This is a genomic window from Pseudomonas sp. Wu6, from assembly GCF_019891515.1.
In the GTDB taxonomy this organism is placed as follows: domain Bacteria; phylum Pseudomonadota; class Gammaproteobacteria; order Pseudomonadales; family Pseudomonadaceae; genus Aquipseudomonas; species Aquipseudomonas orientalis_A.
Genome location: NZ_JAFLXH010000033.1, coordinates 1 through 56,080 on the forward strand (window position 1 = coordinate 1; position 56,080 = coordinate 56,080).

A 56,080-nucleotide genomic window follows, 5' to 3' on the forward strand; every position below is an offset into this window, starting at 1 on the left:
TGCCGAGTGGTGGGGCAAGAGCGTTTTGCTTACTTTTGCGCTTTTCAAAAGTGAGCCGCTGTAAAAGCGGAACCATTAGCAGCCGTTACCGCAGAAACGGATATGTACTCGATCTGATCCAACATCCTGGTCGGCCCAGAGGCCGCCATCGGGGGCAAGCCCCCTCCCACAGGGTCCCGCGGGGTACCTAAAAGTTGTGTAGATACTCATGCCCCGATGACAGTGTGTCAGCCAATACATTGGGTGACTGATACACCGCTATCGGGAGCAAGCCCCCTCCCACATTTTGAGCCGCGTTGATTCAGATGAAGGTCACCACCCCACCGGCCAGCGACTTCACCCGTGCCAGCGATTCAACCCGATAACCCTGCGCATCCAGCTCGGCACGGCCGCCCTGGAACGACTTCTCGATCACAATGCCCAAGCCGGCCACGGTCGCGCCGGCCTGCTTGATGATCGAAATCAGCGCCTGGGATGCCTTGCCGTTGGCCAGGAAGTCATCGATAACCAGCACGCGGTCGCTGCTGGTCAGGTGGCGCGGGGAGATCGCCACGGTGCTTTCGGTTTTCTTGGTGAAGGAGTACACCGTCGCCGACAGCAGGTTTTCGGTGAGGGTCAGGGACTGCTGCTTGCGCGCGAAGATCACGGGCACGCCGAGGTTCAGGCCGGTCATGATCGCCGGGGCGATGCCCGAGGCTTCGATGGTGACGATCTTGGTGATGCCCGAGTCCTTGAACAGCGCGGCGAATTCGTCGCCGATCAGTTTCATCAGTGCCGGGTCGATCTGGTGGTTCAGAAAGGCGTCAACCTTGAGTACCTGATCGGAAAGCACGATGCCTTCTTCGCGAATTTTCTTGTGCAGTGCTTCCACGGAAAGCTTCCTCTGATGGCGCAACAGGCGCCGAAAGTAGATTAAAAAGTAGTCGATTCTAGCGCTTTAACATCGCGCGTATATCGGCCAGGGCGCTGTTGCCGCGAACGGCCTTCACCTCGGTCGGGGTGTCGTCGTTGCCTTCCCAGGCCAGGTCATCCGGCGGCAGCTCATCGAGGAACCGGCTGGGGGCACAATCGATGATTTCGCCGTATTGCTTGCGCTTGGCGGCGAAAGTGAAGGCCAGTGTCTGACGCGCGCGGGTAATCCCCACGTAGGCCAGGCGCCGTTCTTCCTCGATGGTGTCGGCTTCGATGCTGGAGCGGTGCGGGAGAATTTCCTCTTCCATGCCCATGATGAACACGTAGGGGAATTCCAGGCCCTTGGACGCATGCAAGGTCATCATCTGCACCCCTTCGGCGCCGTCTTCCTCTTCCTGCTGGCGCTCAAGCATGTCGCGCAGCACCAGCTTGCCGATGGCGTCTTCGACGGTCATTTCACCGTCTTCGTCTTTTTCCAGGGTGTTCTTCAGGGCTTCGATCAGGAACCAGACGTTGCCCATGCGGTAGTCCGCGGCCTTGTCGCTGGAACTGTTGGTGCGCAGCCAGTTTTCATAGTCGATGTCCATGACCATGCTGCGCAGGGCACTGATCGGGTCTTCGCCGGCGCACTGCTCACGGACCTTGTCCATGAAGCGCTTGAAGCGCGACAGGCGATCGGTGAAGCGGGTGTCCAGGTGTTCGCCCAAGCCGATTTCGTCGGTAGCGGCGTACATCGAGATCTTGCGTTCGGTGGCGTAGTTGCCGAGCTTTTCCAGGGTCGTCGAACCGATTTCCCGACGCGGCACGTTGATCACGCGCAGGAAGGCGTTGTCGTCATCCGGGTTCACGATCAGGCGGAAGTAGGCCATCAGGTCTTTGACTTCCTGGCGCCCGAAGAAGCTGTTGCCGCCCGACAGGCGATACGGCACCTGGTGGTGCTGCAATTTCAGTTCGATCAGCTTGGCCTGGTAGTTGCCGCGATACAGGATCGCAAAGTCGCTGTAAGGGCGGTCGGTGCGCAGGTGCAGGCTGAGGATTTCCACCGCCACGCGCTCGGCTTCGGCGTCTTCGTTGCGGCAGCGGATCACACGGATTTCGTCGCCATGACCCATCTCGCTCCACAGTTGTTTTTCAAACTCGTGGGGGTTGTTGGAAATCAGCACGTTGGCGCAGCGCAGGATACGGCTGGTGGAGCGGTAGTTCTGCTCCAGCATCACCACTTTCAGCGACGGATAGTCGTCCTTGAGCAGCATCAGGTTTTCCGGGCGGGCGCCGCGCCAGGCGTAGATCGACTGGTCATCGTCGCCCACCACGGTGAACTGATTGCGCGTGCCGATCAGCAGCTTCACCAGCAGGTATTGGCTGGCGTTGGTGTCCTGGTATTCGTCCACCAACAGGTAGCGCACCTTGTTCTGCCACTTTTCCAGGATGTCCTTGTGTTCCTGGAACAGTTTGACCGGCAGCAGGATCAGGTCGTCGAAGTCCACCGCGTTGAACGCCTTGAGCGTGCGCTGGTAGTGGGTGTAGACGATGGCGGCGGTCTGTTCCTTGGGGTTGCGTGCGTTTTCCAGGGCTTCGGGGGGCAGGACCAGGTCGTTTTTCCAGGCGCCGATCATGTTCTTGATCTCGTCGACGCCGTCGTCGCCCGCGTATTCCTTCTGCATGATGTCGGTCATCAAGGCCTTGACGTCGGTCTCGTCGAAGATCGAGAAACCCGGCTTGTAGCCCAGCCGCGCATGTTCCTTGCGGATGATGTTCAGCCCCAGGTTGTGGAACGTGCACACGGTGAGGCCACGGCCTTCGCCACCCTTGAGCAGGGTGCCGACACGCTCTTTCATTTCCCGCGCCGCCTTGTTGGTGAAGGTCATGGCGACGATGTACTGGGCGCGGATGCCGCAGTTCTGGATCAGGTGCGCGATCTTGCGGGTAATCACGCTGGTCTTGCCGGAGCCAGCACCGGCGAGCACCAATAGAGGGCCGCCGACGTAGTTCACGGCTTCTTGCTGCCGGGGATTGAGTCGGGACATACAGAGTTCAGGGAGTCGTTATTCAAAAGGGCGGGCATTTTAACAGGCTGGCAAGATTCTGCTGCCTTAGAACGACGGTGTGACGTACCACTCGATCTAAATTTGCCGGTTTTGTTACTTTGCCGCAGGATGTCGTGGGTATCGCAACTATTTTTCACAGTCTGCGTGTTTGATAACACCTATCATTGGTCATGCATTTGTTATCGTCAGGCCGCACGTCATAATGCCCGCCGCCAACGAATTTTTGCAGAGTCTAGGGAGCTAGCTTGTCTACGCCTGTCGAACCCTTGCGTTTGCTGCTGCTGGCCGATACGCCGGCGTGGGCAGCGTTGTTGCGCGAGTGCCTGGCGCCGATGGGCGATGGGGCTGTGCTGATCAGTGCCCCCAGTTGGGACTCGGTGAGTCGTCTGTTCGACGACGATCACGAAGCGGTGCTCTTGACCACGCCCAACCTGCAACCCGGTCCCGGTCGTTGCAGCCTGCCGTGTGTATTGCTGCTGGAACAGGAACCACTGGTTGCGCCGCTCGGCGTCAGCGATTGGCTGATCCATTCTGCGCTGGACGCCGGTACCTTGCGCCGCTGCCTGCGCCATGTGCGCGAGCGTGGCGTGCTGGAAAACACGTTGCAGCGCCTGGCCGAACAGGATCCGCTGACCGGTATTGCCAATCGTCAGGGTTTCCAGACCTTGCTGGCGGCACGGCTGGCGGAAAACGAAGGCCGCGGCCTGGCCCTCGGTCATCTGGACCTGGACAATTTCCGTCACGCCAACGATGCCCTCGGTCACCAGGCCGGCGACCGCTTGATCCTGCAGGTGGTCTCACGGCTCAAGAGCCAGCTTGAAGCCGGTGATCAACTGGCGCGCCTGGGCAGCGATGAGTTCGCGCTGCTGATCGACACCCGCCGTGCGCCCCAGCGCGCCGAATGGATGGCCGAACGCATCACCGAAGTCATGGCTGAGCCTTACTGGGTGGACGGCGAGAGCCTGCTGATCGGCTGCAGTTTGGGTGTGGCGCATGCCCGGGCCCGCGCCGGGGCCGACCCGTTGATGTGGCATGCCCATATCGCCATGCAACAGGCCAAAAGCACCCAGGGCTGTACCTTTCATATCTTCAACGAACGCATCAACCGCAACGCGCGCAGCCTGGCCGACCTGGAAAGCGAGTTGCGCCGTGCCTTGCGCCGCGATGAGCTGGAGCTGCATTACCAGCCGCGCCTGGACCTGGATGACGGGCATATCGTCGGCCTCGAGGCCCTGGTGCGCTGGCGCCATGGCGAGCGTGGACTGTTGCCGCCGAGCGAGTTCGTGCCCTTGGCCGAGCAGAGCGGCCTGATCGTGCCGCTGGGGTACTGGGTGATTTCCCGGGCCCTGCGCGACATGCAGGACCTGCGCGAACGCGGCCTGCCGGCGTTGCACATGGCCGTCAACCTGTCGTTTCGCCAGTTCCAGGACAGCCAATTGCTCTCGACACTCAGCCGGCTGATTGCCGAGCGCGGCGTGGAAGCACAATGGCTGGAGTTCGAGCTGACCGAAACCGCCGTGATGCGTCGCAGCGACCTGGTTAAACAGACCATGGACGCCCTCGGCCGCCTCGGTGTGCGGTTTTCCCTGGATGACTTTGGTACCGGTTTCTCATCGTTTGTGCACCTCAACAGCCTGCCGATTGCCTTGTTGAAGATCGACAAGAGCTTCGTCGGTGGCATGGAAGAGCGCGAAGAGAATCGCAAGCTGGTACACGCCATGATCAACCTGGCCCATAACCTCAACCTGGAAGTGGTGGCCGAAGGCGTGGAAACCCCTGAGCAGCTTGAGCTTCTGAGACTGTTTGGTTGCGATCAGGCCCAGGGTTACCTGATCAGTAAACCGTTGCCGTTGACTGAGCTGGTGGAGTATCTGACCTCCGGCAAAAGCCAGCAGGCGTTGTTGGGCTGAGTTGTAAACTCGGTCAGACCTGTGGGAGGGGGCAAGCCCCCTCCCACAGGTCTGACCGAGCAGGGCTTTACTCTGTCTGTGCCGCCTGAAAGGCAGGCTGTATGTCCGGTTCTCGCCGAATCATCCGCTTCATCTTCGCCTCGAACGCCCAGGTCAGGCTCACCGCCGCGCACGCCAACCCCAACGCCAGGCCCCACCACACACCGGTCGGCCCCCAGCCCAGGGTGAACGCCATCAACCAGGCTGCTGGCGCGCCGATCAGCCAGTAGCAACCGAGCCCCACCAGGAACGTGGTCTTGGCGTCCTTGAGGCCACGGATGCAGCCCATGGCAATGGTCTGCACACCATCGAACAGCTCGAACCAGGCGGCGACGGCCAGCAGGCTGACGGCCAGGACGATGACATCATGAAACGCCGGATCGTCATGGTCGAGGAACAGCCCGATCAGCGGGTCGGCAGACAGCCAGAACACCAGGGCAAACCCCAGCATCAACAGGGCACCAAAGCCGATGCCGACCCGTCCGGCCATGCGTGCCCGCAGCAACTGCCCGGCGCCATAATGCTGGCCGATACGCATGGTCACCGCGTAGGACATCCCCGCCGGAACCATGAACGCCACCGAGACAATCTGCAGGGCAATCTGGTGCGCCGCCAACTGCGTACTGCCCATGGTGCCCATGCACAGCGCCGCAAACGCGAACAGCCCGACTTCCACCGCATAGGTGCCCCCAATCGGCAGGCCCAGGCGCCACAACTCGCGCAGGTACCGGGTATTGAGGCGCAGCAGCCCGCTGCTCAGTGGATAGGCGGCGTAGGTGCGGTTGCTGCGGATGTACCACATCAGTGCCAACGCCATGCCATTGGCGACGATGGCTGTGACCAGGCCAATGCCCATCAGCCCGAGTTTGGGCAGGCCGAACATGCCTTCGATCAGCGCGTGATTGAGCAGGTAGTTGACCACCGTGCCGCACAGGCTGATGACCATCACCGGGGTGGCTTTGCCGATGGCGCTGGTGAAGCCGCGCAGTGCCATGAAGCTCAGATAGCCGGGCAGGGCGAACGGCAGCAGGGTCAGAAATTGCCCGGCGGCCTGCACGTTGGTTTCGGTCTGGCCGAACATCAGCAGCACCGGCTTGAGGTTCCACAGCAGCAGCGCCGCCGCCAGGGCCATCAACCAGGCGAGCCACAACCCGGCCTGGGTCAGCCGGGTGGCGCCGTCGATGTCGCCCGCGCCGTGACGGATGGCCACAAGGGTGCCCACTGCCGCGATCACGCCGATGCAGAAAATCGCCACGAACGAATAGCTCGCCGCGCCCAGGCCACCGCCGGCCAGGGCTTCGGGGCTCAGGCGCGCCATCATCAGGGTGTCGGTCAACACCATCAGCATGTGCGCCAACTGTGAGGCAATCAACGGCCCCGCCAGCCGCAGAATGGCCCAGAGTTCGGTACGTGCCGGATGCTGCATGATCATCGCTCTCGAAATGTCAGGGAGGTGGGGAGGGTTGATTCTCGGCGCTTTCGGCGCATTGCACAAAGGGATAAAAGCGATCGTTTGCATGATTAAAACTCATGCCTGATCGATTCTGGTAGGGTTTGGCCATTGCGCTGTCGGAGTCATCAAAATGTCTCGTCGTCTTCCCCCGCTTTATGCCCTGCGGGCATTCGAGGCCGCGTCCCGTCACCACTCCTTCACCCGCGCGGCGCAGGAGTTGTCGATTACCCAGAGTGCGGTCAGCCGGCATATCCGTACCCTCGAAGAGCATTTCGCCTGCCGGCTGTTCCAGCGCAGCGGCCGTACCTTGCAACTCACGGAGGCGGCGCGCTTGTTGCTGCCCGGCGTGCGCGAAGGCTTCGCCGCCCTGGAGCGCGCCTGCCATACCCTGAACGCCGAAGATGACATCTTGCGCATGAAAGCACCGTCCACCCTGACCATGCGCTGGCTGTTGGCGCGATTGAGCCGCTTTCGGGCCCTGCAGCCGGGCAACGAAGTGCAGCTCACCAGCGCGTGGATGAACATCGATGAAGTGGACTTCAATCAGGAACCGTTCGATTGCGCAGTGTTGCTCAGTAACGGACACTTTCCGGCGGACTGGGAGGCCAGCCACCTGTTTGCCGAAATGCTGATTCCGGTGGGCGCGCCCAATCTATTGGATGACGGCCCCTGGGACGTGCAGCGGCTGGCAACGGCCGAACTGCTGCACCCGACACCGGACCGGCGTGACTGGCGTTACTGGCTGGAGCACATGGGGCTGACCTCCCGGGTCTCGCTCAAGGGTGGGCAGGTGTTCGACACGCTGGAGCTGGGCATGATCGCTGCCGCGCGCGGCTATGGCGTGTCCATGGGAGATTTGTTGATGGTGGCCGAGGACGTCGCCCAGAAACGCTTGAGCCTGCCGTGGCCAACGGCCGTCGCCAGCGGGGAAAGTTATTACCTGGTGTGGCCGAAAACCCGGCCCGGGGGTGAGCGCTTGCGGCGCCTGGCGGAGTTTCTGCAGAGCGAGGTGCAGGCGATGGTTTTGCCCGCGGTGACTCGCCTCGAATGAAGGGGTTGGTCTATGCACGGCAATCGTTTGCGTCATACCTCTGTGAATCGCTCAAGTATTGTGAAACCGCGCCGAAGTAGGTGTGCTGGACCAATCGTGCCCCAACGTTTCCCACTAGATAATTCGCCGAGCAGCGCTAAGAGATCAGGATGATCCTGGCCTCGGCTCAGGAGCTGTCATGTCTCAACCTCGCGCTCGGATCGCTTCCCAGTTAGGCCTCGCATTAGCCGTGATTCTGGCGGTCGTCATCAGCGGCAGTACCGTTTTCGCACTACGCTCGCTCGATACCGCCAACCTCGCGACCCGTGAGGAGCACCTGGCCAGCGAGGCGCGTTTGCTCGCCGACCAGCTCAATACCTTCCACAGCACCTTGCGCGAGAGCACTCAGCGTTTGAGCGGGCTGTTTGAAAAGCGCTTCGGCGCCGGTTTGAGCGTGCGTGCGGACCAGCCTGTCGCCGTGGCCGGTGTACAAACGCCAAGCCTGTACCTGGGCGGCGAGTTGCTGAACAACAACTTCGGCGAAGTGGACGAATTCAAGGACATGTCCGGCGGCGTGGCCACGGTGTTCGTGCGCAGCGGCGATGACTTCATCCGTATCAGCACCTCCCTGACCAAGCAGGATGGCAACCGCGCCATCGGCACCGTGCTGGATCGCCAGGGCCCGGCCTACCAGCGTGTGTTCAACGGGCAGGCCTATATCGGCCGGGCCGTGTTGTTCGATCGCTCCTATATGACCCAGTACAGCCCGGTGCGTGATGCCAGCGGAAAGGTCATCGCAGTGTTGTTCATCGGGTTCGACTACACCGACGAACAGAAAGCCCAGTTCGACAACCTCAAGCGCTTCCGTATCGGCCAGACCGGTTCCTTGTCGCTGCTGGATGAGCAGAAGCACTGGTTGGTGCCGCCGGCCGGTGTGCAAGCCTTGGATCAAGCGGTCGCCGTGATGCTCGACTTGGCGAAGAAACCCGGTGAAGGCCGCTTCTGGAGTGACAAGAACGAAGATTTCTACAGCGTGTCGGTCCCCTTCGAGGGCGGCCCTTGGGCGGTCGTGGCAAGTATGCCCAAGGCCGAGATTCGTGCCGTGACGTGGGACGTGGGGATGCGCCTGGTCATTGGCAGCGTGCTGGCCATGCTGTTGGCTGTGGGGGCCACGGTATGGCTGTTGCGCAGCAAGCTCGCGCCATTGAGTGACCTGGTGCGTCAGGCTGAAGCGCTCGGCGCAGGTGATCTGAGTGCGCGCCTGAATGTCTCCAGCCATGACGAAATCGGCCAGTTGGCGCGCAGCTTCAACCAGATGGGCGAGGCACTGTCGACCATGGTTTCGCACATCCGCAAGGCGGCTGAAGAGGTCAACAGCCGGGCCCAGGCGCTGTCGGGGTTGTCTGGCGGCGCCTATGAAGGCATGGAGCAGCAGTCCGGCGAAATCACCAGCATGGCCGGCGCGGTGGAAGAATTCAGCGCCACCTCGCTGAATATCGCCGACAACATGGGCAATACCGAGCGTCTGGCCCAGGAAAATGCCCAGCAGACCCGTATCGGGCGTACCTCGATGGAAGAAGCGTCGTCGTCCCTGGAACATATCGCCACCGCGCTGAACAGCACCGCTACGGTGATCAACACCCTGGGCCAGCGCTCCCAGGAAATCGGCGGTATCGTCGGCGTGATTACCTCGATTGCCGAACAGACCAACCTGCTCGCGCTCAATGCCGCCATCGAAGCGGCCCGCGCCGGTGAGCAAGGTCGCGGCTTTGCCGTGGTCGCAGACGAAGTGCGCAACCTGGCCTCTCGCACCCGCCAGGCCACCGATGAAATTTCCGTAATGATCCAGAGCATCCAGCAGGAAACCGGCAATGCCATCAGTACCATGGAGCACGGCAACGTGTTGATGCAGGAAGGCCTGTCGCGCAACGCGGATGTGGCCTCGGCCCTGGCGCGCATCGACGAGCAGAGCCGCTCGGCCGGTCAGCAGTTCGCCGCAATCACCACCGCCACCCAGGAGCAGAGCAGCACCGCGACGTTGCTCAGCAGTAATTTGCAAAGCATCGCACTGGCCAACAGCGAGCAGCGTGAAGTGGTGTCGAACCTGGCGATCACCGCCAAAGAGCTGGAAACCCTGGCGGCGGGCTTGCGGCATGAGGTGGATCGCTTCCGCTAAGCCACTCAAGAGCTCGCTGCCGGGCGGTATTGCAAGGCCTCTTGCAAATGGTGGCGAGCGATGGCGTCTTGTTGTTCCAGGTCCGCCAACGTACGCGCCACCTTGAGCAAGCGATGAGCCGCGCGCAACGACAGCGTCAGCCGCTCGCAGGCGTTCTCCAGCCAGCCTTCGTCGACCTTCGCCAGCGTGCAGTACTCGCGCAGCCCCGGCAGGTCGAGGAAGGCGTTGGCGCAGCCCTGGCGTCGTTGCTGGCGTTCCCGTGCGTCGGCCACCAAGGCGGCCGTTTTCGCGGTGGTGTCATCGGTCTGTTGTGCCGGGCTCAGCGCCGTGGCTTCTCGCGCCACCGTCAGGTGCAGGTCGATCCGGTCCAGCAACGGCCCCGAGAGCTTATTGCGATAGCGCTGTATCTGTTCCGGCGTACACCGGCAACTGCCGCTGGGTTCGCCCATATAACCGCACGGGCAGGGGTTCACCGCCGCGACCAGTTGAAAGCGCGCCGGGAAGCTCACCCGGTCACGGGCGCGGGAAATCACGATATGTCCCGACTCAAGCGGCTCGCGCAGGACTTCCAGCACCTTGCGGTCAAATTCCGGCAATTCATCCAGGAACAACACGCCGTGGTGGGCCAGGGTGATTTCCCCCGGTTGCGGCTTCGAGCCGCCGCCGACCAGCGCAGGGCCCGAGGCCGAGTGGTGCGGCTGGCGAAACGGCCGGTGCGGCCAATGGCTCAACGGTGCCAGGCTGACCACCGATTGAATCGCCGCGACTTCCAGCGCTTCCTGCTCACTGAGCGGTGGCAGCAACCCCGGCAGGCGGCTGGCGAGCAGCGTCTTGCCGGTGCCGGGCGGGCCGCTGAACAGCAGGTTATGCGCCCCCGCCGCTGCGATCAGCAAGGCTCGCTTGGCAGCCATTTGGCCCTGGACTTCGCTGAGGTCCGGGTAAGGTTTGTTCAGGTACAACAGGCCGTCCGACCGGTAGGGCTCGATCGGCACATGCCCATTCAAGTGCGCCACCACCTGTAGCAAGTGATCCACCGCAATCACCGTCAACCCTGACGCCAGGCACGCCTCCTCAGCGTTTGCCCTGGGCACTATCAAGGTGCGCCCGGCCTTGCGCGCCGCCAAGGCGGCCGGCAACACGCCTTTGACCGCGCGTACTTCGCCGGACAGCGCCAACTCCCCCAGGCACTCGACCTCATCGAGCATCAGCGCCGGCACCTGCACGCTGGCCGCCAGGATCCCCAGGGCAATCGCCAGATCAAAACGCCCGCCGTCCTTGGGCAGGTCGGCGGGCGCCAGGTTGAGCGTGATGCGCCGCGCCGGGTACTGCAGGGCCGAGTTGAGAATGGCGCTGCGCACGCGGTCCTTGCTTTCCTTCACCGCAGCTTCCGGCAAGCCCACCAGCGTCAGTGACGGCAACCCATTGGCCATATGCACTTCAACAGTGACGGCGGGGGCTTCGACGCCGACCTGGGCGCGGCTGTGAACGATGGCGAGGGACATGCTCGATCCTTGAATGGGGGGCCGCTTCCTGCGGATTATTCAAGGGTAGACGAGGTGGGAATAAGGATGGCGGGGAGGTTTTACAGAACGTATCCAGACAACGAAGTGAGGGAGGGGGCAAGCCCTGATGCCAAGGCTTTTTGTAGGAGCGAGCTTGCTCGCGAAAAACTCACGGGCACCGCGTTCATTCAGGAAGCACGCGTTATCGTTAACATTTTTCGCGAGCAAGCTCGCTCCTACAGGGGGCGGCATCAGGGCTTGCCTCCCACACTCATCGGGTTTATTCGGCCGATGGGGGCGTCAGCCGCGCTTCCAGTTCCGCTACCTTCGCTTCCAGGCTCTCAAGCCGTGCACGCGTGCGGGCCAACACCACCATCTGGCTGTCGAATTCTTCACGGCTGACCAGATCGAGCTTGCTGAAGCCACTTTGCAGCAGGGCCTTGAACTGGCTTTCGATTTCGTTGCGGGGCAGCGGGGTGTCGCCGCTGAACAGGCGAGAGGCGTGGCCGCTCAGGGCGTCGAGGAAGTCTTTGGGCGCGAGCATGGGAAATATTCCGGAAAACAGTTGGCCGGCAGTGTATCACGCAGCGTCTATAGTCTTTTCATGGCCCGGCACGCACGCTTTTCGCGCATAGGGATGGGCGGTCGCGCACTGTTTTGATGCGCATCGCCGTCGCCGGAGCGCCCCGCAGGTGGGCATAAGTGGGCAACGGACTGATTTCAGTGATTTTTACGGAGCTGGCAAGGTTTCTGCTTAGACGATCATGACCCATGCACTGATGCAGTCGCTGTGACGAATGCAGTGCGCCGACGGATCAGGGGTACAGGTTTCGTCACCAGTGGTTCGCTGGCGTCGCCACGGTAATACGCAGGCGACGATGCGTTACAAAGCCAGGCACTGCGCTTAGACTTGAGACGGGTTTGTTTTCCTGGGGCAAGTCCACCAATTCGGGAGAGAGTTTTCATGAAGCTAGTCACTGCCATCATCAAGCCGTTCAAGTTGGACGACGTACGCGAGTCACTGTCCGAGATCGGCGTGCAGGGCATTACCGTTACTGAGGTCAAGGGCTTCGGTCGGCAGAAGGGTCATACCGAGCTGTATCGCGGTGCGGAATACGTGGTCGATTTCCTGCCGAAGGTGAAGATTGATGTCGCCATTGACGACAAGGATCTTGACCGGGTTATCGAGGCGATAACCAAGGCCGCCAACACCGGCAAGATCGGTGACGGCAAGATCTTCGTGGTCAATCTGGAACAGGCTATCCGCATTCGTACCGGCGAAACCGATACCGACGCAATCTAAGCCGCCAAACCCCAACGCCCCAGGAGAAAAACACTATGACTCTGCGTAAATTCGCAGGGCTCGGAGCCCTGTTGTCCATCGTAATGCCAAGCCTTGCCATGGCGGCGGACGAAGTGGCGGCTCCAGTCCTCAATTCCGGCGATACCGCCTGGATGATGACCGCCACCGCACTGGTGCTGTTCATGACCATCCCTGGCCTGGCGCTGTTCTACGGCGGTATGGTCCGCTCCAAAAATATCCTGTCGGTGATGATGCAGTGCTTCGCCATCACTGGCCTGATCAGCATCCTGTGGGTTGTCTACGGCTACAGCATTGCGTTCGATACCACCGGTATGGAACAGGGCGTCGTCAACTTCAACTCCTTCTTCGGCGGCATGGGCAAGGCATTCCTGGCGGGCGTCACTCCGGCCAGCATCACCGGGCCTACGGCGCTGTTCCCGGAAGCGGTGTTCATCACCTTCCAGATGACGTTTGCCATCATCACTCCGGCGCTGATCGTCGGTGCATTCGCCGAGCGCATGAAGTTTTCCGCGATGCTGATCTTCATGGCCATCTGGTTCACCCTGGTCTATGCGCCGATTGCGCACATGGTCTGGAGCGGCAACGGCGGCCTGATGTGGGACTGGGGTGTGCTGGATTTCGCCGGTGGCACCGTGGTGCACATCAACGCCGGTGTGGCTGGCCTGGTGGCGTGCATCGTGCTCGGCAAGCGCAAAGGCTTCCCGACCACCCCGATGGCACCGCACAACCTGGGTTACACCTTGATCGGCGCGGCCATGCTGTGGATCGGCTGGTTCGGCTTCAACGCCGGTTCCGCTGCCGCGGCCAACGGCACGGCCGGTATGGCGATGCTGGTCACCCAGATCGCCACTGCCGCCGCTGCGCTGGGCTGGATGTTCGCGGAGTGGATCACCCACGGTAAGCCAAGCGCACTGGGCATCGCCTCGGGCGTAGTGGCCGGCCTGGTCGCAATCACTCCAGCTGCCGGCACCGTGGGCCCGATGGGCGCTTTGGTCATCGGCCTGGCAGCGGGTGTGGTGTGCTTCTTCTGCGCCACTACTCTCAAACGCAAGCTGGGATACGACGATTCCCTGGACGCCTTCGGCGTGCACGGTATTGGCGGTATCCTCGGCGCGATCCTGACCGGCGTGTTCGCGGCTCCATCGATGGGTGGCTTCAATGCCGCTACCACCGACATCGCTGCACAGGTCTGGATCCAGTGCAAAGGGGTCGGCTTCACCGTGATCTACACGGCGATTGTCACCTACGTCATTCTGAAGGTACTGGACATGGTCATGGGCCTGCGGGTCACTGAAGAGGAAGAGGCGGTCGGCCTCGATCTGGCGCAACACAACGAGCGCGGTTACAACTTGTAATTACACGAAAAAAAGATGCCCGGCTTGCCGGGCATTTTTTTGCCTGGTGTTTGTCTTTGACTATAAGTTGCATGGGTTTTCCATCGACTTTGTGGTGCGATCCACACGGCACTTTCAAGGGTGCGAATGTCTTACAGGCATGTGGGCGTATTCGGCACTTTGTTTTTTTCCAGAGCGCGCTAGAATGCGCGCCGATGGGCGGAGAACTGTATGTGGCAACAGACCCTGATTACGCTGCGGGCCAAGCCCCGGGGCTTTCACCTGGTGACCGACGAGTTGCTTGCCGGCCTGCCTGAATTGAAGGCCTGCCGCGTGGGCCTGTTGCATCTGTGGCTGCAGCACACCTCGGCCTCGTTGACGGTCAACGAGAATGCCGATCCGGCGGTCCGCCGCGACTTCGAACGTTTTTTCAACCTGCTGGTGCCGCAAGGCGAGGCAGGCTTCGAACACAACGACGAAGGCCCGGATGATCTGCCGGCGCACTTCAAGGCCAGTCTCCTGGGCTGCCAGCTGAGTTTGCCGGTGAAGGCCGGCCGCTTGGCGATGGGGACCTGGCAAGGTGTTTATCTGGGCGAGCACCGTGATCATGGCGGTGCTCGTAAAGTCCTCGCCACCTTGCACGGTGAAGGGGCATAAGCCACTGGTGATCCAGTGGATGTTGATTTTTTTCCGGCGGCCTCGACAGAGGGTAAAGCTGGGCTATAACTAATCTGCTTTTCGCAAGTCATGAGGTAGAACATGAGCGACGATGATCTGGAAAACGACGACCTTGAAGTAGGTGACGAAGAGGACACTGAAGACAGTCTTGAAGTGGCGGCTGATGACGTTGCTGAAGACCTCGAGGACAGTGCTGCCGACGATGCCGCTCCCAAGGCCAAAGGCAAGGCCAAGGCTGCTGTTTCGGTAGACGAGCTGCCCAGCGTTGAGGCCAAGAACAAAGAGCGCGATGCCCTGGCCCGAGCGATGGAAGAATTCCTCGCCAAAGGCGGCAAAGTGGTCGAGGTCGAGCCCAATGTGGTTGCGGATCCACCGAAGAAGCCGGATAACAAGTACGGCAGCCGTCCCATCTGAGGTCAGCTGACTGCTTGTAAGAAGAAGCCCGCCGTCGCTGCGGGTTTTTTCATGCCTGGTGATTTGTTCAAGCCCTTGTGGTGATCCCAATGTGGGAGGGGGCTTGCCCCCGATAGCGGTGTGTCAGCCACCAGATGTATTAGCTGATCCAGCGCAATCGGGGGCAAGCCCCCTCCCACATTTGGATCTCCAGTGTTACTGCCAACTGCGCAGCAACGCCGGCAACTCCGTCAGGCTGCGAATCTCTGCATCAGGGCGCTTATCTGCTTCCCATGCCTTGGCGCTGGGGTTAAACCACACCGCCCGTAACCCCGCCTGCTGCGCGCCGGCGATGTCATCCCCGGGGTGATCGCCCACATGCACCGCCGCACTGGCGTCCACACCGCCGCGCTGCAACGCTTCCTCAAACAACCGCGCATCCGGCTTGGCGATACCGATGTCTTCAGCGCGCAGGGCAAAGTGGAAGTAGTCCGCCAGGCCTACGCGTTGTACGTCGGCATTGCCGTTGGTGATCACCCCCAGGAGGAAGTGCTGGCGTAGCGCTTTGAGCATCGGTTCGGCTTCGGGAAAGACCGTGAGCTGGTGTCGCGCATGAATGAACGCCTCAAAACACACATCGGCCATCTCTGTCGCTTCGGGCTGCGGATAGCCGGCCTCTTCGAACGCATGCAGCAATACGCGATGGCGCAGGACGCTGATGCGGTGTTTGAGCTCAGGATGACGTTCCAGCACGTGTTGGCGCAGGCTGGCGAAATGCTCCAGGGGCAAGTCGCCGACCCTGGATGCATTGACCGCCAACCATTCGCGCATTGACGCTTCGGCGCTGATGATGACGGGTACGTTGTCCCAGAGCGTGTCGTCCAGGTCGAAGGTGATCAGCTTGATGCTCATGAGTCGCCGCCCTTGATGCGTTTGGCCCGTGGATGGGCGCTGTCGTACACCGTTGCCAGGTGCTGGAAGTCGAGGTGGGTGTAGATTTGCGTGGTCTTGATATCGGCGTGGCCGAGCAGCTCCTGGACCGCGCGCAGGTCCTGGGATGACTCCAGCATATGGCTTGCAAAAGAGTGCCTGAGCATATGCGGGTGCAGGTTTTGCCCCAGTTCGCGTTCGCCGGCGGCCTTCACGCGCAGCTGAATGGCCCGTGGCCCCAGGCGTCGACCTTGTTGGCTGATGAATACCGCGTCGTCTTTCGGATTGGCCAGCGCCCGTAACGGCAGCCACAGCTGCAGGGCTTCGCGAGCCTTCCTGCCGACGGGCAGCACGCGCGTCTTGCTGCCTTTACCCAGCACCTGCACCAGCCCATCGGCCAGGTCCAGTTGCTCAAGGTTCAGGCCGGTCAGCTCCGACAGGCGCAGGCCCGAGGAGTAGAACAGTTCGAGGATCGCCTGGTCGCGATGGGCAAGGAAGTCATCCTCGATCGCGCCATCCAGCAGTTGCAGGGCGCGGTCGGTGTCCAGGGTCTTGGGCAGGCGTCGCTCGCCTTTGGGCGGCGACAGGCCGTTGGCCGGGTCGTGGTCGCACAGGCCCTCGCGGTTGAGGTAGTGATAGAGGCCGCGTACCGCTGAGAGCAGGCGCGACAGGCTGCGCGAGGACTGGCCTTGCTGGTGCAGCCGTGCGACCAGGCTGCGCAGGCCCTGGATATCCAGGGCTTTCCAGCTGGCAACCTGCTGTTTTTCGCAATAGGCCAGGACCTTGTTCAAGTCCCGCCGGTAGGCTTGCAGGGTATGAGGCGACACCTGGCGCTCGTTGCGCAGGTGAGCGCAGTAAGCGTCCAGTTGCCGTTCCATGGCTAGCGCACCGCGCGCAGGGCAGTGGTGAAACGCGGCAGGACGCGGCCCAGCACTTCGGCGATATAGGTCAGGAACAGGGTGCCCACCGAGCTTTTATAGTGCGCCGGATCACGGCTGGCAATGGCCAGTACGCCGTGCAGGCCTTGGTGGCTGAGGGCAACCACGGCGGTAGAGCCGATCTGTTTGCGCTGTTCGGCGCCGAACAGGAAATCCAGTTCATGCTCGCGCAGCGTACCGCTGATGGTCTTGCCTTCCGAAAGCAGGCCGCCGATAGCGGTCTGTGCTTCGCCACCGCTGACCCAGCGACCTACCGGCATTGGGTTATCGCTGAACAGGATGAGGCTGACAAATGGCACCTGGAAGTCCTGGCGCAGGCTGTCTTCCACCGCCATCACTGTTTCTTCCAGGCTGGCGGCGTCCATCAGGGTCAGGATCAGGCGACGGGTCTTTTCGAACAGGCGATCGTTGTCGCGAGCGACGTCCATCAGGTGCGAAAGGCGGTGGCGCATTTCGATATTGCGCTCGCGCAGGATCTTCATCTGCCGCTCCACCAACGACACGGTATCGCCGCGTTGGTGAGGGATGCGCAAGGCCGGGAGCAATTCTTCGTGCTCGACGAAGAAGTCCGGATGAGCCTCAAGGTACGCCGCAACCGCAGCGGCCTCCAGGCTTTCACTTGAGGTGACGGGGGCGGGTACTTGAGGCTTATCGGTCATTGGCTTGGCTCACTCATAGACGGACCTGTCCTTCGTATACACGCGTGGCCGGCCCGGTCATCATCACCGGGTGGCCAGGGCCTGCCCATTCGATGGACAAGCGTCCACCCGGCAGGTCGATCAGCAGCGGCGAATCCATCCACCCCTGGCTGATCGCGGCCACGGCAGCGGCGCAGGCGCCGGTGCCGCAGGCCTGGGTTTCGCCGGCGCCGCGTTCCCACACACGCAATTGCGCACGGGAACGGTCGATCACCTGCAGGAAGCCCACGTTGACCCGCGCCGTAAAGCGCGGGTGATGTTCGATCTTCGGCCCCAGTTCGTGCACGGGAGCATTGTTGATGTCATTGACGCGCAGCACCGCATGGGGATTGCCCATGGACACGGCGGCGATATCGACCGTGTTGCCGTCCACGTCCAGCGCATAACTGAGGGCCTGCTCGGGCGCCTGGAACGGAATGTCCGCCGGCACCAGGCGTGGCGCGCCCATGTTGACGCTGATCTGGCCGTCACTGCGCACATCCAGTTCGATCACGCCGCCCTTGGTTTCGACGCGAATCTGGCGCTTGGCGGTCAAACGCTTGTCCAGCACAAAGCGCGCGAAGCAGCGCGCACCGTTGCCGCATTGTTCCACTTCGGAGCCGTCGGAGTTGAAGATCCGATAACGGAAGTCCACCTCCGGGTTGGTCGGCGCTTCCACCAGCAGCAGTTGGTCGAAGCCGATACCGGTATGGCGGTCGCCCCATTGTTTGGCGTGCTTGGGCAGGATGTGCGCGTGCTGGCTGACCAGGTCGAGAACCATGAAGTCATTGCCCAGCCCGTGCATCTTGGTAAAACGCAGCAGCATGGCTTACTCCGGCAGCGGGCTTTCGCCAGCATACAACTCGGCTACCGTCTCGCGGCGACGCACTTCAAACGCTTGATCACCGTCCACCAGCACCTCGGCGGCGCGGCCGCGAGTGTTGTAGTTGGAACTCATGACAAACCCATAGGCACCGGCCGAATGCACGGCCAGCAGGTCGCCTTCCTCCAGGGCCAGCTGACGATCCTTGGCCAGGAAGTCGCCGGTCTCACAGATCGGGCCGACAATGTCGTACGCACGCGCCTGGCTGTGGCGCGGCGTCACTGCCGTGACGTTCATCCAGGCCTGGTACAGCGCCGGGCGGATCAGGTCGTTCATCGCCGCGTCGACGATGGCGAAGTCCTTGTGCTCGGTGTGCTTGAGGTACTCGACCTGGGTCAGCAGCACGCCGGCGTTGGCGACGATATAGCGGCCCGGCTCGAACATCAGCGTCAGGTCGCGCCCTTCGATACGCTCGCGCACGGCCTTGATGTAGTCGGCAATCAGCGGCGGCTCTTCATCGCGATAACGCACGCCCACACCCCCACCGAGATCGATGTGATGCAGGTAGATGCCGCAGTCGCCCAGGCGGTCGACCAGCGCCAGCAGGCGGTCGAGGGCATCCAGGAACGGCGGCAGGGTGGTCAGTTGCGAGCCGATATGGCAGTCGACGCCCAGCACGTCCAGGTTCGGCAATTGCGCGGCGCGGATGTACACGTCTTCGGCGTCGGCGATGGCGATGCCGAACTTGTTCTCTTTGAGACCGGTGGAAATGTACGGGTGAGTGCCGGCGTCGACGTCCGGATTGACGCGCAGGGAGATCGGCGCGCGAACGCCCATCTCGGCGGCCACGACCTGCAGGCGCTCCAGTTCGTCGGTGGACTCGATGTTGAAGCAATGCACGCCCACTTCCAGGGCGCGACGCATGTCTTCGCGGCTCTTGCCGACGCCGGAGAACACGATCTTGTCGGCCTGGCCGCCAGCGGCCAATACCCGTTCCAGCTCGCCACGGGACACAATGTCGAAACCGGCGCCAAGGCGCGCCAGGACATTGAGCACGCCCAGGTTGGAGTTGGCTTTGACCGCGTAGCACACCAGATGCGGCACGCCTTCGAGCGAGTCGGTGAACGAGCGGTATTGCGCTTCGATATGGGCGCGCGAATACACATAGGTCGGGGTACCGAAGCGCTGGGCAATCGCGGACAGCGCCACGCCTTCCGCGAACAGCTCGCCGTCCCGGTAGTTAAAAGCGTCCATGGGGATCCCTTAGTAAGTGTCGTGCTTGTGCGCTTTGGACGGCTTTTGCGACGACTGCGCCTGTTCGTTCGGGTCTTTGCTGTCGTCAGGCAGGTACAGCGGTCCTTTCTGACCACAGGCACTGACGAGGCAAGCAACCGCGACGAGCGCAGCAAGGGAAGAGATCAGGCGCTTCATGGCGAAATCCTTGAATATGCATTAATTGCGCCCGAGTATACCGACCACCCGCCAGCTTGCCTATGCGCTGGAATACCCGTCCGGCGGGGGTTTGCCGAGATAGTAGGGAAGCGGGCTACGTTGGTTGAGGATATTTCATACCGCCATCTATGATGAAATCGGTATCCTTTGCAATCGGCGGGGCGCGTCCGTATCGTGCGGCGCTTGAGCAAAACCAGACACTTTCGAGGTTGCCACAATGAGTTTGACCGAAGCCCGTTTTCACGACCTGGTGGATGCGACCCAGCAGGCGCTGGAAGATATTTTCGACGACAGCGGTTTGGACGTGGACCTGGAAAACTCGGCCGGCGTGCTGACGGTCAAGTTCGAAAACGGCACTCAGTTGATCTTCAGCCGTCAGGAACCGTTGCGGCAGTTGTGGCTGGCGGCACGTTCCGGTGGTTTTCACTTCGACTACAACGAAGAAGACAACAATTGGCAATGCGATAGCAGCGATGAGCTGCTCAGCGAGATGCTGGCGCGTCTGGTTCTGGAACAATCCGGCGCCGAGCTGGATTTCGACGAGATTTGACCGTGAGCCAGTCCGCACCCACGCGCCCGCCCAAGCCGCTGTTCAGCAATGTCAGCCCGGCGGTGCCGTCACCTTGTATCAGTTTATGTCGCCTGGACGAGCAGAAAGTCTGCCTCGGCTGTTTCCGCCATGTGGAAGACATCCGCGAATGGCGCTCCGCCGACGATGAGCGGCGCCGGGTGATCTGTGCCGAGGCCGAGCAGCGCCGAGCCCAGGCCTGAAGTCGTCTTGTTTATTTGTGACGCTGTGGTAGTGTCCGGGTACGCCTCAACTCATCGAGGCCCGTGAGAACCCCGCCTTTTCCTGGCGGGGTTTTGCTTTTTTGTGCAGAAAAAAGGAGTCTGCCTGAATCATGACCACCGCACCGTCCATCATTCTCACCCGTCTTGACGTGCAGCGTCTGGAGCAACTGATCGACCGCCTGGGCGACGAGTTTCCCGGTGTCGAAGCGTTGCAACACGAACTCGACCGCGCCGAAGAAGTGGTTGGCCACGATGAGGTGCCTGCGGGTGTCGTGACCATGAACTCCAGCGTGCATTGCCGTGAGCAAGGCAGCGGCAAGGATTACCACCTGACCCTGGTTTACCCGAAAGACGCGAACGCCGATGAAGGCAAGATCTCGATCCTGGCACCGGTGGGCAGCGCGTTGCTCGGTCTGCAAGTGGGCCAGCATATTGACTGGCCCGCACCGGGCGGCAAGACCCTCAAGCTTGAGTTGCTGAGTGTCGAAGGCCAGCCCAAGGATGGCGGCGCCTTTGCGCTTTAAATCTGCTTCAGCGCCTGATTGAGCGCGAGCTCAAGCTCCGCCTTGTAGCGCAGGTACAGATTGCTCGGGCTTTGCACGTCGCCAAGCAGGCCCGACAGATCCAGATCGGTGATGTAGCAACGGTAACGCTCGGTTTCCCGGCGCTGCCCGACGATTTCCCGGGCGACTACCGCAAACAGCTGGTCGCCAAACTCCAATTCGGAAAATTCCCGCTGATTGCAGTACAGCGTGATACCCACCTGCCCGGGCGCCGCCCTGGCGATAATCGCCTGCACGTCATAGAACGGCTGGTTGGCGCGGTTTTGCGGAGCCGGCCTTGGCTCGACGAGACGAGCACGGGCATTGCCCGACGGCAGCAATTGGTAATACGCGATCTGCACTTCGCCCAACGGCTGTTGGGTGTCCAGAGCCGATAGTGCTTCGCGGCGATAGATGATCGAGAGCAGAAAACGCTGCAGCGGTGCCAGCAGGCTTTGCTCATCATGGAACGGCAAACGCTGCTGCCAGAGTGCATTGAACTCGTCGAGCACATACAGTTCGGCAAATTCTTCATGGACCCGGTAGAACACCTGTATGCAATCGGCCGCACCCATGGGCAGCAGCAGCGCCAGGTCGTGATCTTCCAGGGCCATGGCGTCCAGGTGCCAGGGGCTGTAACTGGCCAGCTCTTCGCTGAGATAGGCGATCAACGCGTCCTGGGTCGGCAGCGGTACATGGGTGGCTTGGCCGGGGATCAACTCCATGACGTGATAGTGCTGCTGCACCTGGAGCAGGTAGCGGTGATTGGCCTGGCTGAGCAGCAGGTTCTGCGCGGTGTCGAATACCTCTTCCACACGCTGGGCAATGAACTGCGCTCGGTTGTGACAGAAGCAACGCACGCGCAACCGTGGCAAATGATCCGACGGCAGTTGGTTGAGGTAGTCGCGCAGGCAGTCGAGCAGCGCATGGGGCCCGTCGTAGCGGCTGACCATCACCTCGTTCCAGCTATTGAGCGTGACCTGGTCCAGGGTCAGTACCAGGTTCTCACGCACGCCGGCATAACTCAGAGAGTCGGTACGCTCGGTGGTCATCAGAATATTCAGGTCGCGGTGATGCTTGAGCGGGTCGACGCCGACGTTGATCAGCAACAGCACTTCTTCGGGCACCGCCGAGCGTAACAGGCGGGTTTCATCGACGCTGGCCATGGGCAGGGCGATAGTCTGCTGCAGGCTGCCCAGCAGGTTGAACAGCTCGAACTCGGTCATGTCGCTGGCGCCCGGGTGCAGCGCCAGGCGCGTACTGCTGTCGATCACCCCGTTGCGATGGCACCAGGTAAGCATTTCCAGCAGGTCGCGGCTGCGCTTGATGGGGGCGAAATGCTCCCATTCCAGTGCGGTGAGGTTGCCGTTATACAGGCCCCAATGGTGCTGCCCCGGCTCCTTGCGGTTGGGTGAGTGCACCAGGGTCAAGGTGTCTTCGGCCAGGTCCGGGGCAATGCCGGGGTTGATGAACTCGACCTTGCCGGCCTTGCGTTCAAAGGCTGCGTACAAGCGCCGGCCCAGTACATTGAGGTCGCGCCGGTTGATCGGGCTGACGGTCTGTTCCGTGCGGGCGAACTGGGTGAGGAAGCGATAACTGTAGTTCAGTTCGTTGACCAGGGCGCGGCGCTCGGAGGCGACCTGACGCACTTTCCATTGGCTGCGGCTGTCCAGCAGGGCCAGTTGGCGCTGGTCCCAGTCCCATTCATGGGCCAGGCGTTCCAGCAGCAGTCGTTGCCAGCCGGCGGTGCGCTGGCCGGCGCTGAGCTTGCGGTTGACCTTCAGGTACAGGCTGCGCCGTACCAGTTCCAGGCGCTCCGGTTCATTGCGGGCCTTGAGGTATTCCTCGATGCGGCGGTAGACCACGATGTAAGGGTCCAGCTCATCCAGGTCCATCTGATTGGCAAACACCGCGCGCTTGAAGCGCAGGCTCAGGCACTGCACGTTGGGGTGCTCACTGGCATAGACCTCGGTCAGCAGCAGCTTGAGCACCGATTTATAGGGCGATTCGATGCCCTTGAACAATTGCCACAGCCCGGCACCGATGAACTCCCCTGGAGGGATGTGCGCCAGATGGCCGAGATCCAGGGTTTCGTCGGCGCGGATGAAACGTTTGGTGAGCAGCGCGTGGGTGAACTCGGCGTAGCGGCTTTCTTCATACACCGGCACCAGCCACCAGATCGGCGTGCGCCCGGCCAGCCAGATTGCGGTGCGGTAGAACTCATCCAGCAGCAGGTAGTGCTGAGTGGTCCCGCAATCGTCGGAGCTCAGTTGCGTGTCCCGTTCACCCAGCACAAAGCGTGTCGGTTCAATCAGGAAGAAGTGCGCCTCGGCGCCCATGGTCTGGGCCCAGGCTTCCAGCAGTTGGCACTTCTTGCGCAGCTCGACCAGCTCGTTGTCACTCAAGTCGGGCGCGTGGCATACCCACACGTCCATATCGCTTTGATCCGCCTGGGCCAGCGTGCCCAGGCTGCCCATCAGGAACAGGCCGTGAATGGGCGTTGGCGGGTTGCCGCGACGGGCTTTGTAGGAGAACGAGCGGGTCAGGCGCTGGGCTTCGGTCAGGGCCTGGGTGTCGGGTTCGAAATTCGACAGGCCTGCTGGCGTACTGCCTGATACATAGCCGGGCAGCAGCGGATGGTTGACGTGAAAAAACAATGGCAACAGGGTCAGCACGCTCTGCTGGCGCGGCGTCAGCCCTTCGATCGCCCGGGCCATACGCCCTTCGTTGAGGGCCATGAAACGCGCGCGCAATTGGGCCAACACCTTGCGGTCGATGCCTTCGTCCAGGTCGGGGCGGATTTCATGGGTGCGGGTCATGTCGAACTCGGTGGCTCGCAGGGCCCGACGTGGGCGGCCGTGTAGGAGTTTACAGACAGTCGCGTAGGAGTTTTAGAGGAAATGGACGTTGGCTGCAGAATTTTGTGAGCTGCGCAGCAACGCCCGTGGAATCCGCAGAGGGCGGACTCCATGGGCGGGGATCAGGGGTCAGGCGGCTTCTTTGGTGGAGGCGGTGGTCAAGATAGTCAGCAAGGTCTGGGCTTGCTCGGCGGCGTCCCGGCCAAGGCTGGTCAGGTAGCCTCCGTCCGGTTGGTCGATAAGCCCTTTGGCATGGAGGCGCCTGGCAGCGGCGACGGCAGTGGGAGCGGCGGTCTGATGGACTTTCAGACCCTCCTTGGTGCTGTCCAGGGGGAAGAGTACAAGGATTTCCAGTTCGGCAACCAACTCAGGGGTATACGACATAAGGACTCCAGACGTTCTAAAATTTATTAGAGGCTAGCAGGCCATAAGGTGAACGCACTTTGCCGAACTGTCCAGCGTGTTGCAGCGCGGCCGGATTATTCCTTTTCAGGCGGCAGCTCGGGCAGTGCCCGCAGCGCGGTTTCATACCATTGGGTATCAAAGGCGCGGTCCTCATCCAGCATTGCGTCGATCTCGAAAGCCAGCACGTGGGCCATGAGATTCAGGATCTCTTCTCGCTCATAACCGACCAGCGTCAGCTTGTTGAACGTGGCCTTGGCCGCCGGCGGGTTGTCGCTGTCGATCTGGTTCTCGATGGCCTGGATCAGCGTGCTTTCGGTGAATTCTTCTTCGTCATTGTCGATATCGGTCGGCTCGCTCATGGCAGGCTCCTCAAGGAAAGGGCGCCAGTCTAACGCCATTCAGGCCGCTGATGCTGCTGGCCAGTCCCAGCCTCAGCGTCTATAACGCTTGCAGCCAACCCCGCACCCGGCCTGGAGGCTTTGCGATGCTCAAGCTTTATGGATTTTCGGTCAGTAACTACTACAACATGGTCAAGCTGGCGCTGCTGGAGAAAGGGCTGCCTTTCGAGGAGGTGCCTTTTTACGCAGGACAAACGCCTGAAGCCCTGGCGGTGAGCCCACGAGGCAAAGTGCCCGTGCTGGGTGTCGAGCAAGGCTTCATCAACGAAACCAGCGTGATCCTCGAATACCTTGAGCAGACACAGGAAGGGCCTGCGCTGCTGCCAGCCGACCCGTTCCAGCGTGCCCAGGTGCTGGCGTTGTGCCGGGAAATCGAGCTGTATATCGAATTGCCGGCACGGGCGTGCTTCGCCGAAGCCTTTTTTGGTATGACGGTGCCGGAGGCAATCAAGGAGAAGTCCCGCGCTGAATTGTTGCTGGGGGTCGGTACGTTAGGCCGGCACGGTAAATTCGCGCCCTATGTGGCGGGAGAGCACTTCACGATTGCCGATCTGTATTTCATGTACAGCTTGAATCTGGCCTGTGGGGTAGGCGAAAAGCTGTTCGGACTGGACCTGCTGGCGCAGTTGCCGCAGGCGAAGGCGTTGCTGGGGCGTTTGAATGAGATGCCCAATGCGCAAAAGGTCGAGGCGGACAGGCAGGCGGCGATGCCGGGATTTCTGGCGATGATTGCAGCAAGGAAATAATCAGATGTGGGAGGACACTTCCCCCCGATAGCATAGGTATCTACACACCTGCGTAGCACTTAACCGTAACCACGATGCGAAGCGAGCCGCTCTTGATCTGGCCGTGGCTTTTGATCTTGATCTGCTTTTGATCCTGGGCGCCCCGTTAAACCACGCTGGCCGAACGCAGGCTTGAATCCGTGGGTAACCCGGCAGGACGCCGGGTTAGCCGCACTGGGCCATGGATGGCCCATTGCGGCGGCCCACGGATTCAAGCCGGAGAGAGGGCACACCGAGCCTAAGCGAGGTGCCGAGTGGTGGGGCAAGAGCGTTTTGCTTACTTTTGCGCTTTTCAAAAGTGAGCCGCCGTCAGGGCGGAACCCTAAGCAGCCGTTACCGCAGAAACGGATATGTACTCGGTCCAATCCAACATCCCGGCCAGCCCAGAGGCCGCCATCGGGGGCAAGCCCCCTCCCACAGTTCGACCTCGGAGCGTCAGGTAGATACGCGTTAGCTCCCTCGCCATAGGAGCGGTGTCGCACCAAAATTGTGTAGATACCTATGCCCCGATGAGGGAGTGTCAGTCAGCACATGTGTGACTGACCCACCACCATCGGCGGGCAAGTCGAATCGTCGCACCGCCCCCCCACATTTTTTAGCGACTGGCGAGCAGTGCCTGGCCACGCACGACTGCGGCCTTCACCTGCGCCGGCGCGGTGCCGCCGATGTGATTACGGGCATTCACCGAGCCTTCCAGGGTCAGCACGGCAAATACGTCCTGCTCGATCTGGTCGCTGAACTGGCGCAGTTCTTCCAGGCTCATTTCCGCCAGGTCCTTGCCGGTGTCCACGCCGTACTTCACGGCATGGCCAACGATTTCATGGCAGTCGCGGAAGGGCAGGCCACGACGCACCAAGTAGTCGGCCAGGTCGGTCGCGGTGGAGAAACCACGCAAGGCCGCTTCGCGCATGATCGCATGCTTGGGCTTGATCGCCGGAATCATGTCGGCAAACGCACGCAGTGAATCGCGCAGCGTGTCGGCGGCGTCGAACAGCGGTTCCTTGTCTTCCTGGTTGTCCTTGTTGTAGGCCAGCGGCTGGCCTTTCATCAGGGTCAGCAGGCCCATCAGCGCGCCGAATACGCGGCCGCTCTTGCCACGTACCAGTTCGGGAACGTCGGGGTTTTTCTTTTGCGGCATGATCGAGCTGCCGGTGCAGAAACGGTCCGGCAGGTCGATGAACTGGAATTGCGCGCTGGTCCACAGCACCAGCTCTTCGGAAAAGCGCGACAGGTGCATCATCGCAATGCTGGCGGCGGCGCAGAATTCGATGGCGAAGTCGCGGTCCGACACGCCGTCCAGGGAGTTACCGCCCACGGCATCGAAGCCCAGCAACTGCGCGGTGTACTCGCGGTCGATCGGGTAGGTGGTGCCGGCCAGCGCGGCGCTGCCCAGTGGCATGCGGTTGGCGCGCTTGCGGCAATCGACCAGGCGCTCGTAATCGCGGCTGAGCATTTCGAACCAGGCCAGCAGGTGGTGGCCGAAGGTCACGGGCTGAGCGGTCTGCAGGTGCGTGAAGCCGGGCATGATGGTGTCCGATTCGCGCTCGGCCTGTTCCAGCAAACCTTTCTGCAGGCGGGTGATTTCAGCCAGGATCAGATCGATTTCATCGCGCAGCCACAGGCGGATATCGGTGGCCACCTGGTCGTTACGGCTGCGACCGGTGTGCAACTTCTTGCCGGTCACACCGATGCGATCGGTCAGGCGTGCCTCGATGTTCATGTGCACGTCTTCCAGGTCGACGCGCCAGTCGAACGTGCCGGCTTCGATCTCGCCCCGGATGGTGGTCAGGCCTTCGATGATGCTGTCGCGCTCGGCATCGGTCAGCACGCCGACCTTGGCCAGCATGGTGGCGTGGGCGATGGAGCCCATGATGTCGTGGCGGTAGAGGCGCTGGTCGAAGTTGACGGAGGCGGTGAAGCGCGCGACGAAGGCGTCGACGGGTTCACTGAAGCGGCCGCCCCAGGACTGGTTGGTCTTGTCGGTGCTCATGAATTCGCTCGTGATCTGCTTAAAAGAGGCGTGAAGGTGTGCCGCCGATAATAACAGGGTTGTTCGCGGACGCGATGGTGCGGGTGGACGGCAATTTTATTTGTACAAAGGATGGCTAAGTGCCTTGCCGCCGATCGCATCCAGGACGAGACTGGGAGCAGGCCGTTATTGAAACGATATTTGACGATTGAGCAATATCGTTCCAGCGAGCGTCTACAGTTGGACTGAGAGTGTGTGAATGCACCAAAGTCGGGTGATGCGGTCAGAGCCCAGACTATCCATTAAATACGGGGGTATTCGGATTGTGTATCAGCAAACCCTATGACAATGCGCGAAGTTGGCGGGTCTTGGGCGCTATTGAACAGGTCCGGGTAAATTTGGGTGCCACTCCAAGGGCACTTTTTGCCGCTTGCGCCAGTCTTAGCGTGGATCGCTGTGACGTAAGTCACCGCACCTGTCTACGCTATCCTTGTGCGAGACTCACGCAGGAATCCAGCGCAATATGAATGTCCTGATCGTTGATGACGAACCCCAAGCCCGCGAGCGACTGAGCCGTCTGGTCAGTGAAATCGAGGGTTATACAGTCCTTGAACCGAGCGCCACCAGCGGCGAAGAGGCGTTGACGCTGATCGACAGCCTCAAGCCGGATGTGGTGTTGCTCGATATCCGCATGCCGCTCCTCGATGGCCTGCAAGTCGCTGCCCGTCTGAGCGAGCGCGAATCGCCACCGGCCTTGGTGCTGTGCGCGGCACAGGAAGAGTTTTCTGCACAGACGCTCGAAGAAAGCGGTGTGAGTTTTCTCGTCAAGCCGGTGGCTGGCGACGCATTGCTCAAGGCGTTGAAGAAGGCCGAGCGTCCCAGTCGCGCCCAGCTCGCAGCCCTGACCCAACCGGCTGCCCAGAGTGGCAATGGCCCCCGCAGCCATATCAGCGCACGCACCCGCAAGGGCATCGAGCTGATTCCCCTCGCTCAGGTGGTCTATTTTATCGCCGACCATAAATACGTGACCTTGCGTCACGAAGCGGGCGAAGTGTTGCTCGATGAGCCGCTCAAGGCCCTGGAGGATGAGTTCGGCGACCGCTTTGTGCGCATCCATCGCAATGCGCTGGTGGCTCGCGAGCGAATCGAGCGCTTGCAGCGCACGCCTCTTGGCCACTTCCAGCTCTTTCTGAAGGGGCTCAACGGCGATGCCCTGATCGTCAGTCGGCGCCATGTCGCCGGCGTGCGCAAGATGATGCAGCAGCTCTAGCCAGGGGCGGTGGCGAGCTCTGCAGTTCCTATCCCGGTGTGATGCGGCCAGGGAGGCCCCGCACTTGCTGATTCAAATCAAAGCGTATTTGCCTGAGCTGTTATTATCTGCCGTATCTATTCAGTACGGATTGATCCATGTCTTCTCGCGAAATCCGCATCGCCACCCGTAAAAGCGCCCTGGCCTTATGGCAGGCCGAGTACGTCAAAGCACGTCTTGAACAGGCTCATCCTGGCCTCAGGGTGACCCTGGTGCCCATGGTCAGTCGCGGCGACAAGCTGCTGGACTCGCCGCTGTCGAAAATTGGCGGCAAGGGTCTGTTCGTCAAGGAGCTGGAAACCGCGCTGCTGGAAAATGAAGCAGACATCGCTGTGCATTCGATGAAAGACGTGCCCATGGACTTCCCTGAAGGGTTGGGCCTTTTTTGCATCTGTGAGCGGGAAGACCCGCGCGACGCCTTTGTTTCCAACACTTACGCATCCCTGGATGAATTGCCCCTGGGCAGTATCGTGGGCACCTCGAGCCTGCGTCGCCAGGCCCAATTGCTGACCCGTCGACCCGACCTGCAGGTCCGCTTCCTGCGTGGCAACGTCAACACGCGCCTGGCCAAGCTCGATGCGGGCGAGTATGACGCGATCATCCTCGCCGCCGCCGGCCTGATCCGCCTGGGCTTCGAAGACCGCATCACCCGCGCAATCAGCGTCGAAGACAGCCTGCCGGCCGGCGGGCAGGGCGCGGTCGGCATTGAATGCCGTACCGCCGACAGCGAAATTCACGCACTGCTCAAGCCGCTTGACCATGCAGACACCGAAGTTCGCGTCACGGCCGAGCGAGCCCTGAACAAGCACCTCAACGGTGGCTGCCAGGTACCGATCGCCTGCTATGCCGTGCTCGAAGGTGAAAACCTGTGGTTGCGTGGCCTGGTAGGCGACCCGGAGGGCGGCACGTTGCTGACCGCCGAGGTGCGTGGTCCACAACGCGACGCCACGGCCCTGGGCATCCAGGTCGCCGAGGAACTGTTGGACAAGGGCGCTGGCGCCATTCTGCAAAAAATCTACGGCGAGGCCGGCCCGCAGTGACCCAGTGGCGAGTGCTGCTGACACGGCCTGCCGAAGAATCGGCAGCCCTGACGGCGACATTGTCCGATGCGGGAGTATTCAGCAGCGAACTGCCGTTGCTGGAGATCGAAGCTTTACCGGTCACGCCGGAACAACAGGCGGTCCTTGGGGCGCTTCAGCGCTATTGCGCAGTGATCGTGGTGAGCAAGCCGGCGGCGCGTCTTGCCTTGCAACAATTGACCGCGCCCTGGCCGCGACTGCCGTGGTTCAGTGTGGGGGCCGCCACGGCACAGGTACTGGCCGATCAGGGTTTGGACGTCCACTATCCGCCAACGGGTGACGACAGCGAAGCCTTGCTTCAATTGCCGGCCTTGCGCGAGGCTATCGCATGCCCCGGTGCCAGGGTATTGATCCTGCGCGGCGAGGGCGGCCGGGAGTTGCTCGCAGAGCGTTTGCGCGAGCGAGGTGTTAGTGTCGACTACCTGGAGTTGTACCGCCGTTTCCTTCCGGCCTACGACGCGGGCGCACTGATGCAACGCATCCAGTTGGAACGCTTGAACGGCCTGGTGGTCAGCAGTGGGCAGGGTTTTCTACACTTGCAGGCCCTGGCCGGCTCCGATTGGCCTGAGGTGGCGAAGCTGCCGTTGTTTGTGCCCAGTCCGCGCGTCTACGAGATGGCGCGGGCCGCTGGCGCAGAAAAAGTTGTGGATTGTCGAGGCGCGAGTGCCTCGGCTTTGTTAGTGGCGTTAGGGAGCAATCCCGTTCCCACTCTCTGATACGCAAAGGACGGATACGTGAGCGAAACAGCCTTGCCTAAAGATGAAGCTCAGCCCGCGCTCGATGCGCCGGTCGGGACACCGGTCACCGCGCCACGCCGTGGCAATTGCCTGGCGGTCGTCGCGTTGCTGCTTGGCGCTGCCGGTGTTGCCGCCGGCGGCTGGGGGATCTGGCAGGTCCGTGCCCTGCAAGCCAGCAGCCAGCAGCAACTGGGTCAGGTGCAGACCCTCGATGACCAATCCCAGAGCCTCAAGCAGAGCCAGCAACAATTGGCCGCCCGCCTGGCGCAGTTGCCCGGCGCGGATGAGCTGGAAGAGCGTCGACGCCTGGTTGCCCAGTTGCAGGGTGATCAGCAGCGCCTGAATCAGCGTCTGGAAACCGTACTGGGCGCCAGCCGCAAGGATTGGCGCCTGGCTGAGGCCGAGCATCTGATTCGTCTGGCCAGCTTGCGTCTGTCGGCTTTGCAGGACATCAACAGCGCTCAGTCGCTGGTCCAGGGCGCCGACGAAATTCTTCGTGAGCAAAGCGACCCAGGCGTGTTCGCCGCCCGTGAGCAACTGGCCAAGAGCCTGGCGGCTTTGCGCAGCACCGAACAACCGGACCGCACCGGCTTGTACCTGCAGTTGGCGGCGTTGCGCGACCAGGTGGTGCAATTGGCGGCTGTCGCTCCGGAGTATCAACTCACCGAGTCCGGTTCCCAGGGCCGTCCCAGCAGCGATACGGGTAATCAGTTGAGCCAATGGTGGGAACAGATCTCCCGTTATTTCCGTATCGACTTCAACCCGGATGACAACATTCGTCCGCTGCTGGCGGGCCAGGGGTTGAATCAGGTGCGCCTGGCCTTGAGCCTGGCGCTGGAGCAGGCACAGTGGGCAGCGCTCAACGGCGAGTCGGCGGTGTATAGCCGTTCGCTGGGCGAAGCGCGTAGCGTGTTGCAGGATAACTTCAACCAGGACAACCCGCAGAGCAAGGCGATGCTGGCGCGTATCGCCGAGCTTGAGCCCAAGGCCGTTTCGGTGGTGACGCCTGACCTGGCCGCAAGCCTGGCGGCCGTGCAGGCGTACCTCGAGCGCCGCCATTTGTCTGCCGACGAAGCCAAGGCTTCGGCTGCCAAGCCTGCGACCCAGGAGTAGAACCGATGAAGCGCTTCTATGTGATCCTGGTGCTGGCAATTGCGATCGCCCTGGCGCTGGCCGTGGGCATTTCCAAACACACCGGCTACGTGCTGATTACCTATCCCCATTTGCTGCATTACGAGTCCAGCCTGTGGGCCACATTGGTGGCGGTGTTCGCCATAGGCCTGGCGATCTACCTGATCCGAGTGCTGTTGGGTCTGGTCAGCGTTTCCGGCGGTGTGGTCAACCCGTGGTCGCGGCGCAATCGCAGCCGCCGTGTGCAAGTTGCAATCGAGCAAGGCCAGATGGACCTTGCCGAAGGCCGCTGGGCCAGTGCCGAACGCCACCTGCACCGTGCTGCCGAGGCGGAGCGCCAGCCATTGCTGTACTACCTCGGCGCGGCACGTGCGGCCAACGAGCTGGGCCGTTACGAGGCATCGGATGCTTTGCTGGAGCGCGCCCTGGCTCGCCAGCCCCAGGCGGAGCTGGCCGTTGCCTTGAGCCATGCGCAACTCCAGATGGACCGTGGCGATACGGAAGGTGCCCTGACCACCCTGCAGGCCATGCACGAGCGCCATCCCCACAACGCCCAGGTCCTGCGACAGTTGCAGCGATTGCACCAGCAGCGTGGCGATTGGTCGTCGGTGATTCGCCTGTTGCCCGAACTGCGTAAAGACAAGGTGTTGCCGGCCAGCGAGCTGGCTGAATTGGAGCGTCGGGCCTGGGGAGAAAACCTTGGCCTGGCGGCCCAGCGTGAGGAGCATGGCGAAGCCGGCTTGCAGTCCCTTGACCGCGCATGGGAGCAATTGACTTCAGCCCAGCGCCAGGAGCCACAACTGGTGTTGGCTTATGCCGATCAACTGCGTCGACTGGGCGCCGATGCCAGGGCCGAGGAAGTGCTGCGCGGTGCGATCAAGCGCAGTTATGACAGCCATCTTATTCGGCTCTATGGCCTGCTGCGCGGCAGCGACCCGGCCCGTCAGTTGAAGTTTGCCGAAGGCTGGCTGAAGGATCATCCTGGCGATGCCAGCCTGTTGCTGACGCTGGGTCGTCTCTGCCTGCAGAACAGCCTGTGGGGAAAGGCCCGGGATTATCTGGAAAGCAGCCTGCAGGTGCAGCGCAATCCCGAAGCCTGTGCCGAATTGGCCCGTTTGCTCGCCCAATTGGGTGATACCGAGCGCAGCAACCGGCTGTTCCAGGAAGGCTTGGGGTTACTCGATAATCGTCTACTGGCCTCACCCTTGCCAGCACCGGCGCAAGCTTGAAGTAGGAAAGTGTTCACGGGTTGGCTCAGATCTATCTGTCAGCCAACCCTTTAACTCTTTGTAATTACTGAGCTTAAGTAGGCCTGTAATCAATTCTTACGTGTTGTAGGGCGATTTCCTCCGTGTGTTGACGGAATCTCCTTGTCTCTTCGCGGAATTGTCCGCTCCAAGGCGTATTGAAAGGGATCGGGCCTTTCCTCTACCGTAGCGACCTATCTCTTGCGGTGCGGATAAACAATGTCTTTGGCCCCTTTACGCTCCTTGTTTGTCCTGGCGTTCATGGCCGGTGCGCTGACGTTGGGCGTGTCTTTCTATCTGGAATATGGTGCGCTGTTACAGCCCTGCTTTTTGTGCCAGGTACAACGGTTGTTTCTCGCCGTCTTTGTACTGATCAACCTGATCGCCGCCCTGCATAATCCTGGCCGCACAGGCGTGTGCCTGTATGGGCTGGCGAGTATCGGGTGTGCATTATTCGGCGCCGTCACCGCCGGGCGCCAAGTGCTGCTGCAGAACACTCCGCCGGATCAGATGCCCAACTGCTGGCCAAGCCTGGACTACATGATTGAGCACCTGTCGTTCTGGCGGGCTGTCCAGTCAGTCTTCAAGGGATCGGTCGACTGCGTCGAAATCAATTGGACGTTATTTGACCTCAGCGTTCCGGAGTGGAGCCTGCTGTTTTTCCTGGCGATGCTGATTCTGTGGAGCACACTGCTTTCCCGGTTGTTGCCTGGCCGGCGTCACGTATCACAAAGCGAGGAAAATTCTGTTCATGTGGTAGGACGGGATTAAACGCTTGTATGAACTTTCTCTCCTGCGTACCTTGAAGCCATAGTGATGCGGGCATAATCTGGCCCGCACGCGTTATCGAAACCGCTTGTCAGACGCGACCTCGTCCGATTGCCGCTTCAACCCTGAAGCATTGCGCGGGCACGGTGCAGCAGCGTCCCCTATAGGGAAGAGAGATCATCATGTTGGAACGTTGCAAGAATGCTCGCGAACGCTGGGGTGGCGTGCACACACTGATTGATAAGTGGTTGGATGCGCGTCGCAAATTGGTTCTGGCTTTTGATGAGTTGGGGGCCGAGCCTGGAGCGCTGGCCGAGAAGCGTGAGCCGTTGCAGGACTTCTGTGTTGTACTGGTGGATTACGTTTCTGCCGGTCACCTGAGTATCTACACGCAACTCACCAAGGAAGCGGAAGCCTTCGAGGACAAGCGCGGTCTTGAGTTCGCTGAGACCCTTTACCCGCGCATTGATGTGATTACCGAAAAGCTGCTGGCTTTTAACGATCTGTGCGATGAAGGCAAGTGTGTCGCGGAAAAATTCAAAGAGCTGGGTGGTCTGTTGCATGAGCGTTTCGAGCTTGAAGATTGCCTGATCGAAGTGCTGCACAACGCCCACAAAGAAGAGCCTGCTCAGGTCTGATCGGGGCAATGCGATAAAAAACGGTGCGCTTGACGCACCGTTTTTTTATGCGTCAGTGGCGGGTCCCGAGTAACTCGATGTCGAAGACAAGGGGTGTGTAGGGCGCAATCAATTCGCCTGCGCCGTCCGCGCCGTAGGCTTGGGCCGAGGGTATGACCAGGCGCCATTTCGCGCCTGTGGGCATCTGCTGCAATGCACTGCGCCAGCCACTGATCACGCTGTCCAGGCGAAACCACTGGGGCTGTGCGCTCTGGTCAAACACGCTTCCATCGGGCAGCCGACCCACATATTTCACCTGCACCTCATCAGTTGCCAACGGCTTGGTGCCCGTGCCCGGCGTCAACTCGGTGAGCAGGATGCCGTCCGCCAACTCACGCACACCCTTTGCAGCTTTTTCCTTCGACAAAAATTGCTGTTCGGCGGCGAGAGCTTTTTCGCTCTGCGGCGCTGGGTTGTCGATGGCGTTCTGTGCTTCGTGCTGTGCAAGAATCTGTTCGATGCGCGCGTTGTCCAGTGCCAATGGTTTGCCCTGGTAGGCTTGTTTGAGTCCATCGATCAGGGCCTGGATCTGCAAGTCGGGGACCTCCTGGCGCAAGCGTTCACCGAGGCTGGCGCCCAGGCTGTAGGCGAGGTCATGCTGATCTTGAACAGCGGTTTTTGGCGGCGATTGCTCGTCCGCATCGGCGCTGGAAATCGCCAGGGCAAGCACTACGAAAAGGTAACGCGACATGGGTGTCCTCCCGCCTGAAGTGCGACGGATTATGCCAGCGTAAATGGCTGAGTAGTGGTGCGCTTTTCTGTTATATCGATAAGAATTTTCGTACGTTGCAACGCAACGCAAACGATACTGTCAACATGCCCTAGCGGCGGTAAGAGCAGAGGGCTAGTATGAGCCGCACCCACGTCAGCCAGGAGGTAAACCATGTCGGCCAAACAGAAGCCTGTAAATACCCCGTTGCACTTACTCCAACAATTGTCGGGCAGCCTGCTCGAACATCTGGAAAGCGCTTGTTCCCAAGCCTTGGCCGATGCAGAAAAACTGCTCGCCAAACTGGAAAAACAACGCGGCAAAGCGCAAGAAAAGCTGCACAAATCCCGCACCAAACTGCAAGACGCCGCCACTGCCGGCAAGGCCAAGGCACAAGCCAAGGCCAAAGACGCTGTTAAAGAACTTGAGGACCTGCTGGACGCCCTCAAGGATCGCCAAGCCGAAACCCGCAGCTACATTTCCCAACTCAAAAAAGACGCTCAGGAAAGCCTGAAACTGGCTCAGGGCGTTGGTCGTGTGAAGGAAGCTGTCACCAAGGCGCTGGGTACTCGTACTCCGGCAAAAGCTGTCGCAGCCAGCGCGGCCAAGAAGCCAGCGAGCAAGGCTGTTGCAGCGAAGGCGCCGGCTAAAACGGCCGCCAAGCCAGCTGCTAAAACCGCTGCTGCAAAACCAGCCGCCAAGCCAGCCGCTAAAACCGCTGCTGCGAAACCAGCCGCCAAGCCAGCCGCTAAAGCTGCCGCTGCAAAACCAGCCGCCAAGCCAGCTGCTAAAGCTGCCGCTGCAAAACCAGCCGCCAAGCCAGCTGCTAAAACTGCCGCTGCAAAACCAGCCGCCAAGCCAGCCGCTAAAACCGCTGCTGCAAAACCGGCCGCTAAGCCTGCTGCCAAAACCGCTGCTGCCAAACCGGCCGCCAAGCCAGCTGCCAAAACCGCTGCTGCCAAACCGGCCGCCAAGCCAGCCGCTAAAACCGCTGCTGCAAAACCAGCCGCCAAGCCAGCTGCTAAAACTGCTGCTGCCAAACCGGCCGCCAAGCCAGCTGCTAAAACCGCTGCTGCGAAACCAGCCGCCAAGCCAGTCGCTAAAACCACTGCTGCCAAACCGGCCGCAAAACCCGCTGCCAAGCCTGCTGCGGCAAAGCCAGCACCTGCAAAGCCAACAACTCCCGCAGCAACTGCCGCTACCCCGGCAGCGTCCTCCGCGCCAACCGCATCCGTCGGCAGCGCTGCTGCACCGGCAGCGCCAAGCGTCACCCCAACCAGCGCTTCCTAAGCGCGGGTGACCATGACGCGCAGCTGCTGCAGCGCGTTGTGGTCAAGGTTGGCGGCTTCGGTCGCCAGACCTTCAAGCCATTCCTGTCGACCTGTCATCTCGTTGCTCGACCATGACTGCGTTAGCGCTTCCAGGCGCATCAGTAAGGCTCGCTCGGCCTCCAGCTCCAAGGCCTTGACCTGCTCTCGCAATTCAGCCAGATGCGCATCCTGCTGTGCCATCGCCCGCCATTGCACACGTACCGCTCGCAAGGGCTCGACGACGTGCATCCGCCACGGCCGCGCAAGCTGTTGCAGTGCCACAACGCGCTCGGGCAGCCGCGCCACACCCCGTTGTTCCAGCCACGCACCACACAGCAGCAGGCACACATCCGCTCCCTGTTCCTGCAACCGCAGGCAAGCGGCCTCCACACCGGGGCGGGCATAAGTCGAGAGGGCAAAGCTCCACAGGTCAGCGCACATATTCACACCCAAGCCAGCGGTCAACGAAGCTGGTAGACTCCGCCGCCATTATGATCCGACTTCAAAGCCTAACATTACAGCGTGGCCCGCAGCGTCTTCTTGAAGATGCCGAGCTGACCCTGCACGCCGGTCACAAAGCCGGCCTGATCGGTGCCAATGGCGCCGGAAAATCCACGTTGTTTGCCCTGTTGCTGGGTGAGCTGACCCCGGATTCCGGGGACTGCCTGCTGCCGGCCGACTGGCGCATCGCCCATATGCGCCAGGAGATCGACACCCTGGACCGCATCGCGATCGACTACGTGCTCGATGGCGACCTGCGCCTGCGTCAGGTACAGCACGACCTCGCCGCGGCGGAAGCAGCCCAGGATGGCGCCGCCCAGGCGCGCCTGCACTCGGAACTCGACAGCGCCGACGGCTACACCGCCGACGCCCGCGCCCGCAAGATGCTGGCCGGCCTGGGTTTTACCAACGAACAGATGGATCGCCCGGTCGCCGACTTCTCCGGCGGCTGGCGCATGCGCCTGAACCTGGCGCAGGCGCTGATGTGTCCCTCGGACCTGTTGCTGCTCGACGAACCGACCAACCACTTGGACCTCGATGCGATCCTGTGGCTGGAAGACTTCCTCAAGAACTATCAGGGCACCTTGTTGCTGATTTCCCACGACCGGGATTTCCTTGACGCCGTGGTCGACAATATCGCCCATGTCGAACAGAAGAAAATCACGCTCTACCGTGGCGGCTATACCGCCTTCGAGCGCGCCCGTGCCGAGCGTCTGGCCCAACAGCAGCAAGCGTTCGAGAAGCAACAGGCGCAACGTGCGCACATGGAAAGCTACATCGCCCGGTTCAAGGCCCAGGCCACCAAGGCCCGCCAGGCCCAGAGCCGGATCAAGGCCCTTGAGCGCATGGAAGAGCTGTCGGCGGCCCACGTCGATTCGCCGTTCGACTTTGTGTTCCGTGAGTCGGTGAAAATCTCCAGCCCCCTGCTCGATCTGTCGGATGCGCGCCTGGGTTATGGCGACAAGACCGTCCTGGAGAAGGTCAAGCTGCAGCTCATACCCGGCGCGCGGATCGGTTTGCTGGGGCCTAACGGCGCGGGCAAGTCGACGCTGATCAAGAATCTGTCGGGCGAGCTTGAGCCTTTGGCCGGGCGCCTGACCCGTGGCGAGAACACGGTGGTGGGTTACTTTGCCCAACATCAACTGGACTCGCTCGATGCCAAGGCCAGCCCGTTGTTGCACCTGCAGCGCCTGGCGCCGAGCGAACGCGAGCAAACCCTGCGCGACTTCCTCGGAGGCTTCGACTTCCGTGGTGCGCGCATCGACGAGCCGGTGCTGAACTTCTCCGGTGGTGAAAAAGCCCGACTGGCCCTGGCCCTGATTGCATGGGACCGCCCGAACCTGTTGCTGCTCGACGAACCGACCAACCACCTGGACCTGGAAATGCGCCTGGCGCTGACCATGGCCCTGCAGGAGTTCAGCGGTGCAGTATTGGTGGTGTCTCACGACCGCCATCTGCTCAAGAGCACCACCGATAATTTCCTGCTGGTAGCCGATGGCAAGGTCGAAGAGTTTGATGGCGACCTGGACGACTATGCCCGCTGGCTGACTGACTATCGTCTGCGCAATGCGCCGGTGAGCAATACCCCGGTCAACCCGGACAAGACCGACAAGAAAGCCCAGCGCCAGGCCGCCGCCGCACTGCGTCAGCAGTTGGCCCCGCACAAGCGCGAAGCCGACAAGCTGGAGGCCGAGCTGGGCAAGGTGCATGAGCGCCTGGCCAGGATCGAAACCAGCCTGGGCGACAGCGCCGTGTACGAGGCCGCGCGCAAGGATGAATTGCGTGACTTGCTGGCCGAGCAGGCCAGGCTCAAGGTGCGCGAAGGGCAATTGGAGGAGTCCTGGATGGAAGCCCTCGAACTGCTTGAAACCCTGCAGGCGCAGCTCGAGGCGCTGTCCTGATGGACGCGTTGCAACTGCCCTTGCCGGCGCAATGGATCGAACCTGTGTGGATCGGCGTGCAAATCCTGCTGATCCTGCTGGCCGGCTACCTTGCCCAGCGTTTTGTCGCCAAAGGCCTGACCCGCCTGGGTGAGCGCTATCCGTTCCCGCCGCAGTTGCTGATGCCGCTGCGTGGAGGCCTGCGCTGGCTGATCATGGGCAGCGCGCTGATCTTCGTGTTGGGCCGCCTGGGTGTATCTGCCACGGTGCTGTGGACTGCGCTGTCAGGCTTTGTGGCCGTGGCGGCAGTGGCTTTCTTCGCCATGTGGTCCGTGCTGTCCAATTTGCTGTGCGCCATTTTGATCTTCACCGTGGGTCCGTTTCGCCTCGGCGATATCGTCGAACTGGTGGACACCGTCGACAAGCCCGGCGTGAAGGGGCGCGTGGTGGCGATCAATCTGCTCTATACCACGCTGATCGAGGTGCAGGAGGCCGGCACCGACAGTGCGATGGTGCAAGTGCCCAACAGCTTGTTCTTCCAGCGTTCGGTACGGCGCTGGCCTGGTACGCACGTGTTCCCTGGCGACCGCTAGAATCATATCTTGTAAAAATTTATAGCCAGCCTTTGGTCGCCGGAGTTAGCTTAAGGCACAACCACAAACTCCCTTTCGAGGTGTGCTATGGCACTCGACACGTGGCTGGCTTTTCTCGTGGCCAGCTGGATCATTTCCCTTTCCCCCGGCGCAGGCGCCATCGCCTCGATGTCCAGCGGTCTGCAGTACGGTTTTGTACGCGGCTACTGGAACGCCATTGGCCTGCAACTGGGCCTGGCGATGCAGATTGCCGTGGTGGCGGGCGGCCTGGGGGCGATTCTGGCGACGTCATCGACCGCGTTCTATGCGATCAAATGGTTCGGGGTGGCGTACCTGGTGTACCTGGCCATCAAGCAATGGCGCGCCTTGCCGCTGGACATGACCGATGACGCGGCGATACGTCCGATCGGCAAGCCGCTGGCGATGATGTTCCGCGGGTTCCTGGTCAACGCCAGCAACCCCAAGGCGCTGGTGTTCATGCTCGCGGTGTTGCCGCAGTTCGTGAATCCACAGGCGCCGTTGGCGATTCAGTACCTGATCATCGGTGCGACGATGATCAGCGTCGACATGATCGTGATGGCCGGTTACACGGGTCTGGCCTCGAAAGTCCTGCGCCTGCTGCGCTCGCCCAGACAGCAGAAGCGTGTAAACCGTACGTTCGCCGGGCTGTTCGTCGGTGCCGCCGGTTTTCTCGCCAGCCTGCATCGCGCGACGGCCTGACTGAAGAAACTGGATCAAAATGTGGGAGGGGCGTGACGAAATAACACCTTGAGTCAAATCGGTTAAAGCTCAACAATAGTGTTACTTCGTATTTCCACCTGAGATTCATTCATGACTGCCCCTTTCCGCTTTCTCGCCTGGCTGATGCTGCCGGTGTTGATGTCGTGCAGCTTCAATCTATGGGCCGCGACCGCCGAAGGCGCACCACAGGCTCTGCATTTGCTCGATTACATCGGCGCCGACTACCCGCCGACGGTAGAGGCGGGCAAGGTGGTGGACGACTCGGAATACCGCGAGCAGGTGGAGTTCCTGGGCGTGCTGCAGGGTCTGGTCGCGCAACTGCCGGAAAAACCCGAACGCGCCGAGTTGATAAAGGGCGTCGATGAGTTGCTGGCGGCCGTCACTGCCCATGCAGACGGCGCAACTGTCGCCCGCCAGGCGCGTCAGTTGGGCGCCAAACTGGCAGTGGCGTATGAAGTCAGCCAGGCGCCGGCGATCACTCCAGATCCCACGCGCGGTGCGCCGCTCTACGCACAGCACTGTTCGGTGTGCCACGGTACTGCTGGCGCCGGCGATGGCCCGGCCGCCATGGGCATGACACCGCCGCCGGCTAACCTGCGCGATGCCACGCGACTGGATCGCCTGAGCCTGTATGCGATCTACAACACCCTGGGCCTGGGTGTCGAAGGCACCGACATGCCATCCTTTTCCGATCAGTTGGATGACCGTCAGCGTTGGGACCTCGCCACGTACATCGCAGGTTTCACAGCGGACCCGGCTGCGGCCAAGAGCGAACAGCCCTTCAACCTCGCCGACTTGGCGCGCCAGACGCCCAACGAAGTGCTGGCGGCAGACGGCCCTGCGGCGGCGGCGACCTTCCGCGCCCAGCGTGCACAACCGCCGCAGGTCAAGCGCGGCCCGGCGCAGTTGCTCGATTACACGTCCGCCACCCTGGACAAAAGCCTGGCCGCGTTCCGTAACGGCGACCACGAACAAGCCTATGACCTGTCGGTAGCTGCTTATCTGGAAGGCTTCGAGCTGGTGGAAAGCTCCTTGGATAACGTCGACGCCAATGTGCGCAAGGACACCGAGAAGGCGCTGATGGCCTATCGGCAGTCATTGCAGGACGGCCTGCCGATCGAGCAGGTGCAACAGCGCCTGGACGTGGCCAAGGGCAAGCTTGGCGAGTCTGCCGGCTTGCTCGGCGGCGACGGCCTGAGTTGGTCGTTGAGTTACATCTCCGGTTTGCTGATCCTGCTGCGCGAAGGCCTGGAAGCGATCCTGGTGCTTGCCGCGATCCTGGCTTTCCTGCGTAACACCGGCCAGCAATCGGCGGTGCGCAGCGTCAACGTCGGCTGGGGCCTGGCGCTGTTGGCCGGCTTGGCCACCTGGGCGCTGGCGGCGTATGTGATTGATGTCAGCGGCGCCCAGCGTGAATTGCTGGAAGGCTGCACGGCGCTGTTTGCCAGCGTGATGGTGCTGTGGCTGGGCGTCTGGATGCACGACCGGCGCCACGCGGCGGCCTGGCAGGACTACATCAAGAGCAGCCTGGTGGGCGGCGGTGGGCGCTTTGGCTTTGCGCTGCTGGCATTCTTCTCGGTGTACCGCGAACTGTTCGAAGTGATCCTGTTCTACGAAACCCTGTGGCTGCAAGCCGGCCCGGCCGGGCACGAAGCGGTGCTGGCGGGTGGCGCCACCGCCCTGGTGCTGCTGGTGGGCCTGGCCTGGGTGATTCTGCGCGGTTCGGCGAAGCTGCCGCTGGCGCTGTTCTTTGGCATCAACGCCGCGCTGTTGTGCGCACTGTCGGTGGTATTCGCCGGGCATGGCGTCAAGGCGCTGCAAGAGGCAGGCATCTTCGGTACTCGGCCGGTGGCGTTTTTTGACTTTGACTGGCTGGGCATTCATGCCGATGCGTATTCGTTGAGTGCGCAGGCCGTGGCGATACTGGCGATCGTGGTGCTGTATGGCCGCAGTCGCCTGGCCGAGAAGCAAAGGGCGGCGGCGTAGGCATGCGGGTCTGGATCGACGCGGACGCTTGCCCACGGGCGGCCAAGGATCAGGTGGTGAAATTCGCCCTCAAGCGTCAATTCGAGGTGGTGCTGGTGGCGGGGCAGAGTCAGATCAAACCGGGCTTTTCCTGCGTGAAGTTGATCGTGGTGCCCAGCGGTCCTGACGCAGCCGATGATTATCTCGTTGAACACGCAGTGCCTGGCGAACTGGTGATCTGCAGCGACGTGCCGTTGGCTGACCGGCTGGTGAAAAAGGGCGTCACGGCCCTCGACCCGCGCGGCAAGGAGTTCAGCCCGGCGAACATGAGTGAGCGGCTGGCGGTGCGTAACCTGTTCACCGACTTGCGCGAGCAAGGGCATATGGGCGGCGGGCCGCCACCCCATGGCGAGAAGGACAAGCAGGCGTTTGCCAATGCGCTTGACCGCCTGCTTACCCGTTTAATGAAGCCTTTGTAGGAGCGAGCTCGCTCGCGAAGAACGTCAACGATAACGCGGGCATTCTGGATGGACGCGGCGCTCTTAGATTCTTCGCGAGCAAGCTCGCTCCTACAGGAAGAGGGCGTCAGTCGTTTTCGTGGGTCAGTTCCAGCACCCGGTCTACCAGCTTGTTGATGCCCGACGCGACTTCACTGATGTTCTTGCCCAGCATATAGGCCGGCGTACTCACCAACTTGCGCGCGGTGTCCTCGACAATATCTTCCACTGTGCATTCCTGATGGGTGGCGCCCATTTTGTCCAGGGCGGCTGCGGTGTCGGCATCGTTGCCGATGGTGCAGGTCACGCCGGGGCCGTAGATTTTCGCGGCCAGGGCAGGGGAGATGCAGATCAGCCCCACAGGCTTGCCGGCTTCGGCAAAGGCTTCGGCCAATTCCAGGACTTGCGGGTTGACGCTGCAGCCGGCGCCTTGCACGGCAAAATCCGACAGGTTCTTCGCCGCGCCGAACCCACCCGGCACGATCAGCGCATCGAAGTCAGCAGCGTTGGCCTCACGGATATCCTTGACCGCGCCTCGGGCGATGCGCGCTGACTCCACCAATACATTACGCGATTCGGGCATTTCTTCGCCGGTGAGGTGGTTGATCACATGCAACTGCGCAATATCCGGCGCAAAACATTCAACGTGAGCGCCGCGCTGGTCCAGGCGCAGCAGGGTGATCACGCTTTCCTGGATCTCTGCACCGTCGTATACGCCACAGCCGGAAAGGATCACTGCAATCTTTTTGCTCATGGGCATTTCTCCTGATTCATGGCGTTAAATGTCTACTAATTTGTAACCTGTTGCCAATGGGAACTCACGCCACTGCACCTAATCTTGCTGTAACAAAAAAAGACCGGACTATCCCATGGACTTCGTGCCTTACGCGGTACCGTTTTTCATTGCGTTGATCGTGGTTGAGCTGCTGGCCGACCGCTGGCGCGGTGCGCGCAACTATCGAGTGGCGGATGCCATCAACAGCCTCAGCACCGGGGTGCTGTCCACCACAACCGGATTGCTGACCAAAGGTGTGGGCCTTTTGACTTACGCGTTCGCCCTCAAGCACCTGGCGCTGATCGAGCTGTCGGCCCGGAGTGCCTGGACCTGGGTGTTCGCATTCGTGTTCTACGACTTCTGCTATTACTGGCTGCATCGCATGGGCCATGAGCGCAATATCCTCTGGGCTGCGCACTCCGTGCACCACCAGAGTGAGGACTACAACCTCACCACCGCGCTGCGTCAGACCAGCACCGGCTTCTTGCTGAGCTGGATCTTCTACCTGCCCCTGGCCGTGCTCGGTGTGCCGTTGGTGGTGTTCATCAGCGTGGCTTCGCTCAACCTGCTGTATCAATTCTGGGTCCATACACGTCACGTTCCCAAGCTCGGCCGGTTCGAATGGTTCTTCGTCACCCCGTCCAATCATCGGGCCCACCACGCACAGAACGCTCTCTACATGGATCGCAACTATGGCGGGGTGTTCATTTTTTGGGATCGGCTGTTCGGCACGTTCCAGGAGGAAGATGGCAACGAGCCGGTGATCTTCGGTGTAACCACGCCCCTGGCCAGCTGGAACCCGCTGTGGGCAAACCTGCAGTTTTATGCAGCTGTGGAACGATGCCCGCCGTACTGAAAGCCACTGGGACAAGTTGCGCATCTGGTTTATGCGCACCGGCTGGCGCCCCGCAGACGTCAAAGCCAAGTATCCGCTGGCCAAGCCGGACCTGGCCCGGTTCCGCAAATTCGAGGTGCCGCTGGACAGACGCCAACAGGTTTATGTCGCGTTGCAATTCGCAGTTTACGTGGGGTTTGGCAGCTATCTGATGAATATCGGCGAAGGTCTGCCCACGGAGGCGCTGGTCCTGGGCTGGGGAGCGATGGCGTTGGGGCTGTTCACGTTGGGGGTCGCGTTGGAGAATCGCCCGTGGTCGCTGAAGGCCGAGTGGGTGCGCCTGGGGCTGAATGTGCCCTTGGCAGGGCTGGCCCCGTGGGTCGGCCTATGGCCCGCCGGCAACCTGGGCTGGCTGGGCCTGGCGAGCTACAGCGTGCTCAGCGTGATCGGCCTCTACTGCTGCAGGGGCCGGCTTACGCGTCTGGCGTCTTAGGCGTTTCGACCGGCGCGGGTTCGGCAGCGCGCCGAGCCTTGGCCTCGGCGCATGCCTCGCGGGCGATGCGGGCATTCTTGAAGCGGCGTCGCAGCCACAGGCCAAAACCCAGCACCAGCAAGGCGCCCAGCACCCACAGCTCGTATTTCTTGACGCTGCCGAGCATGCCTTCGAGCACTGCGCCGAAGTGGTAGGCCGCAGCCCCCAGCGCTGCCGCCCATATCGCTGCACCAATACCGTTAAGGATCAGATAGCGCAGGGGCGGGTAGCCGGACAGGCCAATCGCCACGGGCATGACCGTGCGCAAACCGTAGACGAAGCGAAAGCTCAGTACCCAGATATCCGGATGCTTGCGGATATGCTCCAGCGCCTTGTCGCCCATCAATTGCCAGCGCGGTTTGCGCGCCAGCAACTTGCGGCCGTGCTTGCGCCCCATGTAGTACCAAAGCTGGTCGCCGGCGTAGCTGCCGAAGAAGGCAACGACCACCACCAGGTTGATATCCATGTATCCACGAAACGCCAGGAAGCCTGCGAGTACGAGGATGGTCTCTCCTTCGAAGAACGTGCCGAGGAAGAGGGCAAAGTAGCCGAAGTCATGCAGAAATTGTTGAAGCATGGTCTAGGGTGCTGGCGAAATGAACGCGCAGCCTACGCCTTCACGAAGATTCATGAAAGTATCGAGATGTGTCACGAAGTGAACAATTCCTATGTCAGTGCAGAATGTGACTACAGGTCGCATCGATAAGCACAACTGTCATTCGTTCGTCATAATGGCCGCTTATAACTGCACCGCTCGCCCGTAAACGCGGGCTCAGGAGTCTGTCGTGAGCTTTACCCCCGCCAATCGGCTGTTCCCCGCCACGCGTCTGCGTCGTAACCGTCGTGATGATTTTTCGCGCCGTCTGGTACGTGAAAATGTACTGACCACGAATGATCTGATCCTGCCGGTATTCGTGCTGGACGGTGAAAATCGCCGGGAAGCGGTGGCTTCGATGCCAGGGGTGGAGCGCTTGAGCATCGATCTGCTGCTTGAAGAAGCCGCGCATTGGGTGGCGCTGGGCATTCCGGCGCTGGCGCTGTTCCCGGTAACGCCTGCGGAACTCAAGTCACTTGACGCGGCCGAAGCCTGGAACCCGCAGGGCATCGCCCAGCGCGCCACCCGCGCCCTGCGCGAGCGTTTCCCGCAGCTTGGGGTGATCACCGACGTGGCCCTCGATCCATTCACCACCCATGGGCAGGATGGCATCCTCGATCCGTCAGGCTACGTCGAGAACGACATCACCGTCGATGCGCTGGTCAAGCAGGCCTTGTCCCACGCAGCGGCCGGTGCCCAGGTGGTGGCGCCGTCGGACATGATGGACGGTCGCATCCAGGCGATTCGCGAAGCGCTTGAGTTGGCCGGTCATGTCAATGTGCGGATCATGGCCTACTCGGCCAAGTATGCCAGCGCCTATTACGGCCCCTTCCGCGAGGCGGTGGGCTCGGCCCTGAACCTGGGCAAGGCCGACAAGGCTTCGTACCAGATGGACCCGGCCAACAGCCAGGAAGCCCTGCACGAAGTGGCGGCCGACCTGGCCGAAGGCGCCGATATGGTCATGGTCAAGCCAGGGATGCCTTACCTGGACATCCTTTGCCGGGTCAAAGAGGAATTCAAAGTGCCGACCTTTGTCTATCAGGTCAGCGGTGAATACGCCATGCACATGGCCGCAATCCAGAATGGTTGGTTGAGTGAAGGGGTGATCCTCGAATCCCTGACAGCCTTTAAACGTGCCGGCGCTGATGGCATTCTGACCTACTTCGCCGCCCGCGCTGCCCAATTGCTTAGAGAGCAACAATAGCCCTCACAGGAACACTCATGAATACCGAAGGACTTACAGAAGTTGCCGTAAAAGACGCTCATCCGGTGGTTGAACAAGTCGCCGAGACCCCGCCGGAGCTGGAGCCGGCCCCGCCTGCGGTGGTTGCCGAAGCGCCGGCGCCGGCGCCGGTTGCCGTGGTCACCAACCTGGATGACAGCAGCCTGTACATCCACCGCGAGCTGTCACAACTGCAATTCAACATCCGCGTGCTGGAACAGGCGCTGGATGAGTCCTATCCGTTGCTGGAACGGCTCAAATTCCTGCTGATTTTCTCGAGCAACCTGGACGAATTCTTCGAAATCCGGGTCGCCGGCCTCAAGAAGCAGATTACCTTCGCCCGTGAGCAAGCCGGGGCCGACGGTCTGCAACCGCACCAGGCCCTGGCGCGCATCAGTGAACTGGTGCACGGCCATGTGGACCGCCAATACGCGATCCTCAACGACATCCTGCTGCCGGAACTGGAAAAACATCAGGTTCGCTTCATCCGTCGCCGTCACTGGACCACCAAGATCAAGACCTGGGTGCGCCGTTACTTCCGTGACGAGATCTCACCGATCATCACCCCGATCGGCCTCGACCCGACGCACCCATTCCCGTTGCTGGTGAACAAGAGCCTCAACTTCATCGTCGAGCTGGAAGGCATCGACGCCTTCGGCCGCGACTCGGGCCTGGCGATCATCCCGGCGCCGCGTCTGTTGCCACGCATCATCAAGGTACCCGAAGAAGTGGGGGGCGCTGGGGATAACTATGTATTCCTGTCGTCGATGATCCATGCGCACGCCGATGACCTGTTCCAGGGCATGAAGGTCAAGGGCTGCTACCAATTCCGCCTGACCCGTAACGCCGACCTGGCGCTGGACTCCGAAGACGTTGAAGACCTGGCGCGTGCCCTGCGCGGCGAGCTGTTTTCGCGGCGATACGGCGATGCGGTGCGCCTGGAAGTGGCCGACACCTGCCCCAAACACCTGTCGGACTACCTGCTCAAGCAGTTCAACCTGGCCGAATCCGAGTTGTATCAGGTCAATGGTCCGGTCAACCTGACGCGCCTGTTCAGCATCACCGGCCTGGACAGCCATCCGGAGCTGCAATACAAGCCGTTTACGCCGCAAATCCCGAAACTGCTGCAGAACAGCGAGAACATCTTCAGCGTGGTGAGCAAGCAGGACATCCTGCTGCTGCACCCCTTCGAGTCGTTCACGCCGGTGGTCGACCTGTTGCGCCAGGCCGCCAAGGACCCCCACGTGCTGGCCGTGCGCCAGACGCTGTACCGCTCAGGCGCCAACTCGGAAATCGTCGATGCGCTGGTGGATGCTGCGCGTAACGGCAAGGAAGTCACCGCAGTGATCGAGTTGCGGGCGCGCTTTGATGAGGAGTCCAATCTGCAACTGGCCAGCCGTCTGCAAGCGGCCGGTGCGGTGGTGATCTACGGCGTGGTCGGCTTCAAGACCCACGCCAAGATGATGCTGATCCTGCGCCGCGAAGCCGGTGAGATCGTGCGTTACGCTCACTTGGGCACCGGCAACTACCACGCCGGCAACGCCAAGCTCTACACCGACTACAGCCTGCTGACCTCCGACGACGCCTTGTGCGAAGACGTCGGCAAGCTGTTCAGCCAGCTCATCGGCATGGGCAAAACCTTGCGCATGAAGAAGCTGCTGCACGCGCCGTTTACCCTGAAGAAGGGCATGCTCGACATGATTGCCCGCGAGACCCAGTTTGCCCTCGACGGCAAGCCGGCGCACATCATCGCCAAATTCAACTCGCTGACCGATCCGAAGATCATCCGCGCGCTGTACAAGGCCAGCCAGTCGGGCGTGCGTATCGACCTGGTGGTACGTGGCATGTGCTGCCTGCGCCCGGGCATTGTCGGCGTCTCGCATAACATCCATGTGCGCTCGATCATCGGCCGCTTCCTGGAGCACACGCGGGTGTTCTACTTCCTGAACGGCGGCGAAGAGCAGATGTTCCTCTCCAGCGCCGACTGGATGGAGCGCAACCTCGACAAGCGTGTGGAGACCTGTTTCCCGGTGGAAGGCAAAAAGCTGATCATGCGCGTCAAGAAGGAGCTGGAAAGCTACCTGACCGACAACACCCATAGCTGGAGTTTGCAGTCGGACGGGCGGTATGTACGCAACACGCCGACCGGCAACCAGAACGCGCGCAGTGCACAGGCGACGCTGCTGGAGAAGCTGGGCAGCCCGATCCTGACGGTGAACTAGAGCCCAGCGCGGTGTGAAAAATGTGGGAGGGGGCTTGCCCCCGATAGCGGTGGGTCAGTCACTTATTTGTAAACTGACCCACTGCCATCGGGGGCAAGCCCCCTCCCACATTTGGTTAGCGCAAGTTCAGGCTGAACCCAACCCGCGTCAGCCACTCCGCTTCCTGGGCGAAGTCCGCCTGGGTCAGCTGGTTTTCGTCCAGCCAGCCTTTGGGGAACATCACTTCCAGGCTGTCGCCGTCGGCGCGCAGTTTCACCTGGGGCATTTCCTGGGTGCCGCGGATGTGGTGGAACAGGATTGCAAAGCGCAACAGCGCGCACAGCCGAATCAGCTTGATGCCGTCCATGCCGAACTCGGCAAACTTGTCCTTGGGAATATTGCGGCGGTGACCGCGCACCAGCAGCGCGAGCATCTGCTGATCTTCCCGTGAGAATCCGGCCAGGTCCGAGTGCTCGATCAGGTAGGCGCCGTGCTTGTGATAGTGGTAGTGGGCGATGTCCAGGCCCACTTCGTGCACCTTGGCGGCCCAGCCCAGCAGTTCGCGCCATACACCGTTTTGCAGGTCCCAGTCGTCGGCCACCTGGTCGAAGGCATGCAGGGCTTTGCGCTCGACGCGCGCCGCTTGCTCCAGGTCGACGTGGTAGCGCTCCATCAGCGAACTGAGGGTGCGCTCACGCACGTCTTCATGATGATGGCGACCGAGCAGGTCATAGAGCACACCTTCGCGCAGGGCGCCGTCACAGTGGTCCATGCGTTGCAGTTCGAGGGCGTCGAAGATGGCTTCAAGAATCGCCAGACCCGCCGGGAAGATGGTGCGGCGGTCAGGCTTGATGCCGTCGAAGTCGATCTTCTCGGCATCCCCCAGCTTGAACAGCTTGCGCTTGAGCCACGCCAGGCCTTCGGCATTCACCTCGCCAGTGCCATGGCCGCCGGCCTTGAGCGCCAGGCCGATGGCACGGATGGTGCCGGAGGAGCCGATGGCTTCATCCCAGCTCAGGCGGTGCAGGGCGTGTTCGATACTCATGATCTCCAGACGCGCCGCCGTGTAGGCCTGGGCATAGCGCGCCGGGGTGATCTTGCCGTCCTTGAAATAACGCTGCGTGTAGCTGACGCAGCCCATCTGCAGGCTTTCGCGCAGCAGGGGTTCGAAACGCTGGCCGATGATGAATTCGGTGCTGCCGCCGCCAATGTCCGCGACCAGGCGTTTGCCCGGGGTGTCGGCCAGCGTATGGGAAACCCCGAGGTAAATCAGGCGCGCTTCTTCGCGGCCGGAAATAACCTCTACCGGGTGCCCGAGGATTTCCTCGGCGCGATGGATGAATTCATTGCGGTTGCGGGCTTCGCGCAAGGCGTTGGTGCCCACTATTCGTACAGCGCCAGGGGGCATGCCGTTGATCAGTTGCGCAAAGCGCTTGAGGCAGTCGAGCCCACGCTGCATGGATTCTTCATTGAGCTGACGTTCGTCGTTGATCCCGGCAGCCAGTTGCACTTTCTCGCCGAGCCGCTCAAGGATGCGGATTTCACCGTTCTGGGCCTTGGCCACGACCATGTGAAAGCTGTTGGAGCCCAGGTCGATGGCTGCGATCAGGGACAGATTCTTGGCTTGGGATTGCGGCATGGTTTGGGGATCTCGGTCGATAACCCAACCATCGTGCCACGATCGACCGCTGGAGCCAACGCGTTGTGCTTCGGTAATTTTTCTGAAGCTGTCTGCGGGGATATCTTGTGAGATATGTAGGGTGATATCCCATGATAGCTGCTGAGTAGTGACTTAGTTTTGTAGGGGTTTTTAACTCTGGTTGTAGTAATGCCGGATTTTGATTATTCCTACAAAGTGCGTTTGGTTATTCCAGCTATTAATTTGTCTTGGCCTACCTTGAAGTTGTTATTAGGTAGCCTGAAATTTTTACTGTTCTTACAGTGGTCGTAGTTTTATCCGATTCTTTAATGCGGCGCCAAAGCGACACACTGTTATCCGGCAATTGTGCCTTGGTGTTATCTATGTGTCGTTGTGCATGTCCGGGAAGATAAGGTGTTTGGCGATGGAGCCGCCAAGACGACAACAGAAAGCACCTGATAACTTTAAGTGACAGGTCGAATATGAAGAAAATTGTTGGATTGACCCTGGGTCTCGCCTGCATGGCGGCAAACATCGGTGCCCATGCTGCCACCAGCGCCGAACTGATCGTCAGGGGCGTCATCAAGCCCGCTGCCTGCAACCTCAGCATGAGCGGCGGCGGCATTATCAACTACGGCGATATTCCCTCCGGTCAACTGTCCCAGACGGCGTTCAACGCGCTTGGCGAAAAAACCACGCCTATCACCGTCAGCTGTGGCAATACGCCGGCGCAGTTCGGGCTCAAGTTTGTCGACCTGCAAGCCGGCAGCAAGGTAACGGGCATACTCGCGGCACTCGGGGGAGGTTACACCGAGGCGCAGAACTTTGGGTTGGGCACCGTGGCCGGTCGCAAGACCGGTGGTTTTGCCGTGACCCTCAAGGACCTGCGCTCGCCGAGCGCAACGCTGTCTCCGATCATGCGTGTCAGCAGTGGCGCCTGGCAAAACAGCGATGGCAAGGTTGCACAGTCGCCTAGTCAATATTCCTGGCGCAGTGGTTCATCGCCCACGCCTGCCGCGATCTCCCAGTTGACCGGGACGATCACGGTGCGAGCGGTTATCAATAAAGGCCAGGACCTGGACCTGAGCCGCGACGTTACTCTGGATGGGCGCGCAACACTTGAACTGAGTTACATCTAAGCGACATAACGACAGTCGATCAAGAGGCTTGATGTTTCTGATCGACTGTTTTTTATGCGCGGCCGGCGATCAGCAGTCAACTTTAAGGTTGTGGGGAGCACAGTGTGTCCAGTCGTCCAGTATTAAAAAATATGCGCTTATTATTTGCAATGTTGATGCTCTGTGTTGTCGGTGTTGTCGGTGTTGCGGTGGCAGATGGCATGTTGCCCGAAACCACGGTCATTGTGCTGAACGAAGAGCAGGGTGAAGCGACTATAAACATCAAGAATACCGACGCGGCGCCAGCATTACTGCATTCGGTAATAGAAAATGTGCCTGAAGATATGGAACCGCTTTTGATCGTAACGCCGCCTATTGCGCGGGTGGAAGCGGGAGAGACGCAACTGGTCCGTTTTATCAGCACTTTGAAGGCACCGTTGAAGACTCAGCGGTTAAAGCGCGTAACTTTTGAAGGCATCCCCCAGGCGCGTGCTGCGGGCGGTGCGACCATTGGTATCACCCTGCGGCAGAACTTGCCGCTGATCCTGCATCCCCAGGGTCTGCCCGTTCATCACACGCCCTGGGAACTGTTGAAGTGGCGGAGCACAGGGCAACGCTTGTCGGTTCACAACGACAGCGCTTATGTGGTGCGCATGGCACCACAGGTCCGGTTATTGCCACAGGGAACCCTGGCTACGTTGCCACGCACCTACATCCTGCCGGGCGAAGCGCTGGCGGTGAAGGTTGAAGGCCCCCTGCAGGGACTCACAGGCATTGAGATTCAGCCGGCCACGATCTACGGCTTTTCGGTAGAAAACTACCGGGCCCCGATCACTGCCGATGGGGGTTGATCAACCCATGACCAACCTGTCGAATCACCGAACTGGAACATCTTTACGGGCCCGCCGACCCACCCTGCTCGTGGGGGTCGCGACACTCTGGAGTTTGCCTGGCGTTGTCCCGGCGTTGGAGTTGGGCGAGGGCTTTGACCTGGCGGCATTGACCACGCACGGTATTGACCCGAAAGTCTCGGACTACTTTCGCACGGCGGCGCGCTTTCGCGAGGGCACCCAGGTGGTGGGATTGCAAGTCAATGGCAACCCGCTCGGGTTGGTGGACGCGCAGTTCGATGCCAATGGGCAGTTGTGCTTTACCCCGGCGTTGCTGGAAAAAGCCGGGTTGGTAAAGCCTGATGGGGTCGTGCGCAAGGGCGCCACCGCCGACCAGGCGTGCCATGACTTCCTGGGAGCCTTCCCTACCACCATGGTGCGGCTGCGCCCGGGCAACGACGAGGTGTCGCTGGTGGTGCCCACTTCATCATTGCGCGGACCGCAGTGGGAAGCCGGCGATTTTGCCCGGGGCGGGGCGGCGGCGCTGTTCAACTATGACGTGCAAGGTTTCGACAGCCATTCGCGCGGCGGGAACAACCGGTTCGTATCGGCCTACACCGAAGCGGGTTTCAACTTGGGTGATTGGATTGTTCGCAGTCGTCAACTCTATGTCTCCGATAATGGCGTGGCGCACAATGAGCACCTGTATGCCTATGCGCAGCGGGACATCGCCGCATTGCAGTCGACGTTCCAGGCTGGCCAGCTTTCCAGCAACAACCCATTGTTTGGCGGCATCCAACTGTCGGGTGTGCAGTTTTCCCCCGACGGGCAGTCGCGCGTGCCGGCAGGCAGCAATAATGCCGTGGTGGAGGGTTTGGCCCAGAGCCAGTCGCGCATCGAGGTGCGGCAGTCCGGTGTGTTGATCCACAGTACGCTGGTGCCCGAGGGGCCTTTCCGACTGACCGGTTTGCCGTTGCTCAATGGCACGAGCGACCTTGAGGTCAGTGTGATCGACGTGCGCGGAGCCCGACGCAGCTTCGTGGTGCCGGCGGCTTCGTTCGCCGGCGCCGTGCCGGCGGCGCCTGGTTATTATTTTTCCCTGGGCAAGGTACGTGAAGAAACGCAGGGTGAGGGCCCTTCGCCCATTGTCGCAATGGGCAGCGGGACCTGGGCGTTGGGGCGTGACTCATCCGCCGGTTTCGGCTTGTTGAGCAGCGACGAGTACTGGTCGGCAGGTGGCACGTTGAGCAGTGTGTTTTTCCAGCGGGTCTCGTTGGGCGCGCGCCATAAGCTGTCCCGCGACAGCCGTAATGCGGTGTCCGGTTCACGCAGTAGCGTATCCGTGAGCAGCCCGGTCTCCGATGGCATCGATCTCAATCTCAGCGCCACCAGCCAGACCCGGGGCTATCGCGAGGTGGTCGAGGTCGGCCAGCCCCTCGAGGGCGATGTGCTGGAATCGCGCTTCAAGAATCAATACACGGCGGGCGTGACATGGGTCGACCCCACCCTGGGGGCGTTCTCCCTGAACTATAACCACAACGCTCAATTTGACGGACAATCGAGCGAACATGTATTCGCGTCATGGAACAAGTCGTTCCGTTACGCCGATGTTGCGTTGATTGCCGACTCCCAGGTCGGCAGCACCCAGTCCCGCCGTGACGCTGCGCGGGATCGTAGCCGGCGCGACACCGTGCGCGAGGATGACTTGTCCTTGCGGTTGCAGGTCAGCGTGCCCTTGGGCGTTGATCGTCGCGTGAGCAGCTATGTCAGCCGCCGTGGGGGGCAATCCCGTGCCGGTACGGCGCTCAATGAGCGGGTCAACGAGTATGTGAATTACGAGGTGGGCGTCGAGCGCGACCTCAGTGCGAGGGAGCAATCGGTGCGCGGCCAGGTAGATCTCACGCCGCGTTATACCCGAGTCGGTCTGGGTGCCAGTCGCGACTCATTGGGCACCAGTTATAACGGGCAATTGCAAGGAGGTGTGGTCGCTCACGGAGGTGGGATCACCTTCTCGCCTTACACGGTGCAGGACACCTTCGGTATTGCGTCGGTAGGCGACATTGGTGCTGCCAAAATCGACACCCCGCAAGGCCCTGTATGGACCGATTTCACCGGCCAGGCCGTGCTTCCAGGCTTGCCTGCCTACTCCAACAGCCACATCGAAGTGCAAACCCAGTCCTTGCCAAAGCGCGTTGATTTGAAGAACGGCACCCGGGTACTCGCCGCAGGTCGCGGTTCCGTCAACACAGTGGCATTCGATGTGGTGAAAGTGCGCCGTATGCTGGTCAACGCCACGGATGATCAGGGTCGACCATTGCCTCAGGGGGCTGCGGTGTTCGGCAAGGGCGATCGTTTTCTAACCAGCGTGGTGGGCGAGGGCACGATCTTTCTCAATGACGTGAACGACTTGCAGGACCTGAAGGTTTTACTGCCGGACTCTGCCAGTTGCCTGCTGAACATTTCACCTGGAGGCCAGCCTGACAATGACAAGTTCTTCGAAACCACTGCGGCGGTGTGCCATGGTCGGTAAGCTCGCAAGCATCGGCGCTGCGCTGTTCTGTACGGTGTTGCTGACTCAGGAGGCACGGGCCGAAAACTGCCGGTTGTCGTTGAGCCAACCGCGTATCGACTACGGTGTCATTCGCAGGGAGGCGCTGGCCGAAAGCGCTACGGTCACGCTCGGTACGCGATCGCTGCAGCTCAACGTGTTGTGTGTCGAGCCATCGGCAATGGCGTTGCGGTTTATCGGTGCCGCCAATGGGCAAACGTTCCGCTTCGGCCAGCAGGGCCGACTGCGGTTGAGCCTCAAGCATGCACAGGTGGATGGGCGTCCCGTCGAATGGGCGATGATGAGCCAGCCTGATGGCGGCGCGGGCGGGCAGTTATTGCCCGGACAGGTCCTGGTGGCCCGTGCCGCAGGGGGACTGGTGACAGGCCAGCGCTTGACGGCTCAGGTCGACATCGACACCGACCTGCCCGCCGACGCCTTGCAAGTACGCAGCCAGACGCTGTTGGAAGGGCAGGGTAGTTTTGAACTGGTCAGCCCGGCTGTTCCACGGAGCCGATGAAGTTGGCGAGCTCGGGCGTTTGCGGGTTGGCAAACACGACCTTGGGGTCGCCCACTTCATGCACCTTGCCCTGGTGCATGAACACCAGCTTGTCACCGACTTCGCGGGCGAAGCGCATTTCGTGGGTCACCATGATCAGCGTCATGCCGTCTTTGGCCAGTTGGCGCACCACACTGAGCACTTCATTGACCAGTTCCGGGTCCAGGGCCGAGGTGATTTCGTCGCACAACAGCACCTTGGGCGACATGGCCAGCGCGCGGGCAATTGCTACACGTTGCTGCTGGCCGCCAGACAGGCGGTCGGGGAAGGCATCGAACTTCTCCCCCAGACCCACGCGTTCCAGCATCTGCTTGGCCAGCTGCGCTGCCTTGGCCTTGGGCACTTTCTGCACCACCTGTGGCGCGAGCATGACGTTTTCGCCCACGGTCAAATGTGGAAACAGGTTGAATTGTTGAAACACCATGCCGACCTTCTGTCGCAGGCTGCGCAGGTCGGCGCGGGCGGCGTCGAGGTATTCGCCATCGACTTCGATCACGCCGTCGTTGATCGACTCCAGGCCATTGAGGGTACGCAGCAGGGTGGATTTACCCGAGCCACTGCGGCCGATGATCGCCACCACCTGGCCTTCTTCAACGGTCAGGTCAATGCCCTTGAGCACGTGGTGATCGCCGTAATATTTATGCAGGGCAGAAATTCTAAGCAGAGGCATGCAGTCTCCTTTCCAGATAGCGCGCACTGAGGGACAAGGGGTAG

General features: G+C 61.2%; 52 protein-coding genes and 1 pseudogene (1 of these 53 cut by a window edge). 31 read left to right on the forward strand and 22 right to left on the reverse strand.

The window, feature by feature from the left end; all coding sequences use genetic code 11:
* Positions 1 to 301 precede the first annotated feature (301 nt).
* The gene (locus J1G34_RS20520) at positions 302 to 871 is read right to left on the reverse strand and encodes a xanthine phosphoribosyltransferase (RefSeq protein ID WP_003176890.1); all 570 of its coding nucleotides are present in this window, start codon (positions 869 to 871) and stop codon (positions 302 to 304) included.
* A gap of 58 nt (positions 872 to 929) precedes the next feature.
* A complete protein-coding gene (gene rep, locus J1G34_RS20525; protein ID WP_065886961.1) occupies positions 930 to 2,939 on the reverse strand; it encodes a DNA helicase Rep in 2,010 nt (669 codons plus the stop codon).
* A gap of 266 nt (positions 2,940 to 3,205) precedes the next feature.
* Between rep and J1G34_RS20530 the strand changes: the two genes are divergently transcribed.
* Positions 3,206 to 4,870 carry a putative bifunctional diguanylate cyclase/phosphodiesterase gene (locus tag J1G34_RS20530; protein ID WP_065898094.1) on the forward strand — a complete coding sequence of 555 codons (1,665 nt, stop codon included), beginning with the start codon at positions 3,206 to 3,208 and terminating at the stop codon, positions 4,868 to 4,870.
* A 67-nt stretch (positions 4,871 to 4,937) separates the two neighbouring features.
* On the opposite strand, the gene J1G34_RS20535 is transcribed toward J1G34_RS20530, so the two are convergent.
* Positions 4,938 to 6,341 carry a NorM family multidrug efflux MATE transporter gene (locus J1G34_RS20535; protein ID WP_065898095.1) on the reverse strand — a complete coding sequence of 468 codons (1,404 nt, stop codon included), beginning with the start codon at positions 6,339 to 6,341 and terminating at the stop codon, positions 4,938 to 4,940.
* A 151-nt stretch (positions 6,342 to 6,492) separates the two neighbouring features.
* On the opposite strand from J1G34_RS20535, the gene J1G34_RS20540 reads away from it, so the two are divergent.
* On the forward strand, positions 6,493 to 7,413 hold the full coding sequence (locus J1G34_RS20540) for a LysR substrate-binding domain-containing protein (protein WP_065893958.1): 921 nt from the start codon (positions 6,493 to 6,495) through the stop codon (positions 7,411 to 7,413).
* A gap of 178 nt (positions 7,414 to 7,591) precedes the next feature.
* Positions 7,592 to 9,568 (forward strand): methyl-accepting chemotaxis protein, encoded by a 1,977-nt coding sequence (locus J1G34_RS20545; protein WP_065898096.1) that lies wholly within the window; start codon positions 7,592 to 7,594, stop codon positions 9,566 to 9,568.
* A gap of 5 nt (positions 9,569 to 9,573) precedes the next feature.
* Here the strand turns inward: J1G34_RS20545 and J1G34_RS20550 are convergent, their stop codons facing one another.
* Together J1G34_RS20550 and J1G34_RS20555 are read right to left on the reverse strand one after the other, a co-directional pair.
* The gene (locus J1G34_RS20550; RefSeq protein WP_222994558.1) at positions 9,574 to 11,070 is read right to left on the reverse strand and encodes a YifB family Mg chelatase-like AAA ATPase; all 1,497 of its coding nucleotides are present in this window, start codon (positions 11,068 to 11,070) and stop codon (positions 9,574 to 9,576) included.
* A 280-nt stretch (positions 11,071 to 11,350) separates the two neighbouring features.
* On the reverse strand, positions 11,351 to 11,614 hold the full coding sequence (locus J1G34_RS20555) for an accessory factor UbiK family protein (protein ID WP_003195432.1): 264 nt from the start codon (positions 11,612 to 11,614) through the stop codon (positions 11,351 to 11,353).
* 420 nt (positions 11,615 to 12,034) lie between these two features.
* Between J1G34_RS20555 and glnK the strand changes: the two genes are divergently transcribed.
* The 4 genes from glnK to sutA all read left to right on the forward strand — a co-directional run bounded on the left by glnK (position 12,035) and on the right by sutA (position 14,820).
* Complete coding sequence (gene glnK / locus J1G34_RS20560) at positions 12,035 to 12,373, forward strand: P-II family nitrogen regulator (RefSeq protein WP_002555808.1); 339 nt, start codon at positions 12,035 to 12,037, stop codon at positions 12,371 to 12,373.
* A 35-nt stretch (positions 12,374 to 12,408) separates the two neighbouring features.
* A complete protein-coding gene (locus tag J1G34_RS20565) occupies positions 12,409 to 13,749 on the forward strand; it encodes an ammonium transporter (RefSeq protein WP_222994559.1) in 1,341 nt (446 codons plus the stop codon).
* Positions 13,750 to 13,959: 210 nt separating this feature from the next.
* Complete coding sequence (locus J1G34_RS20570; protein WP_065893934.1) at positions 13,960 to 14,385, forward strand: secondary thiamine-phosphate synthase enzyme YjbQ; 426 nt, start codon at positions 13,960 to 13,962, stop codon at positions 14,383 to 14,385.
* Positions 14,386 to 14,487: 102 nt separating this feature from the next.
* Positions 14,488 to 14,820, forward strand: coding sequence for a transcriptional regulator SutA (gene sutA, locus J1G34_RS20575; RefSeq protein WP_065886968.1), 333 nt, complete (start codon positions 14,488 to 14,490; stop codon positions 14,818 to 14,820).
* A gap of 195 nt (positions 14,821 to 15,015) precedes the next feature.
* Here sutA and J1G34_RS20580 read toward each other — a convergent pair whose 3' ends face one another.
* From J1G34_RS20580 to lptM, 6 genes are read right to left on the reverse strand one after another with little or no spacing between them, the layout of a single operon-like run.
* Positions 15,016 to 15,711, reverse strand: a complete 696-nt coding sequence (locus J1G34_RS20580; protein ID WP_065886969.1) for an HAD family hydrolase — start codon at positions 15,709 to 15,711, stop codon at positions 15,016 to 15,018.
* Positions 15,708 to 16,607 carry a tyrosine recombinase XerC gene (gene xerC, locus J1G34_RS20585; RefSeq protein ID WP_065886970.1) on the reverse strand — a complete coding sequence of 300 codons (900 nt, stop codon included), beginning with the start codon at positions 16,605 to 16,607 and terminating at the stop codon, positions 15,708 to 15,710. Before xerC ends, J1G34_RS20580 begins: the two co-directional genes overlap by 4 nt.
* A 2-nt stretch (positions 16,608 to 16,609) precedes the next feature.
* On the reverse strand, positions 16,610 to 17,326 hold the full coding sequence (locus J1G34_RS20590; protein WP_065886971.1) for a DUF484 family protein: 717 nt from the start codon (positions 17,324 to 17,326) through the stop codon (positions 16,610 to 16,612).
* A gap of 13 nt (positions 17,327 to 17,339) precedes the next feature.
* Entirely contained in the window at positions 17,340 to 18,170 is an 831-nt protein-coding gene (dapF, locus tag J1G34_RS20595; protein ID WP_065893932.1) for a diaminopimelate epimerase, read from the reverse strand.
* Between the two features lie 3 nt (positions 18,171 to 18,173).
* Positions 18,174 to 19,421, reverse strand: coding sequence for a diaminopimelate decarboxylase (gene lysA / locus J1G34_RS20600; RefSeq protein ID WP_122561096.1), 1,248 nt, complete (start codon positions 19,419 to 19,421; stop codon positions 18,174 to 18,176).
* A gap of 9 nt (positions 19,422 to 19,430) precedes the next feature.
* On the reverse strand, positions 19,431 to 19,598 hold the full coding sequence (gene lptM / locus J1G34_RS20605; protein WP_003195417.1) for an LPS translocon maturation chaperone LptM: 168 nt from the start codon (positions 19,596 to 19,598) through the stop codon (positions 19,431 to 19,433).
* Positions 19,599 to 19,836: 238 nt separating this feature from the next.
* On the opposite strand from lptM, the gene cyaY reads away from it, so the two are divergent.
* The 3 genes from cyaY to rnk all read left to right on the forward strand — a co-directional run bounded on the left by cyaY (position 19,837) and on the right by rnk (position 20,935).
* Entirely contained in the window at positions 19,837 to 20,169 is a 333-nt protein-coding gene (cyaY, locus tag J1G34_RS20610; protein WP_065886973.1) for an iron donor protein CyaY, read from the forward strand.
* A gap of 2 nt (positions 20,170 to 20,171) precedes the next feature.
* Entirely contained in the window at positions 20,172 to 20,390 is a 219-nt protein-coding gene (locus tag J1G34_RS20615; protein ID WP_065893991.1) for a DUF1289 domain-containing protein, read from the forward strand.
* 131 nt (positions 20,391 to 20,521) lie between these two features.
* The gene (rnk, locus tag J1G34_RS20620) at positions 20,522 to 20,935 is read left to right on the forward strand and encodes a nucleoside diphosphate kinase regulator (protein WP_065893930.1); all 414 of its coding nucleotides are present in this window, start codon (positions 20,522 to 20,524) and stop codon (positions 20,933 to 20,935) included.
* Here the strand turns inward: rnk and J1G34_RS20625 are convergent.
* From J1G34_RS20625 to J1G34_RS20635, 3 genes are all read right to left on the reverse strand, one after another.
* Positions 20,932 to 23,772 carry a class I adenylate cyclase gene (locus tag J1G34_RS20625; protein WP_222994560.1) on the reverse strand — a complete coding sequence of 947 codons (2,841 nt, stop codon included), beginning with the start codon at positions 23,770 to 23,772 and terminating at the stop codon, positions 20,932 to 20,934. The genes rnk and J1G34_RS20625 overlap by 4 nt on opposite strands.
* Before the next feature lie 168 nt (positions 23,773 to 23,940).
* On the reverse strand, positions 23,941 to 24,195 hold the full coding sequence (locus J1G34_RS20630) for a TIGR02647 family protein (RefSeq protein ID WP_065886976.1): 255 nt from the start codon (positions 24,193 to 24,195) through the stop codon (positions 23,941 to 23,943).
* Positions 24,196 to 24,290: 95 nt separating this feature from the next.
* On the reverse strand, positions 24,291 to 24,575 hold the full coding sequence (locus J1G34_RS20635; RefSeq protein WP_065898102.1) for a hypothetical protein: 285 nt from the start codon (positions 24,573 to 24,575) through the stop codon (positions 24,291 to 24,293).
* 125 nt (positions 24,576 to 24,700) lie between these two features.
* On the opposite strand from J1G34_RS20635, the gene J1G34_RS20640 reads away from it, so the two are divergent.
* A complete protein-coding gene (locus J1G34_RS20640) occupies positions 24,701 to 25,360 on the forward strand; it encodes a glutathione S-transferase family protein (RefSeq protein ID WP_122462979.1) in 660 nt (219 codons plus the stop codon).
* 634 nt (positions 25,361 to 25,994) lie between these two features.
* On the opposite strand, the gene argH is transcribed toward J1G34_RS20640, so the two are convergent.
* Positions 25,995 to 27,389 carry an argininosuccinate lyase gene (gene argH / locus J1G34_RS20645; RefSeq protein WP_065886979.1) on the reverse strand — a complete coding sequence of 465 codons (1,395 nt, stop codon included), beginning with the start codon at positions 27,387 to 27,389 and terminating at the stop codon, positions 25,995 to 25,997.
* A 502-nt stretch (positions 27,390 to 27,891) separates the two neighbouring features.
* On the opposite strand from argH, the gene J1G34_RS20650 reads away from it, so the two are divergent.
* The 7 genes from J1G34_RS20650 to J1G34_RS20680 all read left to right on the forward strand — a co-directional run bounded on the left by J1G34_RS20650 (position 27,892) and on the right by J1G34_RS20680 (position 34,277).
* Complete coding sequence (locus tag J1G34_RS20650) at positions 27,892 to 28,638, forward strand: LytR/AlgR family response regulator transcription factor (protein ID WP_065893926.1); 747 nt, start codon at positions 27,892 to 27,894, stop codon at positions 28,636 to 28,638.
* Positions 28,639 to 28,775: 137 nt separating this feature from the next.
* The gene (hemC, locus tag J1G34_RS20655) at positions 28,776 to 29,717 is read left to right on the forward strand and encodes a hydroxymethylbilane synthase (RefSeq protein ID WP_065893925.1); all 942 of its coding nucleotides are present in this window, start codon (positions 28,776 to 28,778) and stop codon (positions 29,715 to 29,717) included.
* A complete protein-coding gene (locus J1G34_RS20660) occupies positions 29,714 to 30,472 on the forward strand; it encodes a uroporphyrinogen-III synthase (protein ID WP_222994561.1) in 759 nt (252 codons plus the stop codon). The genes hemC and J1G34_RS20660 overlap by 4 nt, the downstream gene beginning before the upstream one ends.
* A gap of 18 nt (positions 30,473 to 30,490) precedes the next feature.
* Entirely contained in the window at positions 30,491 to 31,606 is a 1,116-nt protein-coding gene (locus J1G34_RS20665; RefSeq protein ID WP_222994562.1) for a uroporphyrinogen-III C-methyltransferase, read from the forward strand.
* 5 nt (positions 31,607 to 31,611) lie between these two features.
* The gene (locus J1G34_RS20670; RefSeq protein WP_065886984.1) at positions 31,612 to 32,853 is read left to right on the forward strand and encodes a heme biosynthesis protein HemY; all 1,242 of its coding nucleotides are present in this window, start codon (positions 31,612 to 31,614) and stop codon (positions 32,851 to 32,853) included.
* A gap of 237 nt (positions 32,854 to 33,090) precedes the next feature.
* Positions 33,091 to 33,642, forward strand: a complete 552-nt coding sequence (locus J1G34_RS20675; protein WP_065898106.1) for a disulfide bond formation protein B — start codon at positions 33,091 to 33,093, stop codon at positions 33,640 to 33,642.
* A 179-nt stretch (positions 33,643 to 33,821) separates the two neighbouring features.
* Positions 33,822 to 34,277, forward strand: coding sequence for an Rsd/AlgQ family anti-sigma factor (locus J1G34_RS20680; RefSeq protein ID WP_065898107.1), 456 nt, complete (start codon positions 33,822 to 33,824; stop codon positions 34,275 to 34,277).
* 52 nt (positions 34,278 to 34,329) lie between these two features.
* Here the strand turns inward: J1G34_RS20680 and J1G34_RS20685 are convergent, their stop codons facing one another.
* Positions 34,330 to 35,007, reverse strand: coding sequence for an FKBP-type peptidyl-prolyl cis-trans isomerase (locus J1G34_RS20685; RefSeq protein WP_065886987.1), 678 nt, complete (start codon positions 35,005 to 35,007; stop codon positions 34,330 to 34,332).
* Positions 35,008 to 35,199: 192 nt separating this feature from the next.
* Between J1G34_RS20685 and J1G34_RS20690 the strand changes: the two genes are divergently transcribed.
* Positions 35,200 to 36,315, forward strand: a complete 1,116-nt coding sequence (locus tag J1G34_RS20690; protein WP_222994563.1) for an AlgP family protein — start codon at positions 35,200 to 35,202, stop codon at positions 36,313 to 36,315.
* Here the strand turns inward: J1G34_RS20690 and J1G34_RS20695 are convergent.
* Positions 36,312 to 36,776: a TIGR02444 family protein gene (locus J1G34_RS20695; protein ID WP_205928382.1), complete on the reverse strand. Its 465-nt coding sequence runs from the start codon at positions 36,774 to 36,776 to the stop codon at positions 36,312 to 36,314. The two genes, J1G34_RS20690 and J1G34_RS20695, sit on opposite strands and share 4 nt — an antisense overlap.
* Positions 36,777 to 36,826: 50 nt before the next feature.
* Here J1G34_RS20695 and J1G34_RS20700 point away from each other — a divergent pair, with 50 nt between their 5' ends.
* The 5 genes from J1G34_RS20700 to J1G34_RS20720 all read left to right on the forward strand — a co-directional run bounded on the left by J1G34_RS20700 (position 36,827) and on the right by J1G34_RS20720 (position 42,494).
* Positions 36,827 to 38,737, forward strand: a complete 1,911-nt coding sequence (locus tag J1G34_RS20700) for an ATP-binding cassette domain-containing protein (RefSeq protein WP_104505091.1) — start codon at positions 36,827 to 36,829, stop codon at positions 38,735 to 38,737.
* Positions 38,737 to 39,309 (forward strand): mechanosensitive ion channel family protein, encoded by a 573-nt coding sequence (locus tag J1G34_RS20705; protein WP_065886992.1) that lies wholly within the window; start codon positions 38,737 to 38,739, stop codon positions 39,307 to 39,309. The genes J1G34_RS20700 and J1G34_RS20705 overlap by 1 nt, the downstream gene beginning before the upstream one ends.
* 87 nt (positions 39,310 to 39,396) lie before the next feature.
* Entirely contained in the window at positions 39,397 to 40,029 is a 633-nt protein-coding gene (locus J1G34_RS20710) for a LysE family transporter (protein ID WP_065886993.1), read from the forward strand.
* 111 nt (positions 40,030 to 40,140) lie between these two features.
* Positions 40,141 to 42,036 carry a cytochrome c/FTR1 family iron permease gene (locus J1G34_RS20715; protein WP_065893915.1) on the forward strand — a complete coding sequence of 632 codons (1,896 nt, stop codon included), beginning with the start codon at positions 40,141 to 40,143 and terminating at the stop codon, positions 42,034 to 42,036.
* Positions 42,037 to 42,038: 2 nt separating this feature from the next.
* Positions 42,039 to 42,494 (forward strand): YaiI/YqxD family protein, encoded by a 456-nt coding sequence (locus J1G34_RS20720; protein ID WP_222994564.1) that lies wholly within the window; start codon positions 42,039 to 42,041, stop codon positions 42,492 to 42,494.
* A 106-nt stretch (positions 42,495 to 42,600) separates the two neighbouring features.
* Here J1G34_RS20720 and elbB read toward each other — a convergent pair whose 3' ends face one another.
* A complete protein-coding gene (gene elbB / locus J1G34_RS20725; protein ID WP_065893914.1) occupies positions 42,601 to 43,266 on the reverse strand; it encodes an isoprenoid biosynthesis glyoxalase ElbB in 666 nt (221 codons plus the stop codon).
* A gap of 115 nt (positions 43,267 to 43,381) precedes the next feature.
* Between elbB and J1G34_RS20730 the strand changes: the two are divergent.
* Positions 43,382 to 44,615 (forward strand): annotated as a pseudogene (locus J1G34_RS20730) (sterol desaturase family protein).
* On the opposite strand, the gene J1G34_RS20735 reads toward J1G34_RS20730, so the two are convergent.
* Positions 44,596 to 45,231, reverse strand: coding sequence for a DedA family protein (locus J1G34_RS20735; protein WP_065886998.1), 636 nt, complete (start codon positions 45,229 to 45,231; stop codon positions 44,596 to 44,598). The pseudogene J1G34_RS20730 and the gene J1G34_RS20735 sit on opposite strands and share 20 nt — an antisense overlap.
* A gap of 208 nt (positions 45,232 to 45,439) precedes the next feature.
* Here J1G34_RS20735 and hemB point away from each other — a divergent pair, with 208 nt between their 5' ends.
* Together hemB and ppk1 are read left to right on the forward strand one after the other, a co-directional pair.
* Entirely contained in the window at positions 45,440 to 46,453 is a 1,014-nt protein-coding gene (hemB, locus tag J1G34_RS20740; protein ID WP_065886999.1) for a porphobilinogen synthase, read from the forward strand.
* A 17-nt stretch (positions 46,454 to 46,470) separates the two neighbouring features.
* Positions 46,471 to 48,693 carry a polyphosphate kinase 1 gene (gene ppk1 / locus J1G34_RS20745; RefSeq protein WP_065893912.1) on the forward strand — a complete coding sequence of 741 codons (2,223 nt, stop codon included), beginning with the start codon at positions 46,471 to 46,473 and terminating at the stop codon, positions 48,691 to 48,693.
* 115 nt (positions 48,694 to 48,808) lie between these two features.
* Here the strand turns inward: ppk1 and ppx are convergent, their stop codons facing one another.
* Complete coding sequence (gene ppx, locus J1G34_RS20750) at positions 48,809 to 50,311, reverse strand: exopolyphosphatase (protein WP_065893911.1); 1,503 nt, start codon at positions 50,309 to 50,311, stop codon at positions 48,809 to 48,811.
* 482 nt (positions 50,312 to 50,793) lie between these two features.
* On the opposite strand from ppx, the gene J1G34_RS20755 reads away from it, so the two are divergent.
* The 4 genes from J1G34_RS20755 (at position 50,794) to J1G34_RS20770 (ending at position 55,327) form a co-directional block, all read left to right on the forward strand.
* The gene (locus tag J1G34_RS20755) at positions 50,794 to 51,450 is read left to right on the forward strand and encodes a DUF1120 domain-containing protein (RefSeq protein WP_065893910.1); all 657 of its coding nucleotides are present in this window, start codon (positions 50,794 to 50,796) and stop codon (positions 51,448 to 51,450) included.
* A gap of 131 nt (positions 51,451 to 51,581) precedes the next feature.
* Positions 51,582 to 52,280, forward strand: a complete 699-nt coding sequence (locus J1G34_RS20760; RefSeq protein WP_083216672.1) for a fimbria/pilus chaperone family protein — start codon at positions 51,582 to 51,584, stop codon at positions 52,278 to 52,280.
* A 7-nt stretch (positions 52,281 to 52,287) separates the two neighbouring features.
* Positions 52,288 to 54,789: a fimbria/pilus outer membrane usher protein gene (locus J1G34_RS20765; protein ID WP_222994565.1), complete on the forward strand. Its 2,502-nt coding sequence runs from the start codon at positions 52,288 to 52,290 to the stop codon at positions 54,787 to 54,789.
* Positions 54,779 to 55,327: a DUF1120 domain-containing protein gene (locus tag J1G34_RS20770; RefSeq protein ID WP_065898113.1), complete on the forward strand. Its 549-nt coding sequence runs from the start codon at positions 54,779 to 54,781 to the stop codon at positions 55,325 to 55,327. Before J1G34_RS20765 ends, J1G34_RS20770 begins: the two co-directional genes overlap by 11 nt.
* On the opposite strand, the gene J1G34_RS20775 is transcribed toward J1G34_RS20770, so the two are convergent.
* A complete protein-coding gene (locus J1G34_RS20775) occupies positions 55,299 to 56,036 on the reverse strand; it encodes an amino acid ABC transporter ATP-binding protein (RefSeq protein WP_065887006.1) in 738 nt (245 codons plus the stop codon). The genes J1G34_RS20770 and J1G34_RS20775 overlap by 29 nt on opposite strands.
* A protein-coding gene (locus tag J1G34_RS20780; protein ID WP_065893906.1) for an amino acid ABC transporter permease crosses the window boundary here: on the reverse strand, positions 56,023 to 56,080 show its 3' end. It continues 593 nt past the right edge of the window; only the last 58 of its 651 coding nucleotides appear in the window; its start codon lies off the right edge, out of view; it ends in the stop codon at positions 56,023 to 56,025. Before J1G34_RS20780 ends, J1G34_RS20775 begins: the two co-directional genes overlap by 14 nt.

Bases quoted from the DNA above. Each gene is read 5' to 3' on its own strand.
- J1G34_RS20650 (WP_065893926.1), top strand. From the start codon at position 27,892: ATGAATGTCCTGATCGTTGATGACGAACCCCAAGCCCGCGAGCGACTG.
- J1G34_RS20695 (WP_205928382.1), bottom strand. From the start codon at position 36,776: ATGTGCGCTGACCTGTGGAGCTTTGCCCTCTCGACTTATGCCCGCCCC.
- J1G34_RS20705 (WP_065886992.1), top strand. From the start codon at position 38,737: ATGGACGCGTTGCAACTGCCCTTGCCGGCGCAATGGATCGAACCTGTG.
- lysA (WP_122561096.1), bottom strand. From the start codon at position 19,421: ATGGACGCTTTTAACTACCGGGACGGCGAGCTGTTCGCGGAAGGCGTG.
- J1G34_RS20770 (WP_065898113.1), top strand. From the start codon at position 54,779: ATGGTCGGTAAGCTCGCAAGCATCGGCGCTGCGCTGTTCTGTACGGTG.
- xerC (WP_065886970.1), bottom strand. From the start codon at position 16,607: ATGGAACGGCAACTGGACGCTTACTGCGCTCACCTGCGCAACGAGCGC.
- J1G34_RS20685 (WP_065886987.1), bottom strand. From the start codon at position 35,007: ATGTCGCGTTACCTTTTCGTAGTGCTTGCCCTGGCGATTTCCAGCGCC.
- J1G34_RS20535 (WP_065898095.1), bottom strand. From the start codon at position 6,341: ATGATCATGCAGCATCCGGCACGTACCGAACTCTGGGCCATTCTGCGG.
- J1G34_RS20675 (WP_065898106.1), top strand. From the start codon at position 33,091: ATGTCTTTGGCCCCTTTACGCTCCTTGTTTGTCCTGGCGTTCATGGCC.
- J1G34_RS20550 (WP_222994558.1), bottom strand. From the start codon at position 11,070: ATGTCCCTCGCCATCGTTCACAGCCGCGCCCAGGTCGGCGTCGAAGCC.
- J1G34_RS20670 (WP_065886984.1), top strand. From the start codon at position 31,612: ATGAAGCGCTTCTATGTGATCCTGGTGCTGGCAATTGCGATCGCCCTG.
- J1G34_RS20580 (WP_065886969.1), bottom strand. From the start codon at position 15,711: ATGAGCATCAAGCTGATCACCTTCGACCTGGACGACACGCTCTGGGAC.
- J1G34_RS20715 (WP_065893915.1), top strand. From the start codon at position 40,141: ATGACTGCCCCTTTCCGCTTTCTCGCCTGGCTGATGCTGCCGGTGTTG.
- J1G34_RS20775 (WP_065887006.1), bottom strand. From the start codon at position 56,036: ATGCCTCTGCTTAGAATTTCTGCCCTGCATAAATATTACGGCGATCAC.
- J1G34_RS20635 (WP_065898102.1), bottom strand. From the start codon at position 24,575: ATGAGCGAGCCGACCGATATCGACAATGACGAAGAAGAATTCACCGAA.
- J1G34_RS20590 (WP_065886971.1), bottom strand. From the start codon at position 17,326: ATGACCGATAAGCCTCAAGTACCCGCCCCCGTCACCTCAAGTGAAAGC.
- J1G34_RS20720 (WP_222994564.1), top strand. From the start codon at position 42,039: ATGCGGGTCTGGATCGACGCGGACGCTTGCCCACGGGCGGCCAAGGAT.
- glnK (WP_002555808.1), top strand. From the start codon at position 12,035: ATGAAGCTAGTCACTGCCATCATCAAGCCGTTCAAGTTGGACGACGTA.
- cyaY (WP_065886973.1), top strand. From the start codon at position 19,837: ATGAGTTTGACCGAAGCCCGTTTTCACGACCTGGTGGATGCGACCCAG.
- argH (WP_065886979.1), bottom strand. From the start codon at position 27,389: ATGAGCACCGACAAGACCAACCAGTCCTGGGGCGGCCGCTTCAGTGAA.
- J1G34_RS20700 (WP_104505091.1), top strand. From the start codon at position 36,827: ATGATCCGACTTCAAAGCCTAACATTACAGCGTGGCCCGCAGCGTCTT.
- J1G34_RS20555 (WP_003195432.1), bottom strand. From the start codon at position 11,614: ATGCTCGCGCCCAAAGACTTCCTCGACGCCCTGAGCGGCCACGCCTCT.
- J1G34_RS20680 (WP_065898107.1), top strand. From the start codon at position 33,822: ATGTTGGAACGTTGCAAGAATGCTCGCGAACGCTGGGGTGGCGTGCAC.
- J1G34_RS20710 (WP_065886993.1), top strand. From the start codon at position 39,397: ATGGCACTCGACACGTGGCTGGCTTTTCTCGTGGCCAGCTGGATCATT.
- ppk1 (WP_065893912.1), top strand. From the start codon at position 46,471: ATGAATACCGAAGGACTTACAGAAGTTGCCGTAAAAGACGCTCATCCG.
- sutA (WP_065886968.1), top strand. From the start codon at position 14,488: ATGAGCGACGATGATCTGGAAAACGACGACCTTGAAGTAGGTGACGAA.
- ppx (WP_065893911.1), bottom strand. From the start codon at position 50,311: ATGCCGCAATCCCAAGCCAAGAATCTGTCCCTGATCGCAGCCATCGAC.
- J1G34_RS20640 (WP_122462979.1), top strand. From the start codon at position 24,701: ATGCTCAAGCTTTATGGATTTTCGGTCAGTAACTACTACAACATGGTC.
- J1G34_RS20545 (WP_065898096.1), top strand. From the start codon at position 7,592: ATGTCTCAACCTCGCGCTCGGATCGCTTCCCAGTTAGGCCTCGCATTA.
- J1G34_RS20760 (WP_083216672.1), top strand. From the start codon at position 51,582: ATGCGCTTATTATTTGCAATGTTGATGCTCTGTGTTGTCGGTGTTGTC.
- J1G34_RS20565 (WP_222994559.1), top strand. From the start codon at position 12,409: ATGACTCTGCGTAAATTCGCAGGGCTCGGAGCCCTGTTGTCCATCGTA.
- J1G34_RS20755 (WP_065893910.1), top strand. From the start codon at position 50,794: ATGAAGAAAATTGTTGGATTGACCCTGGGTCTCGCCTGCATGGCGGCA.
- dapF (WP_065893932.1), bottom strand. From the start codon at position 18,170: ATGCTGCTGCGTTTTACCAAGATGCACGGGCTGGGCAATGACTTCATG.
- J1G34_RS20540 (WP_065893958.1), top strand. From the start codon at position 6,493: ATGTCTCGTCGTCTTCCCCCGCTTTATGCCCTGCGGGCATTCGAGGCC.
- J1G34_RS20570 (WP_065893934.1), top strand. From the start codon at position 13,960: ATGTGGCAACAGACCCTGATTACGCTGCGGGCCAAGCCCCGGGGCTTT.
- hemC (WP_065893925.1), top strand. From the start codon at position 28,776: ATGTCTTCTCGCGAAATCCGCATCGCCACCCGTAAAAGCGCCCTGGCC.
- J1G34_RS20690 (WP_222994563.1), top strand. From the start codon at position 35,200: ATGTCGGCCAAACAGAAGCCTGTAAATACCCCGTTGCACTTACTCCAA.
- rep (WP_065886961.1), bottom strand. From the start codon at position 2,939: ATGTCCCGACTCAATCCCCGGCAGCAAGAAGCCGTGAACTACGTCGGC.
- rnk (WP_065893930.1), top strand. From the start codon at position 20,522: ATGACCACCGCACCGTCCATCATTCTCACCCGTCTTGACGTGCAGCGT.
- J1G34_RS20765 (WP_222994565.1), top strand. From the start codon at position 52,288: ATGACCAACCTGTCGAATCACCGAACTGGAACATCTTTACGGGCCCGC.
- lptM (WP_003195417.1), bottom strand. From the start codon at position 19,598: ATGAAGCGCCTGATCTCTTCCCTTGCTGCGCTCGTCGCGGTTGCTTGC.
- J1G34_RS20630 (WP_065886976.1), bottom strand. From the start codon at position 24,195: ATGTCGTATACCCCTGAGTTGGTTGCCGAACTGGAAATCCTTGTACTC.
- elbB (WP_065893914.1), bottom strand. From the start codon at position 43,266: ATGAGCAAAAAGATTGCAGTGATCCTTTCCGGCTGTGGCGTATACGAC.
- J1G34_RS20735 (WP_065886998.1), bottom strand. From the start codon at position 45,231: ATGCTTCAACAATTTCTGCATGACTTCGGCTACTTTGCCCTCTTCCTC.
- J1G34_RS20625 (WP_222994560.1), bottom strand. From the start codon at position 23,772: ATGACCCGCACCCATGAAATCCGCCCCGACCTGGACGAAGGCATCGAC.